Origin of the sequence: Pseudomonas sp. R45(2017), assembly GCF_002112305.1 — a bacterium.
GTDB lineage: Bacteria > Pseudomonadota > Gammaproteobacteria > Pseudomonadales > Pseudomonadaceae > Aquipseudomonas > Aquipseudomonas paraglycinae.
On record NZ_NEHH01000004.1, the window covers coordinates 169899 to 226438 of the forward strand.

Annotated in this window: 52 protein-coding genes and 1 tRNA gene (2 of these 53 cut by a window edge); 29 read left to right on the plus strand and 24 right to left on the minus strand. The window is 61.3% G+C overall.

The annotated features are described in order from the left end of the window. Positions 1–124: the 5' end (the start) of an ABC transporter substrate-binding protein gene (locus CAF74_RS10890; protein WP_039764659.1), read on the minus strand. Its footprint begins 626 nt before the window's first position; only the first 124 of its 750 coding nucleotides appear in the window; it begins with the start codon at positions 122–124; the stop codon falls past the left edge of the window. Between the two features lie 13 nt (positions 125–137). Beyond that, positions 138–911 carry an ABC transporter ATP-binding protein gene (locus tag CAF74_RS10895; protein WP_007897462.1) on the minus strand — a complete coding sequence of 258 codons (774 nt, stop codon included), beginning with the start codon at positions 909–911 and terminating at the stop codon, positions 138–140. 552 nt (positions 912–1463) lie between these two features. On the opposite strand from CAF74_RS10895, the gene gabP reads away from it, so the two are divergent. Next, a complete protein-coding gene (gene gabP, locus CAF74_RS10900; protein ID WP_085746368.1) occupies positions 1464–2855 on the plus strand; it encodes a GABA permease in 1392 nt (463 codons plus the stop codon). Positions 2856–2925: 70 nt separating this feature from the next. Here the strand turns inward: gabP and CAF74_RS10905 are convergent, their stop codons facing one another. Genes CAF74_RS10905 through CAF74_RS10915 form a run of 3 tightly spaced genes read right to left on the minus strand, consistent with a single transcriptional unit; the run spans position 2926 to position 4772 of the window. Beyond that, on the minus strand, positions 2926–3378 hold the full coding sequence (locus CAF74_RS10905) for a hypothetical protein (protein ID WP_085608645.1): 453 nt from the start codon (positions 3376–3378) through the stop codon (positions 2926–2928). A 6-nt stretch (positions 3379–3384) separates the two neighbouring features. Next, entirely contained in the window at positions 3385–3798 is a 414-nt protein-coding gene (locus CAF74_RS10910) for a hypothetical protein (protein ID WP_085746369.1), read from the minus strand. A 20-nt stretch (positions 3799–3818) separates the two neighbouring features. After that, positions 3819–4772 (minus strand): alpha/beta fold hydrolase, encoded by a 954-nt coding sequence (locus CAF74_RS10915; protein ID WP_085746370.1) that lies wholly within the window; start codon positions 4770–4772, stop codon positions 3819–3821. Between the two features lie 262 nt (positions 4773–5034). On the opposite strand from CAF74_RS10915, the gene CAF74_RS10920 reads away from it, so the two are divergent. Continuing rightward, positions 5035–5484 carry a hypothetical protein gene (locus CAF74_RS10920; RefSeq protein ID WP_085746371.1) on the plus strand — a complete coding sequence of 150 codons (450 nt, stop codon included), beginning with the start codon at positions 5035–5037 and terminating at the stop codon, positions 5482–5484. Here the strand turns inward: CAF74_RS10920 and CAF74_RS10925 are convergent. The 5 genes from CAF74_RS10925 to CAF74_RS10945 all read right to left on the minus strand — a co-directional run bounded on the left by CAF74_RS10925 (position 5481) and on the right by CAF74_RS10945 (position 9694). Beyond that, positions 5481–5819, minus strand: a complete 339-nt coding sequence (locus CAF74_RS10925; RefSeq protein ID WP_085746372.1) for a hypothetical protein — start codon at positions 5817–5819, stop codon at positions 5481–5483. The genes CAF74_RS10920 and CAF74_RS10925 overlap by 4 nt on opposite strands. A gap of 136 nt (positions 5820–5955) precedes the next feature. After that, positions 5956–6031, minus strand: a tRNA-Phe gene (locus CAF74_RS10930). A gap of 104 nt (positions 6032–6135) precedes the next feature. Continuing rightward, the gene (locus CAF74_RS10935; protein ID WP_007952551.1) at positions 6136–6408 is read right to left on the minus strand and encodes an oxidative damage protection protein; all 273 of its coding nucleotides are present in this window, start codon (positions 6406–6408) and stop codon (positions 6136–6138) included. Further along, the gene (mutY, locus tag CAF74_RS10940) at positions 6405–7472 is read right to left on the minus strand and encodes an A/G-specific adenine glycosylase (protein ID WP_085746373.1); all 1068 of its coding nucleotides are present in this window, start codon (positions 7470–7472) and stop codon (positions 6405–6407) included. The genes CAF74_RS10935 and mutY overlap by 4 nt, the downstream gene beginning before the upstream one ends. Further along, positions 7469–9694: an AsmA family protein gene (locus tag CAF74_RS10945; protein ID WP_085746374.1), complete on the minus strand. Its 2226-nt coding sequence runs from the start codon at positions 9692–9694 to the stop codon at positions 7469–7471. The genes mutY and CAF74_RS10945 overlap by 4 nt, the downstream gene beginning before the upstream one ends. 355 nt (positions 9695–10049) lie before the next feature. On the opposite strand from CAF74_RS10945, the gene CAF74_RS10950 reads away from it, so the two are divergent. The 7 genes from CAF74_RS10950 (at position 10050) to CAF74_RS10980 (ending at position 15929) form a co-directional block, all read left to right on the plus strand. Then, positions 10050–11714, plus strand: a complete 1665-nt coding sequence (locus CAF74_RS10950) for an OFA family MFS transporter (RefSeq protein WP_085611172.1) — start codon at positions 10050–10052, stop codon at positions 11712–11714. A gap of 271 nt (positions 11715–11985) precedes the next feature. Next, positions 11986–12579: an imidazoleglycerol-phosphate dehydratase HisB gene (gene hisB, locus CAF74_RS10955; RefSeq protein WP_085712764.1), complete on the plus strand. Its 594-nt coding sequence runs from the start codon at positions 11986–11988 to the stop codon at positions 12577–12579. Beyond that, a complete protein-coding gene (gene hisH, locus CAF74_RS10960) occupies positions 12579–13217 on the plus strand; it encodes an imidazole glycerol phosphate synthase subunit HisH (RefSeq protein WP_007952546.1) in 639 nt (212 codons plus the stop codon). Before hisB ends, hisH begins: the two co-directional genes overlap by 1 nt. Beyond that, positions 13218–13478, plus strand: a complete 261-nt coding sequence (locus CAF74_RS10965) for a DUF2164 domain-containing protein (RefSeq protein ID WP_011332018.1) — start codon at positions 13218–13220, stop codon at positions 13476–13478. A 101-nt stretch (positions 13479–13579) separates the two neighbouring features. Beyond that, positions 13580–14317 (plus strand): 1-(5-phosphoribosyl)-5-[(5-phosphoribosylamino)methylideneamino]imidazole-4-carboxamide isomerase, encoded by a 738-nt coding sequence (gene hisA, locus CAF74_RS10970; protein WP_085746375.1) that lies wholly within the window; start codon positions 13580–13582, stop codon positions 14315–14317. A gap of 9 nt (positions 14318–14326) precedes the next feature. After that, positions 14327–15097, plus strand: coding sequence for an imidazole glycerol phosphate synthase subunit HisF (gene hisF / locus CAF74_RS10975; RefSeq protein ID WP_007909211.1), 771 nt, complete (start codon positions 14327–14329; stop codon positions 15095–15097). A gap of 76 nt (positions 15098–15173) precedes the next feature. Beyond that, on the plus strand, positions 15174–15929 hold the full coding sequence (locus tag CAF74_RS10980) for an ABC transporter substrate-binding protein (protein WP_085746376.1): 756 nt from the start codon (positions 15174–15176) through the stop codon (positions 15927–15929). Here the strand turns inward: CAF74_RS10980 and CAF74_RS10985 are convergent. The 5 genes from CAF74_RS10985 to gpmI all read right to left on the minus strand — a co-directional run bounded on the left by CAF74_RS10985 (position 15910) and on the right by gpmI (position 22467). After that, the gene (locus CAF74_RS10985; RefSeq protein ID WP_176240481.1) at positions 15910–17256 is read right to left on the minus strand and encodes a Vps62-related protein; all 1347 of its coding nucleotides are present in this window, start codon (positions 17254–17256) and stop codon (positions 15910–15912) included. The two genes, CAF74_RS10980 and CAF74_RS10985, sit on opposite strands and share 20 nt — an antisense overlap. Positions 17257–17367: 111 nt before the next feature. After that, a complete protein-coding gene (locus CAF74_RS10990) occupies positions 17368–18144 on the minus strand; it encodes a divergent polysaccharide deacetylase family protein (RefSeq protein ID WP_085746378.1) in 777 nt (258 codons plus the stop codon). Between the two features lie 2 nt (positions 18145–18146). Continuing rightward, positions 18147–19466: a S41 family peptidase gene (locus tag CAF74_RS10995; protein ID WP_085654441.1), complete on the minus strand. Its 1320-nt coding sequence runs from the start codon at positions 19464–19466 to the stop codon at positions 18147–18149. A gap of 33 nt (positions 19467–19499) precedes the next feature. Further along, complete coding sequence (locus CAF74_RS11000) at positions 19500–20804, minus strand: murein hydrolase activator EnvC (protein ID WP_085746379.1); 1305 nt, start codon at positions 20802–20804, stop codon at positions 19500–19502. 136 nt (positions 20805–20940) lie between these two features. Further along, the gene (gpmI, locus tag CAF74_RS11005; RefSeq protein WP_085746380.1) at positions 20941–22467 is read right to left on the minus strand and encodes a 2,3-bisphosphoglycerate-independent phosphoglycerate mutase; all 1527 of its coding nucleotides are present in this window, start codon (positions 22465–22467) and stop codon (positions 20941–20943) included. A 152-nt stretch (positions 22468–22619) separates the two neighbouring features. Between gpmI and CAF74_RS11010 the strand changes: the two genes are divergently transcribed. From CAF74_RS11010 to secB, 3 genes are read left to right on the plus strand one after another with little or no spacing between them, the layout of a single operon-like run. Next, complete coding sequence (locus CAF74_RS11010; RefSeq protein ID WP_007952524.1) at positions 22620–23033, plus strand: rhodanese-like domain-containing protein; 414 nt, start codon at positions 22620–22622, stop codon at positions 23031–23033. Between the two features lies 1 nt (position 23034). Then, a complete protein-coding gene (grxC, locus tag CAF74_RS11015) occupies positions 23035–23289 on the plus strand; it encodes a glutaredoxin 3 (RefSeq protein WP_007952522.1) in 255 nt (84 codons plus the stop codon). A 53-nt stretch (positions 23290–23342) separates the two neighbouring features. Beyond that, the gene (secB, locus tag CAF74_RS11020; protein ID WP_007909233.1) at positions 23343–23828 is read left to right on the plus strand and encodes a protein-export chaperone SecB; all 486 of its coding nucleotides are present in this window, start codon (positions 23343–23345) and stop codon (positions 23826–23828) included. Between the two features lie 66 nt (positions 23829–23894). Here the strand turns inward: secB and CAF74_RS11025 are convergent, their stop codons facing one another. Next, positions 23895–24350: a tRNA (cytidine(34)-2'-O)-methyltransferase gene (locus CAF74_RS11025; RefSeq protein ID WP_007952520.1), complete on the minus strand. Its 456-nt coding sequence runs from the start codon at positions 24348–24350 to the stop codon at positions 23895–23897. On the opposite strand from CAF74_RS11025, the gene CAF74_RS11030 reads away from it, so the two are divergent. Next, the gene (locus tag CAF74_RS11030; protein ID WP_085746381.1) at positions 24349–24789 is read left to right on the plus strand and encodes a hypothetical protein; all 441 of its coding nucleotides are present in this window, start codon (positions 24349–24351) and stop codon (positions 24787–24789) included. The two genes, CAF74_RS11025 and CAF74_RS11030, sit on opposite strands and share 2 nt — an antisense overlap. Before the next feature lie 410 nt (positions 24790–25199). Here the strand turns inward: CAF74_RS11030 and ntrC are convergent, their stop codons facing one another. From ntrC to glnA, 5 genes are all read right to left on the minus strand, one after another. After that, positions 25200–26636, minus strand: coding sequence for a nitrogen regulation protein NR(I) (gene ntrC / locus CAF74_RS11035; RefSeq protein WP_007952518.1), 1437 nt, complete (start codon positions 26634–26636; stop codon positions 25200–25202). After that, entirely contained in the window at positions 26633–27718 is a 1086-nt protein-coding gene (gene glnL, locus CAF74_RS11040) for a nitrogen regulation protein NR(II) (RefSeq protein ID WP_007952516.1), read from the minus strand. Before glnL ends, ntrC begins: the two co-directional genes overlap by 4 nt. Positions 27719–27948: 230 nt before the next feature. Continuing rightward, positions 27949–28572 carry a DUF4124 domain-containing protein gene (locus CAF74_RS11045; protein ID WP_085746382.1) on the minus strand — a complete coding sequence of 208 codons (624 nt, stop codon included), beginning with the start codon at positions 28570–28572 and terminating at the stop codon, positions 27949–27951. Next, a complete protein-coding gene (locus CAF74_RS11050) occupies positions 28569–29078 on the minus strand; it encodes a DUF4124 domain-containing protein (RefSeq protein WP_085746383.1) in 510 nt (169 codons plus the stop codon). Before CAF74_RS11050 ends, CAF74_RS11045 begins: the two co-directional genes overlap by 4 nt. A gap of 142 nt (positions 29079–29220) precedes the next feature. Continuing rightward, positions 29221–30627 (minus strand): glutamate--ammonia ligase, encoded by a 1407-nt coding sequence (gene glnA / locus CAF74_RS11055; RefSeq protein ID WP_011332032.1) that lies wholly within the window; start codon positions 30625–30627, stop codon positions 29221–29223. 327 nt (positions 30628–30954) lie between these two features. On the opposite strand from glnA, the gene thiI reads away from it, so the two are divergent. Both thiI and typA read left to right on the plus strand, forming a co-directional pair. Then, positions 30955–32409 carry a tRNA uracil 4-sulfurtransferase ThiI gene (gene thiI, locus CAF74_RS11065; RefSeq protein ID WP_085746385.1) on the plus strand — a complete coding sequence of 485 codons (1455 nt, stop codon included), beginning with the start codon at positions 30955–30957 and terminating at the stop codon, positions 32407–32409. Between the two features lie 139 nt (positions 32410–32548). After that, a complete protein-coding gene (gene typA / locus CAF74_RS11070; protein ID WP_007952502.1) occupies positions 32549–34369 on the plus strand; it encodes a translational GTPase TypA in 1821 nt (606 codons plus the stop codon). Between the two features lie 298 nt (positions 34370–34667). On the opposite strand, the gene CAF74_RS11075 is transcribed toward typA, so the two are convergent. Next, positions 34668–35105 (minus strand): YkgJ family cysteine cluster protein, encoded by a 438-nt coding sequence (locus CAF74_RS11075; RefSeq protein ID WP_007952500.1) that lies wholly within the window; start codon positions 35103–35105, stop codon positions 34668–34670. Positions 35106–35363: 258 nt separating this feature from the next. Here CAF74_RS11075 and CAF74_RS11080 point away from each other — a divergent pair, with 258 nt between their 5' ends. The 5 genes from CAF74_RS11080 to CAF74_RS11100 all read left to right on the plus strand — a co-directional run bounded on the left by CAF74_RS11080 (position 35364) and on the right by CAF74_RS11100 (position 44685). Further along, positions 35364–37814 carry a glycogen/starch/alpha-glucan phosphorylase gene (locus CAF74_RS11080; RefSeq protein WP_085746386.1) on the plus strand — a complete coding sequence of 817 codons (2451 nt, stop codon included), beginning with the start codon at positions 35364–35366 and terminating at the stop codon, positions 37812–37814. Positions 37815–37916: 102 nt separating this feature from the next. Continuing rightward, positions 37917–41513, plus strand: coding sequence for a DUF2339 domain-containing protein (locus CAF74_RS11085; RefSeq protein ID WP_085746387.1), 3597 nt, complete (start codon positions 37917–37919; stop codon positions 41511–41513). Further along, the gene (locus CAF74_RS11090; RefSeq protein WP_085746388.1) at positions 41510–42874 is read left to right on the plus strand and encodes a DUF3999 domain-containing protein; all 1365 of its coding nucleotides are present in this window, start codon (positions 41510–41512) and stop codon (positions 42872–42874) included. Before CAF74_RS11085 ends, CAF74_RS11090 begins: the two co-directional genes overlap by 4 nt. A gap of 194 nt (positions 42875–43068) precedes the next feature. Beyond that, positions 43069–44079 carry a class 1 fructose-bisphosphatase gene (locus CAF74_RS11095; protein ID WP_064585553.1) on the plus strand — a complete coding sequence of 337 codons (1011 nt, stop codon included), beginning with the start codon at positions 43069–43071 and terminating at the stop codon, positions 44077–44079. Between the two features lie 3 nt (positions 44080–44082). Further along, entirely contained in the window at positions 44083–44685 is a 603-nt protein-coding gene (locus CAF74_RS11100; protein WP_085746389.1) for a DUF924 family protein, read from the plus strand. A gap of 216 nt (positions 44686–44901) precedes the next feature. Here the strand turns inward: CAF74_RS11100 and CAF74_RS11105 are convergent, their stop codons facing one another. After that, the gene (locus CAF74_RS11105) at positions 44902–46794 is read right to left on the minus strand and encodes a methyl-accepting chemotaxis protein (protein ID WP_203546252.1); all 1893 of its coding nucleotides are present in this window, start codon (positions 46792–46794) and stop codon (positions 44902–44904) included. A 282-nt stretch (positions 46795–47076) separates the two neighbouring features. Here CAF74_RS11105 and CAF74_RS11110 point away from each other — a divergent pair, with 282 nt between their 5' ends. Continuing rightward, positions 47077–47331, plus strand: a complete 255-nt coding sequence (locus CAF74_RS11110; protein WP_007952486.1) for a hypothetical protein — start codon at positions 47077–47079, stop codon at positions 47329–47331. A 31-nt stretch (positions 47332–47362) separates the two neighbouring features. After that, the gene (locus CAF74_RS11115) at positions 47363–47932 is read left to right on the plus strand and encodes a lipocalin family protein (RefSeq protein WP_085746391.1); all 570 of its coding nucleotides are present in this window, start codon (positions 47363–47365) and stop codon (positions 47930–47932) included. 175 nt (positions 47933–48107) lie between these two features. On the opposite strand, the gene CAF74_RS11120 is transcribed toward CAF74_RS11115, so the two are convergent. Beyond that, positions 48108–49472, minus strand: a complete 1365-nt coding sequence (locus tag CAF74_RS11120; protein WP_085746392.1) for a formimidoylglutamate deiminase — start codon at positions 49470–49472, stop codon at positions 48108–48110. A 146-nt stretch (positions 49473–49618) separates the two neighbouring features. On the opposite strand from CAF74_RS11120, the gene hutC reads away from it, so the two are divergent. The 7 genes from hutC to CAF74_RS11155 form a co-directional block, all read left to right on the plus strand. Beyond that, positions 49619–50329, plus strand: a complete 711-nt coding sequence (gene hutC / locus CAF74_RS11125) for a histidine utilization repressor (protein WP_170844914.1) — start codon at positions 49619–49621, stop codon at positions 50327–50329. After that, positions 50326–50895 carry a HutD family protein gene (locus CAF74_RS11130; RefSeq protein WP_085746393.1) on the plus strand — a complete coding sequence of 190 codons (570 nt, stop codon included), beginning with the start codon at positions 50326–50328 and terminating at the stop codon, positions 50893–50895. Before hutC ends, CAF74_RS11130 begins: the two co-directional genes overlap by 4 nt. 420 nt (positions 50896–51315) lie before the next feature. Next, complete coding sequence (gene hutU, locus CAF74_RS11135; protein ID WP_039764719.1) at positions 51316–52998, plus strand: urocanate hydratase; 1683 nt, start codon at positions 51316–51318, stop codon at positions 52996–52998. A gap of 77 nt (positions 52999–53075) precedes the next feature. After that, positions 53076–54548 carry a cytosine permease gene (locus tag CAF74_RS11140; protein ID WP_074689534.1) on the plus strand — a complete coding sequence of 491 codons (1473 nt, stop codon included), beginning with the start codon at positions 53076–53078 and terminating at the stop codon, positions 54546–54548. Positions 54549–54618: 70 nt separating this feature from the next. Further along, on the plus strand, positions 54619–55587 hold the full coding sequence (locus CAF74_RS11145; RefSeq protein ID WP_085746394.1) for an ABC transporter substrate-binding protein: 969 nt from the start codon (positions 54619–54621) through the stop codon (positions 55585–55587). Positions 55588–55671: 84 nt separating this feature from the next. After that, positions 55672–56523: a proline/glycine betaine ABC transporter permease gene (locus tag CAF74_RS11150; RefSeq protein WP_007952475.1), complete on the plus strand. Its 852-nt coding sequence runs from the start codon at positions 55672–55674 to the stop codon at positions 56521–56523. Then, positions 56520–56540 carry the beginning of a glycine betaine/L-proline ABC transporter ATP-binding protein gene (locus CAF74_RS11155; RefSeq protein WP_052266509.1) on the plus strand. The gene runs 810 nt beyond the window's last position, so the window shows 21 of its 831 coding nt (coding positions 1–21); its start codon is at positions 56520–56522; the stop codon falls past the right edge of the window. Before CAF74_RS11150 ends, CAF74_RS11155 begins: the two co-directional genes overlap by 4 nt.

A 56540-nucleotide genomic window follows, 5' to 3' on the forward strand; every position in this document is an offset into this window, starting at 1 on the left:
CATCTTTGTTGTTGAACGGCGGGTAAGCCGCTTCGATGCCCATCTTCAGGGTCTCGGCCATTGCACCGGCGCTGAACGCGAGGGTGACGGCGGCGGCCAGGAAGACCTTTTTGTAGTTCTGCATGCGGGTAGCTCCGTTAGCGGTTGCTGGACATGAATTGTTTGCAGCGCGCCGAAAGCGGGTTTTCGAACACCTGCTGTGGCGATCCTTGCTCTTCTACCAGGCCCTGGTGGAGGAACACCACTTCGCTGGAGACCTGACGGGCGAAGCCCATTTCATGGGTCACGAGCAGCATGGTGCGGCCTTCTTCGGCCAATGCGCGGATGACATTAAGTACTTCCTGGACCATTTCCGGGTCAAGGGCGGAGGTGGGCTCGTCGAACAGGATCACCTTGGGCTGCATCGCCAGTGTGCGGGCAATCGCCGCGCGCTGTTGCTGGCCGCCGGACAGTTGCGCCGGGTAGGCGTGGCGCTTGTCGGCGATGCCGACCTTGGCCAGCAGCGCTTCGGCGACCTCGATGGCTTCGGCCTTGCTCTGGCCGAGCACGCGGCGTGGGGCTTCAATGATGTTGTCGAGCACGCTCATGTGCGGCCACAGATTAAAGTTTTGAAACACAAAACCAATCTCGGAGCGCAGGCGATTGATCTGCTTGCCGTCGGCGGCAACCAGTTCGCCATTCTTGGCGGCCTTGAGCTTGAGTTCTTCCCCGGCCACCAGGATCTGGCCCTGATGCGGGTTTTCCAACAGGTTGATGCATCGCAGGAACGTGGACTTGCCGGAACCGGAGGAACCCAGGATCGAGATCACATCGCCGTCGCGGGCGGTCAGCGAGATGCCTTTGAGCACCTCAAGCTGTCCGTAGCGTTTGTGCAAGTTGCGGATTTCAAGCGCGGGCGTGGCCTCAGCCATGTGCGTTCCTCATATATGTTGCGCTCCTGCTGTTGGTTGGCCTTCCTGGCGAGGCGGCCAAGCTAGCATAGCGTTTCAATGGCAGCCAACAGCGCTACGAGCGGTAAACGGATGGCGTGTGGCAGGTTGTCGCATCGGCGCAGCAGACTGTCGCCCCATCAACAACCGAACGGGTGTTTGAACGTTGATTCCCGTGGGTGTCGCGTAAAAAAAGGCGCGATGTTGCCACCTTTGGCGGGGTGTTGGAAGCGCTATCCGGCCGATCGTTCCTCATTCGCCCTTTTATTGTGCATCCCGCACTTTTTCAGTGTGTTTCTGGTGCGCTCGTTCGTTTGAAAAGTGAGTCGCAGGGTAACGCTTTGGCGAAAGGCCAGTATTCTCAAGGACTTGCGATGACTGTCCGGTCGCGCTGAAAACCGCAGAGCAGAAGAGTTTGAAACATTTTGGCGCATTTATTGCGTGCAGAATCCGGAACGCCCCGTTGGATTCTTTTTACGAGAAGGAACGCCAGACGGGCCGGACGCAATCGCTTTCCTCGCAAAGGTAGTTCCAATGAGCAGTACCCAAAGCTCCAATGGCCTCGAACAGGGGCTCAAACCGCGTCATGTGACCATGCTGTCGATCGCCGGGGTGATCGGTGCAGGTCTGTTCGTCGGCTCCGGCCACGCCATCGCCGCCGCCGGTCCCGCTGTTCTGCTGGCTTACGCCGCTGCTGGCGCGCTGGTTGTGCTGGTCATGCGCATGCTCGGCGAAATGGCTGTTGCCTCGCCTGACACCGGCTCGTTCTCGACTTACGCCGACCGCGCTATCGGTCACTGGGCCGGTTTCACCATCGGCTGGCTGTACTGGTGGTTCTGGGTCTTGGTGATTCCGCTGGAAGCCAACGCCGCCGCGACCATCCTGCACGCGTGGTTCCCCGGTGTGGAAATCTGGGCCTTCGCCCTGATCATCACCATGCTGCTGACCGTGACCAACCTGTTCAGCGTGAAAAACTACGGTGAGTTCGAATTCTGGTTCGCCCTGCTCAAAGTCGTGGCGATCATCGGTTTCATCATCCTCGGCGTCGCGGCCATTTTCGGCTTCCTGCCGAACAGCCAGGTCAGCGGCGTTTCGCACATCTTCGACACCCAGGGCTTCCTGCCGAACGGCATGGGTGCGGTATTGGGCGCAATCCTGACCACCATGTTCTCCTTCATGGGTACCGAGATCGTGACCATCGCGGCCGCGGAATCAAAGAACCCGGGCAAGCAGATCTCCAAGGCCACCAACTCGGTGATCTGGCGGATCGGCCTGTTCTACCTCGTGTCGATCTTCATCGTTGTGGCCCTGGTGCCATGGAACGACCCGGTTCTGGCCAGCCTCGGCTCCTACCAGACCGTGCTTGAGCGCATGGGCATCCCGAACGCCAAGATGATCGTCGATATCGTGGTTCTGGTTGCTGTGACCAGCTGCCTGAACTCGGCGCTGTACACCTCTTCGCGCATGCTGTTCTCCCTCGGCAAGCGTGGCGATGCACCGGCCATGGCGACCCGCACCAACAAGAGCGGCACGCCTTACTGGGCGGTGATGCTGTCTACCGGCGCGGCGTTCCTGTGCACCTTCGCCAACTACGTGGCCCCGGCTGCGGTGTTCGAGTTCCTGCTGGCGAGCTCCGGCGCCATCGCGCTGCTGGTGTACCTGGTGATCGCGATTTCGCAACTGCGCATGCGTAAACAACGCATGGCTCGCGGCGAGAAAATCGTCTTCAGCATGTGGCTGTTCCCGGGCCTGACCTACGCGGTGATCGTATTCATCGTCGCGGCCCTGACCATCATGCTGTTCCAGGACGCCCACCGCGTGGAAATCCTCGCGACCGGCCTGCTGAGTCTGGTCGTCGTAGCTACCGGTCTGTTGGTAGCTCGTCGTCGCAAGGTGGAAAACCGTGGTGCGGCAGTTTTGAACTGATCCGCCACGAGTAACGCAAAACGGCCGCTGTCAGTGATGACAAGCGGCCGTTTTTGTTACTGCGAGCGGTTTATTCGCTCTTCTCTTCCTGCGCTTCCACCGACTGACCGTAGGTGTCCAGCGCAATCCCGAAATCGCTGATGAACTCCGGTTCGCTCAGCCAGGCCTGGGCGGTCTCGCGATCCATGCCATCGGCCCACATGCGGTAGTCGATCAGCATGTCCGCGGCCAGGTGAGTGGCGGCCATGCCTTCGTTCTCGGCGTTTTCCATGTCCAGCAGTTCAGGATGGTCGACGATGATGAACGCCAGTTCACGCAGCAGCGTCAGGAGCATTTCGTTGCGGCTGACGGCTTCGGCGTCGCGCATTTTGCTGAACATCGCCAGGGTGTATTCCGGGATCGGCTCGGCCAGGTGGCCGAGGTCATCGTCCTGGGCCAGGGGTTTGCGACCGACCATGCGGATTTGCTTGGCTTTGGCCTTGGCGCGTTTGGCGCGTTTTTGCTGCTTGTTCAGGGATGCCATGGGAACTCAGTTTTTCTGTTGGGTTTGTGCGGCGATTGCGTCGGACGCGGCCACATAGTCTTTCTGGAAATCCGGGGACTCGATCCACGCCAGAGCGCCAGCCTCGTCGGTCTCGGTGGACCACTGGCGGTACTCGATCAGCGCGGCGAGGATGAAGTCCATCGCGCCTTCTTCGCCTTCCTGCTCGTACACCAGCTCCAGCAGCGGGTCTTCGAGGAACGCGGTGCACAGGGCCTGCTGGCTGATCTTTTCGGCGTCGATCATTTTCTTGAACAGTTCGGTCAGGTCCACCGACTCGAAATCGATGCGGTCGTCGTTCGGGTCCAGCTCGACCGGCGTTTCCGCGCGTTTGGTGCGGTTCTGCTTGGCCTTGGTCTTGGCCCGGGCGGCGCGTTTTTGCTGCTTGTTGGCGGAAGCCATGGTGTGTGTTCCGTGGTGCGTTAAAGGGCTTGGCTGCGTGGGATTTCGCGCCCCGGTGTGTCGGAGGCCAGTTCGCCGGTCTGCAGCCAGGTCAGAGCGATGGGCCATAGTGTGGCTTGGTATGCGTTGCGAAAAAAGGCGAAATGTCCGACTTGCTGTTCGCCGATGTCCTGCGGCTCGATTCGCAGGTGGGTCTTCTGCGCATTCTGGAAGTAAGCCAGCAGGCGTTCGATGGCGGGAATCGTGCCGTAGGGATCGTCGCTGATGCTGATTGCCAGGGCTTTGGCCCGGACGTTGGCGAAGGGCAAGTCCGTCATCGTTCTCCCGCTCGGGCGCCGCTCATAGCGCGCGGCAGGTGTGCTCCAGTCGCGCACCACACCGGCAGGCGTGTCTTCCAGCCAGCCAATTCGTTTGCCCGGGAAGTAGCCACAGAACAGCGTGACCAGCGGCATCAGCAGGTGCCATTTGCCGAACATTCGCCAGCGGTGCTCGGGCGCGTAATCGCGCCAGTAAGCGAATTGCGCGCCGACCGTCACCAGTCGTCGGATTACCTGTCCGGACGCCCCCAGGCCTGCTGCGCAGCCGCCGAAGCTGTGCCCGACCACATCGATCGGCTGCCCGGGAAACTCTCGCTGCGCGCGTTTGAGCATCGCCTCGAAATCCAGCGCGCCCCAATCCGTCCACGAAGCCTGCAAATGCCTCATCGACTTCGGCCGCGACTCGCCAATGCCCCGGTAGTCGTAAATGATCACGTCGAAGCCGTTGGCGAACAGATACGCCGCGAAGCGCGAGTAGTGGCGGCAGCGCACGGACGTGGCGGCGTTGATGATCACCACCGGGCATTGTGGATCCGGTGTCGCGTGACGCCAGGTGAAACCGCCGAGCAGATAGCCGTCGGCGGCGGGCTCGTGGAAGGGCTCGCTTTCAACGTCGGATGCTTGGCCAAGGGGAGGCGGCGCACTTTGTAGGTTCATGGGTTTAGAGCCTGGCTAGGACGGGTCGAGAATGAACTTCACGCGGGATGTAACGCAATGACTTGGTACGCAGTGCGTAGCGGATTGACGGTTCGAGGCGGTCGCCAATCCGTGACGCAGTGCGTCATGAATTGGCTGGAAGATACTTCTGTAGTCCTTTTCGCATTCAAGGCAACTCCCAATCGTTCTAAAACCCGCCCCGCAAGAAAAAATCTAAAAAGAGGTAACGATTGGGTTCCACGAGAGCCCGGGAGTCGTCCTCATGAAACGCGTTCTTTCATTCGTGCTGCCCCTTGCCGCTGCGGCGGTACTGCTGTTTCCGATCATGGCGCAGGCTGCGAGTCTGGAGCCGATCGACAATTCCGCTGTGCAGGTTCAACAGCAAGAGCAAAACGGCGTTCGCTATCTGGCCGGCGGGATTGGTGAAGATGAGTCGAAAGCCATTCAGCAATCCGCGGGCTACAACCTGCACATGACCTTCGCTGTCGGTACGCAAAACGAATACACCGCCGATGTCGACGTGGCGATCCAGAAAGCCCCCGGTCAAACCGTGCTGACGCTGAATCAGACCGGGCCATTGGTGTACGTTCAGTTACCGCCAGGCAAGTACACGGTCGTCGCCACCCGCAAGGGTGAAACGCGTCGGGATGTGGCGCAAGTAGGCGGCGGTGCTGCGCGCAATCTGGTGTTCCACTGGAGCGACAACACCTAACGTCGCCGACGGTCACGCCCGGGTGGCGTGACCGTCGCGGTGCGTCCCATCCAGATCAGAAGCCAGGCAGCGCCCGACAGGAAGAGTGCGAAGAGGCAGTGCGTGGCAACAGTGAACCAGAAGTCGAAGGACTGTTCGGCCTGTGAATACACGGCGAAGTGTTTCCCCCGAGCCATGTTGCTGATGCGTCCCTGAATCAGGCCGTTCACCGTTTCATAAGTGATCAGGCCTACGCAGAGGGTCAGTACGGTGCCGAGAGCGATCATCAACCAGTCGGTGCGTTTTACGGGTGGCGCAGGATGGGGCAGGGGGACGCGGGTTCTTTTCTGGTTCATCGCGGTGATGACCCTCTTCCGTAAGGGTTGAGCAACGTATCGCCAATTCCGGCCTGCAAGAAGGGCGGGATCGGGCCGTCATCAAATCGCAGGCATAAAAAAACCCTGAATCTTGCGATTCAGGGTTTTCGGTATTTGGTGCCCAGAGACGGAATCGAACCGCCGACACGGGGATTTTCAATCCCCTGCTCTACCGACTGAGCTATCTGGGCAACGGGGCGCATTAAAAGGGTTTTTCGGATTTACGTCAACGACTTTTTTAAAATTTCTTAAATTAATTCCGTCGCTTACGATCCGACCCCCGATTTCGCGGGGTTTACTCTGCAGGCGGAACGTAGCCTTCCGCTTGAGCGTATTCCTCGCCGGAGAAGTACTTGTCCATTTCGCCCTGAAGAAATTTGCGGTCTTCGGCGTTCATCATGTTCAGGCGTTTTTCGTTGATCAGCAGTGTCTGGTGTTTCTGCCAGTCGGCCCAGGCCTTGGCCGAGACGTGTTCGAAGATGTCCTGGCCCTTGGCGCCCGGGTACGGTGGGCGCTCCAGACCTTCGAGTTGTTCTTTGTACTTGCGGCACATTACGGTGCGGGTCATGTCGACTCTCCTGCATTCAAGACGGCGGCCGCGCGTTCGAGCAAGGTCTTGACCGGGGCGGCGAGGCCCAGGCGCGGCGGGGTGGCGAGGTTATACCAGAGCCAGTCGGCCTCGGCCACGTGACCGCCGGCCTCCTGCACCTGAACCAGCCAGGGTTCGATGGACAGCTGGAAGTGGCTGAAGGTGTGGACCAGGCTCGGCAGCGCCTGCTGCTCGCCCAGTTCCAGCGAGTGCTGCGCAGCGAGGTGTTGCAGGTCGTCGAGGCCATCGAGTTCCGGCAGGCTCCACAAACCGCCCCACAATCCGCTGGACGGGCGGCGATAAAGCAGAATCGCGCCGTCCTCGTTGGCCAGCAGCGGCATCAGCGTGCGTTTCTGCGGGATAGCCTTGCGCGGTTTGGGGATCGGGTAACGCGTCTCCAGGCCGAGCATGTGCGCTTCGCAGCCCTTTTCCAGCGGACACAGCAGGCAGCTCGGCTTGCTGCGGGTGCAGAGCGTGGCGCCCAGATCCATCATCGCCTGGGTGTAGGCGTTGACCCGATCCTGCGGCGTAAAGCGCTCGGCGTTGGCCCACAGCTGTTTGGCGACCTTTGGCTCGCCGGGGTAGCCCTCCTGCGCGGTAAAGCGCGCCAGCACTCGTTTGACGTTGCCGTCGAGGATCGGCGCGCGCAGCCCCATGCTGATACTGGCGATCGCACCGGCAGTCGACAGGCCGATGCCCGGCAAATCCGTGAGCTTCTCGACATCCCGGGGGAACTCGCCACCGTACTGGCTGACGACGATCTTCGCGGTCTTCTGCAAATTACGCGCGCGGGTGTAGTAACCCAGCCCCGTCCACAGGTGCAGCACTTCGTCCTCCGGCGCTTCGGCCAGGGCCTCGACCGTCGGCAGCGCGGCCATGAACCGGTCGAAGTAATTGAGCACGGTGCTGACCTGGGTCTGCTGCAACATGATCTCGGACACCCACACCCGGTACGGGTTGATGTTCTGTTGCCAGGGCAAATCATGGCGGCCGTGGCGGTCGAACCATTCCAGCACCGCCGTGGAAAACTGCTCCGCTCTCATCGCTTGAACAGCCCCTTCAATGCGTTTTTCAGTTCCGGGCTGACTTTGTCACCCAGTTTCTCGTCGATTTTTTCGCTGATCTTGTCGCCGGCCAGTTTGCTCGCGACCTGGCCCATGCGTTCGTTGTCCAGGCGGCAGGCCTTGGCGCCCAGCTCCAGCGGGCCTCGGCAGCGCAGCGGCCATTCGATGCCGACGAATTTGTCGCCGACCTGACAGGCCGGGTCCGGCATGGCACTGGTGTCGCCCTCGACGATGATGCCGACGCGATAGTCCATGCCCAGCACCTTGAGGTCGATATCGCCGTCACCGTTGACGCTCATGCCGGGGATGCGCACTTTCAGGTCCGGGTTGCTGGCCACCCCGTTGCGGAAGGTCAGGTTGCCCTTGAGCTCCTGGAACGGCGTGTCCTTGCCGCGCGGCTCGCCGCTCAGGGATTTGCGGTTGAGGGTGGCGATGCCCTTGCACAGTTGTTGCTCAAGGTTGGCGTTGAGCAGCACGCCGTTGTTGATCACGAAACTGGCGTTGCCGTTGAGGGTTTCAATCAGCGCCTGCTGGCTGTTGCCGCTGCCGGTGACGGTGCTGGTGAGATTGACCAGACCTTTGACCGGCGGATTCTTGCCCTGGCTTTCGAGGATTTTCTCCACCGGCACCCGGTTGATCCGGGTTTGCAGGTTCAGCACCGGCGCCGTCTGGCGAACGTCCAGCGTGCCCTTGGCTTCGAAGTCGCCGTTGTACAACTCGCCCCGCAGGTTCTCCAGAGTCAGCAGGCCGCCCTGGCCGGTGGCTTTCAGTGCGGCGTTCTGGATTGGCAGCTTGTCGAGGGTCAATTGGCCGAAGGTCAGGTCGGCGTTTACGTCGAGTTTACTCAGGCGCTCAACAGGGAACAGACGTTCTGTGCTCCACGCGCTTTTGCTCGGTTTTTCCGGCAGCGGTGTGCTGCCGGCACCGGCCATTGCATCGGCCTCGGTGCTGGCGACTTCGGCGTGACGGACCTGAGTGGCGTTGTTGGCTTTTTCCGATTTCGCCGGCAGGTAACGGTCGACGTTGAAGGTGTCGGCCTTGAGGACCGCACGCAGCGATTGCTTGGCGAAATCTTCGACGGCGATACGGCCGCTGAAGCTGCTGTCGTCGAGTTTCAGGTTGATGTTGTCCAGCGCCACGCTGGTCGGCGTCGCGGCGACACGGCTGACCAGTTCAACTTTGCTCAGGCTGCCTTCGGCCATGGCGGGCAGGGTCTGTCCGATGCTGTCGACGAATTTCGCCAGGTCGAACTGGGCGATGGAAATCCCGCCGGTGATCTGTGGCGTCTTGTCCAGGTCGTTGGCCTTCAGTTCGCCCAGGGCGCGCAGCTGATTGACCGAGAGCTTGATGCCAGTCCATTCGGCGACGTTGGCGGCCTTGTCCAGCAACAGTTGCCCTTGGGCGGCGAAGGTCACGGTCTTGCCTTGCAGCGGATCGCCGGCGACTTCGCCGGACAGCTTCAGGTCTTCGAACTTGTAGCGTTGCAGGGCGCGCTCGAAGCGCAGCTCGCCGTTGAGCTCGGTGCGCACCCGCAGCACTGGCTGGTTGGTGCCGAGGAACGCGGTGGCTTTGACCGGAATATTGGTCGAGTCGTGAACAGCTCCGGTGCTCAGCTGGATGCTTTCGGCGCTGAATTGCTTGCCGGTCAGCTCGTCGTTGTATTCCACGCGGGCGTTGTTGACGGTCAGGCTATCGATGTCGAGCCGGATCGGCTGGGCCGGTTTTTCCGGTTGCGCAGGGGCCTCGGGGGCGGTTTCGGCCGTGGTGGTTGGCGCCGGGGCGCTGCCGGCCTTGGGCGGCACCTTGCCGATGTCTTCCCAGTTGCCATGACCATTCTTGTCACGGTTCAGGCGCAGGTTCAGGCCTTCGACGCGCACGTCGCTCATCTGCACTTCTCGGCGCAGCAGCGGCAGCACGCGCACGGACAGGCCGAGCATCTGCAGGTCGGCGAACGGTTCGGCAGGCTTGGCCAGGGTCGCGACGCTGGCCTCGTGCAGTTCCAGGCCGAGCCACGGGAACAGGCTCCAGCCGATGTCGCCATTGAGCGTCAGCTCGATGTGGGCCTTGTCGCGGGCAATCTGGCGGATCTCGTCTTTGTAGTCGTTGGGATCAAACAGGTGGGTCAGGGCGAAGCCCGCCGCCACAATGATCAGCAACAGCCCGAGAAGTACCAGACCCAGGATTTTGCCGAACGCTTTCATGGGCGAGTCCTTGTAAGTAGTCGAATTCGTAATTTAGCCGGGGAGTATAGCGCTGCATCAACCCGCGCTGTTGCGGTGTCCCGTGCAGCCTGCTGAACCTTGATGTACAGCGCTTCGACAACGATCGGCATCGGGGTTCCCCGGCATCAGGAGATCAGATGACTCAAAAAAGGTGATATCAGTTTGGTTTTTCTGTCACGTGCAAATGGTAACCTTCGCCCGTTCGTACGCCCATCTGCGACTTAACGTCGCGCTTTCAAGGAGCTTCACCCGCAAAAAAACGGTCATGCCTGCGTGCATAAAGGCCGGGGTGGGCAGTGGCTGGCGAACCATACTAATAATTGGGGGATACACAATGAGCACGACCATTACGGCGGACGGCTTCAAAGCCGATCAGCCCGGGTTCCTGTCCAAGGAACGCATCATCGCCAAGCCCGGTTTCAACCGTTGGCTGGTCCCGCCGGCCGCTCTGGCCATTCACCTGTGCATCGGCATGGCCTACGGCTTCTCGGTGTTCTGGTTGCCGCTGTCCAAGGCGCTGGGCGTCACCGCTCCGGTGGCTTGCGCACCGGACATGAGCTTCATCGCACAAGTGTTCTCGTCGCAATGCGACTGGCCGATCTCCATGCTCGGCTGGATCTACACCCTGTTCTTCATCTTCCTCGGCTGCTCGGCAGCGATCTGGGGTGGCTGGCTTGAACACGCAGGTCCACGCAAGGCCGGTGTTGTATCGGCACTGTGCTGGTGCGGCGGTCTGCTGATTTCTGCGCTGGGTATCTATACCCACCAGATCTGGCTGATGTGGATCGGCTCCGGCGTGATCGGCGGTATCGGTCTGGGCCTGGGCTACATCTCGCCGGTCTCGACCCTGATCAAGTGGTTCCCGGACAAGCGCGGCATGGCGACCGGCATGGCGATCATGGGTTTCGGCGGTGGCGCGATGGTTGGTGCACCACTGGCGACCGCTCTGATGAGCCATTTCGCTTCGCCGACTGGGGTGGGCGTGTGGCAGAGCTTCGTGGCCATGGCCGCAATCTACTTCGTGTTCATGATCGGTGGCGCCTTGGCCTACCGCGTGCCGCCAACCGGCTGGAAGCCTGAAGGCTGGACCGCTCCGGCTAAGAAAGCCTCGAACGCGATGATCACCCACCGTCACGTTCACGTGAATGTGGCGTGGAAAACCCCGCAATTCCGTCTGGTGTGGCTGGTGCTGTGCCTGAACGTGTCTGCCGGTATCGGCATCCTCGGCATGGCTTCGCCACTGTTGCAGGAAGTGTTCGGCGGCAAGCTGCTGGGTAACGATCTGCCGTTCGGTCAGCTGGACGCCGGTCAACTGGCTTCCATCGCTGCGATTGCGGCCGGTTTCACCGGTCTGCTGAGCCTGTTCAACATCGGCGGTCGTTTCTTCTGGGCGTCGTTCTCGGACTACCTGGGCCGCAAGAACACTTACTTCGTGTTCTTCGCGCTGGGTTTTGCGCTGTACGCACTGATCCCGAACCTCGGTCACCTGGGCAACGTTGCGCTGTTCGTGGCGGCGTTCTGCATCATCCTGTCGATGTACGGCGGTGGTTTTGCGACCGTTCCGGCCTATCTGGCCGACCTGTTTGGTACACAGATGGTTGGCGCGATCCACGGTCGTCTGCTGACGGCCTGGGCCGCCGCTGGCGTGCTGGGTCCGGTGCTGGTGAACTACCTGCGTGAGTATCAGTTGAGCATCGGTGTTGAACGCGCTGCCGCTTACGACATCACCCTGTACATCCTCGCTGGCCTGCTGGTGCTGGGCTTCCTGTGCAACCTGCTGGTGCGCCCGGTGGCCGACAAGTACTTCATGACCGACGCCGAACTGGCCGCCGAACAGGCGCTGGGCCACGACAAGGGTGCTGATGCCAGCACCGTGCTGGAGTGGAAAGCCGCGCCGGGCAGCAAGCCATTGGCGATCGCTGCGTGGCTGGTGGTGGGGATTCCGTTGGCGTGGGGTGTTTGGGTGACCCTGCAGAAGACGGCGGTTCTGTTTCACTAAGTTCGTTTACACCTGATCGTTCCCACGCTCTGCGTGGGAATGTCTCCCTGTGACGCTCTGCGTCACATTCGAAGTGGACGCAGAGCGTCCGGGGCTGCACTCCCACGCAGAGCGTGGGAGCGATCAGCGCCTTTCGATGCTTGTATGGACATGTCTATCCCCGACAGCACGGGGTTCTATCCGTCAGTCATTCCACCTCTCGTGTTTCTGTTTCGGCCCCGCGCCCCTATAATGGCTGCCTTTTTCGCCCAATGATTTTGCGGAGCTGGTGATGGCCGAACGTAAGGCGTCTGTCGAGCGCGACACTCTGGAAACCCAGATCAAAGCCTCGATCAACCTTGATGGCACCGGAAAGGCCCGATTCGATATCGGTGTTCCTTTTCTTGAGCACATGCTGGATCAGATCGCCCGTCACGGGTTGATCGACCTGGATATCCAATGCAAGGGCGATCTGCATATCGACGACCACCATACGGTGGAAGACGTCGGTATCACCCTCGGCCAGGCTTTCGCGCAAGCCATTGGCGACAAGAAAGGCATCCGTCGCTACGGCCACGCCTACGTGCCGCTCGATGAAGCGCTGTCGCGCGTGGTGATCGACTTCTCCGGCCGTCCGGGCCTGCAGATGCACGTGCCGTACACCCGCGCCACCGTTGGCGGCTTCGACGTCGACCTGTTCCAGGAATTTTTCCAGGGCTTCGTCAACCACGCACTGGTCAGCCTGCACATCGACAACCTGCGCGGCACCAACACCCACCACCAGATCGAAACCGTGTTCAAGGCATTCGGCCGCGCGCTGCGCATGGCCGTCGAGCTGGATGACCGCATGGCCGGCCAGATGCCTTCGACCAAGGGCGTCCTGTAATGCAGACGGTTGCAGTTATCGACTACGGCATGGGCAACCTGCACTCGGTGGCCAAGGCCCTCGAGCACGTCGGTGCCGGCAAGGTGCTGATCACCAGCGATGCGGCAGTGATCCGCGAAGCCGACCGGGTGGTTTTCCCCGGCGTCGGCGCGATTCGCGATTGCATGGCGGAGATCCGTCGCCTCGGTTTCGATTCGCTGGTGCGTGAAGTCAGTCAGGATCGTCCGTTCCTCGGCATCTGCGTCGGCATGCAAGCCTTGCTCGACAGCAGCGAAGAGAACGACGGCGTCGACTGCATCGGCCTGTTCCCGGGCGCGGTGAAGTTCTTCGGCAAAGACCTGCATGAAGACGGCGAGCACCTGAAAGTCCCGCACATGGGCTGGAACGAAGTGAAGCAGGCGGTGGATCACCCGCTGTGGCACAACATTCCGGACCTGGCGCGTTTCTACTTCGTGCACAGCTATTACATCGCCGCCGGTAACCCGCGGCAGGTGGTTGGCAGCGGTCATTACGGCGTCGATTTCGCCGCGGCGCTGGCCGAAGGTTCGCGTTTCGCCGTGCAGTTCCACCCGGAGAAGAGCCATACCCATGGCCTGCAATTGCTGCAGAACTTCGCGGCGTGGGACGGTCGCTGGTAAATGGCCGTCAAGAAATCCAAGCCGCCGATCCTGACCCTCACTCCCGAGCAGGAGAGTGAAGCCAACCGCAAGATTCAGCGGTTCATGGAGGATCGTTTCGAACTGGACCTGGGTTCGTTCGAGGCGGCGGAAATTCTTGAGCTGTTTACCCGCGAAATTGCTCCGCACTATTACAACAGGGCGATTTTCGATGTGCAGACCCACCTCAAGGAGCGGTTTGAAAGCATCGAAAGCGACCTGTGGGCGCTCGAGAAGAATTAGGGCAGCGGCAAGCTTCAACTGCAAGCTGCAAGAAGTACACACGCGTGCGCGCTTGCAGCTTATGGCTTGCAGCTTGCAGCTCTTTTGACGAAGGAAAAAGCATGCTGATTATTCCCGCTATCGATCTTAAAGACGGTGCCTGCGTACGTCTGCGCCAGGGCCGCATGGAAGATTCCACAGTGTTCTCCGATGACCCGGTGAGCATGGCTGCCAAGTGGGTGGAGGGCGGCTGCCGCCGTCTGCATCTGGTCGACCTGAACGGCGCTTTCGAAGGCCAGCCGGTCAACGGCGAAGTGGTGACCGCGATCGCCAAGCGCTACCCGACCCTGCCGATCCAGATCGGCGGCGGCATCCGTTCGCTGGAAACCATCGAGCACTACGTCAAGGCTGGCGTCAGCTATGTGATCATCGGCACCAAAGCGGTGAAGGATCCGGCGTTCGTCGCTGAAGCCTGCCGCGCGTTCCCGGGCAAGATCATCGTCGGTCTGGATGCCAAGGACGGTTTTGTCGCCACCGATGGCTGGGCTGAAATCAGCACCGTGCAAGTCATCGACCTGGCCAAGCAGTTTGAAGCCGAGGGCGTGTCCTCGATCGTTTATACCGACATCGCCAAAGACGGCATGATGCAGGGCTGCAACGTTCCGTTCACCGCCGCGCTGGCGGCTGCCACCAAGATCCCGGTGATCGCTTCCGGCGGCATTCACAACCTGGGTGACATCAAGTCGCTGCTCGACGCCAAGGCACCGGGCATCATCGGCGCCATCACCGGCCGGGCGATCTACGAAGGCACTCTCGACGTCGCCGAAGCGCAAGCTTTCTGCGATTCGTACCAAGGCTGAGGACTGACCATGGCGCTGGCCAAACGCATCATCCCTTGCCTGGACGTGGACAACGGCCGGGTCGTCAAAGGTGTGAAGTTCGAGAACATCCGTGACGCCGGCGACCCGGTGGAAATCGCCCGTCGCTACGACGAGCAGGGTGCCGACGAGATTACCTTTCTCGACATCACCGCCAGCGTCGATGGCCGTGACACCACGCTGCACACCGTCGAGCGCATGGCCAGTCAGGTGTTCATTCCGCTGACCGTCGGCGGTGGCGTGCGGACCGTGCAGGACATCCGCAACCTGCTCAACGCCGGTGCGGACAAGGTGTCGATCAACACCGCTGCTGTGTTCAACCCGGAATTCGTCGGCGAAGCGGCGCAGCATTTCGGCTCGCAATGCATTGTCGTCGCCATCGACGCAAAGAAGGTTTCGGGCCCGGGCGAAACCCCGCGCTGGGAGATCTTCACCCACGGCGGTCGCAAACCGACCGGCCTCGACGCCGTCGAGTGGGCGAAGAAAATGGAAGGCCTGGGTGCCGGTGAAATCCTCCTGACCAGCATGGATCAGGACGGCATGAAAAACGGCTTTGACCTCGGCGTGACCCGCGCCATCAGCGATGCGCTGGGCATTCCGGTGATCGCTTCCGGCGGCGTCGGCAACCTGCAGCATCTGGCTGACGGCATTCTTGAAGGCCACGCCAGTGCAGTACTGGCGGCGAGTATTTTCCACTTCGGCGAATACACCGTTCAGGAAGCCAAGGCCTACATGGCCAAACGCGGCATCGTAATGCGTTAAACATCCATACAGGCCAGTGGACAGCATGGCGTACCCAAGGCACTCTTGGGCACGCCATGGATTTCGGTAGCCCGACATGATCAAACGCCTGCTCCTCGCCCTCGCCAGTGCCTCCGTGTTGTTGATCAACACCGGCCACGCCGAGGAAAGTCCCGACACCGATCTGGTGCTCCTCACCGAAAACTTCCCGCCGTACAACATGGCGAAGAACGGCAAGAATTTCGCCCAGGACGAAAACATCAACGGCATCGCCACGGACATCGTGCGCGAGATGTTCAAGCGTGCCGGCATCACTTACAGCCTGACCCTGCGTTTCCCATGGGAGCGGGTCTACAAGCTGGCGCTGGAGAATCCCGGCTACGGTGCGTTCGTCATGGCGCGCCTGCCGGATCGCGAAAAGCTCTTCAAGTGGGTCGGCCCGATCGGCCCGGACGACTGGGTCATGCTGGCCAGGGCCGACAGCAAGATCACCCTCGAAACCCTCAATGACGCGCGCAAATACAAGATCGGCGCCTACAAGGGCGATGCGATTGCCGAGACTCTGACCAAGCAGGGTTTGAAGCCGGTGGTGGTGCTGCGTGATCAGGACAACGCGAAAAAACTCGTCAGCGGCCAGATCGACCTCTGGGCCACCGGCGATCCTGCCGGACGTTATCTGGCGCGGCAGGATGGCGTGACCGGGTTGAAAACCGTACTGCGTTTCAACAGCGCCGAACTGTATCTGGCGCTGAACAAGGACGTGCCGGACGAAGCCGTTGCCAAGCTTCAGGCGGCGCTCGAACAGATGCGCAAGGACGGCGTGGTCGACGAGATCATGGGGCGGTATCTGTAATTTCTGGCGACTCTGGTAACTCGGGAGATTCCGGCTGTTCCGGCACTGACGGGAGTGGCACCATGGCGTCACTCGCGACTTCTGGCGGGTATTCGAGCCAGTGCAGGCTGTTTCTGTCTGAGTACCTGAAGTTGATGGCGGTTTCCGTTCGGTTGTCCCGCCAGAGATCGTAGTTACTCTGCAGTTGATACAGCGCCATCATCTTGTGTTTCGTCACGTTGGCGGCGACCGCCACGATGTCCGGCGTGGTCCATCCGATGCTCGAGGTTTCGGTGTGGGTGAAGGTTTCGCCCAGCCTTGCCGAGAACCTTATCGGCCGTTCAACCGTTGAGTCGCTCGCTGGCCAAACCCCCGGGACCTGTATTGCACTGATGCGGTTGAAAAGCCGCAGATCGCGGCGGCTCAGAACACGAGGCAACGTCCAGTGAAACAGGCTGCTCTTGTCAGTCGTGTTATGGCTGGAGCCGATGAGCACATACCGGTCAGTCCTTTGCAGGTAATAGTAGGGCGATTGGCGGAATCTCTTCAGTGATGGCTGACCGTGGTCTTCCACCGCAAACCAGGGCAGCCTGGCAGTGTGGGTCGGTTGCGAGGGTTCGAGCGGTTCCGGCGCTTCGAATCCTGACAGTTCCGGAAGTTCAGGCGCTGGATTGCTCTGTACCGCAATCTGCATTCGCAATGAATAGGCTTCGGCTTCATTCTCGGGGCTGTCAGAGTTGCCGGAAGCGATGAACGTGCCTGCCGTGAAGTTGATCGCACCTGCATCGGCAACCGGAGGAGCGATGCTCCAGGCGCTGAAATACTGGCGGGAACGATCTCCCCGATCATTCCAGATCAACTCGGCGACACTCGCCTCAATCACCAGATCTTCGCGCACGCAACGTACCGAGCTCAGTAAAGGCTTTTCGTGGTTGATGGAGCACACCGTTCCCAGTGCCACATAACCCTCAGGCGCAATCGGCCGCCATAGCGTCCCCCCCGCCGGCGTCGAGGTTGCATCGCTCCAGATTTCTTCGAAATCATCCGGTGGACTGAGTGCATTTGTTTGCGCGGTTTCGCCATTTGCGGCAGGGCCTTCGCGGACAACGGCCACGATCTTGCTGCCATTGATATTGCCATCGCCGGAGATGGCGACGTCCCCGAGCGGGTAAAAGCCAGGCAGCGAGTCGGGGGATGGCACCGGACGCCAGAGCGCGCAGGGTGTCGAGCCCGAGCCATTGCAGTTCCAGATCCGCTGGAATTCGGTGGTGAAGTTGATCAGCAGGTTATCGACCTGGATCGAATCCATTGGCCTGTCGGCCGTGGTTTCACTGTTTTCGCTGTTCATGGTCATTCCTGATAGTGAAAGGCGACTCGTGGTCGCGACCTGTTGCAGGTCTCAATATCCGGAATTGGCCAAGGGGACGGGCGGTAACTATTTATCGGGTGTGGCGGGGTATTACCGGTAAATGCCGTTGTGGCCGTGAGCGGCTGTAGCGCGATTGCTGCGCACACTGATCATCTGCTTGATGTCGATCCACTCGATGCCCTGAGCCTTCAATTTGGGTAGTTCGCGCTCCAGCACCGCCAGTGTCTGCGGATAAGGGTGGCCGATCATCACGGCCGAACCCTGTTTGTGCGCCAGACTGATCGCTGTCTGCAATTGAGTCAGGATCGCCGCTTCTGTGCGCTCGTCATCGAGAAACACATCCCGCGAAACACTCGCCAGATCAATCTTCTGTGCCTGTTGCGCAGCGACGGTCTGGGCGCTGGTGCGGCTGTCGACGAAGAACTTGTGGCGACGCTGCAACTCGCCCATCAACCACGCCATGGCCACCGGCTGCGCAGTCATGCGGCTGCCCATGTGGTTGTTGATGCCAGCGGTGTAGGGGACCATTCTGAACGCAGCGTTCAGGCGTTTTTCGAGTTCTTCGATGGGCAGTTCGGGATGCCAGGCGAACGGGCCGGTGGCCGGGTCCATCGGCATGTGCAGGATCACGACCTTGCCGGCGCGATGGGCTTCGCGGGCGAATTCGGTGGCGTGCGGGGTGTCGGGCATGATCGCTGTAGTCACCGGCCCGGGGAGGGCCAGCACGCGACGATCCCGGGGCAGGTTCTGCCCCAGGTCGTCGATGATCAGCGTCAGGTAGGCTTTTTGAGGTGTTGGTCTGGCAGGTTCTGCGTGAGCAGCACCCGCCAGGCAGCACAGCAGGACAAAGACGAAACGCAAAGACATCCTCAACGGCCGGACGTGATGCTCAGGCCTTTGAGCAGGCTCAGGGCCTGGGCCAGCTGGTAATCGTCATCCTGCGGCATCGCCTTGGCCTTGCCGCCGGAACCGGTCGGTTTGTCCGCGCCGCCGTTGCCGTTGCCCAGGTGACCTTGCAGGTCGGCTTCCTTGAAGTAGTCGCCGTCCGCTTCGTTGGTGATCTTGGCCTTGCGTACTTCGATGTCCGGAACAATGCCCTGGGCCTGGATCGAGCGGCCGTTCGGCGTGAAGTACAAAGCGGTGGTGATCTTCAGTGCGCGGTCGTTGTTCAGCGGCAGCACGGTCTGCACCGAGCCCTTGCCGAAACTGGTGGTGCCCATGACCACGGCGCGTTTCTGGTCCTGCAGGGCGCCGGCGACGATTTCCGAGGCCGAGGCACTGCCACCGTTGATCAGCACGACCATCGGCACCGCTTCGCTTTCGTCCTTGCCGGTGGCGGAGAAGCGCAGTTCGGAATTGGCGATCCGGCCCTTGGTGTAGACGATCAGGCCTTTGGTGATGAAGTGGTCGACCACTTCGACCGCTGCCTGCAACACGCCGCCCGGGTTGTTGCGCAGGTCAAGGATGATGCCGTTGAGCTTCTTGCCGTTGTCCTTGCGCAGCTTGGCCAGGGCTTTGGAGACCTCTTCGCCGGTCTTGACCTGGAACTGGGTGATGCGGATCAGGCCGTAGCCCGATTCCAGCAGTTGCGCCTTGACGCTCTTCACCTGGATCACGGCGCGAGCCAGGGTTACATCGAACGGCGTACCGCCGTCGCGGACCAGGGTCAGGGTGATCTTCTGGCCGATCTTGCCGCGCATCTTGTCCACGGCTTCGGTCATGGTCTGGCCGCGGGTCGGCGCGCCGTTGATCTTGACGATGAAGTCGCCGGCCTGGATGCCGGCCTTCGATGCTGGCGTATCGTCGATCGGCGACACGACCTTGATGAAGCCGTCCTCGGCGCCGACTTCGATGCCCAGGCCGCCGAATTCGCCGCTGGTGCTTTCCTGCAACTCGGCAAAGTCTTCAGGGCCGAGGTAGGCGGAGTGCGGATCGAGGTTGCTGAGCATGCCCTTGATCGCGTTTTCCAGCAGGGTCTTGTCGTCCACCGGCTCGACGTAGGCCGCCTTGATCCGGTCCATGACCTCGGCAAAGGTGCGCAGCTCTTCCAGCGGCAACGGCGCCTTGCTGGTGGCGGCAGTGCCTGCCGGAGCGACAGCCGGGGCCGGTTGAGCGGCAAACGCCAGAGGCGCGCCGATCACCAGGGCGATCGTCAGAGCCAGCGAGGTAAGACGGGACAAATGCAGCATGTCGAACGAACTCCTAATATCGGTAACTCACGCCTATCCTTGCGCGCGGCACCATTGCGCCGGATCACTCGGGTGACCCTGCTGACGAATTGCGAAATACAGCGCTGGTGTGTCCTGACCGCCACTATTACCCACAGTGGAAATGGACTCACCGGCTTTTACCACGTCACCCGCCGACTTGAGCAGCGTCTGGTTGTGACCGTAAAGACTCAGAAAACCGTTGCCGTGATCAAGGATCACCAGCAGCCCGGCACCGCGCAGCCAGTCGGCAAACACCACGCGCCCGCCGTGTACGGCATGCACCTGGCTGCCGGCGGAGGCGCTGATCATCACGCCGTCCCACTTGGTGCGGGCATCGTCGCCACGGGTTTCACCGAAGCGTGCCAGCAGTCGACCATCAACCGGCCATGGAAGTTTTCCCCGACTTGACGCAAACGGGCCACCGAAGGTCTCGCCGCTGCTGGAAACCAGCGCGCCAGGTGTGGGTCTGGCTTGTTTTCGCGGGGCGTCGCTGGTGTCCGAGTCCGCATCGGCGCGGGCCTGGGCCTCACGCAAGCGCTTTTTTTCGGCTTCCTGCTGGGCGATGAGCGCTTTCTGCCGCGCTTCTTCTGCCTCACGAGCCTGGCGGGCCAGGGTTTCTTCAATGGTTTTAAGGACTTTAGACAGGTCTGCCTGATCCTGCTCGCGGGCGGCCAGTTTCTGGTCCCGGGCTTTCACGTCGTCATTGAGTTTGGCAAGGGCCTGCTGGCGCTCCTTGCGGACCTTGTCGAGCGCTTCGCGCTGAGTGTCGAGATCGCTTTGCTGCGCCAGCAACTGCGCCTGCTGCACGCCGATGTCTTTTTCGACGTTGGCCAGTTGGCGCAGGGTTTCGTTGAAGCTTTTAAGCTGCTCCAGGCGAGCCTGGCTCAGGTAGTCGTAATAGGTGAGGGTGCGGGCGAATTTCTCGGGATTCTGCTGGTTGAGCAACAGCTTGAGGTATTCCTGGCGACCGTTCTGGTAGGCGGCGCGGGCCTGGATGGCGATCAGTCGCTGCTGTTCAGTGCGCGCGCTCTGGAGTTTTTTTTTCTCCGCATCGAGCCGCTGCAGCTCGGATTCGCTCTTCTTCAGCTCTTTCTGCAGGGCTTCGACCTGTTTCTCGAGCTTGCCCATCTCGGTTTCGGTGCCCTTGAGCTCCTTTTGCACGCCGGATTTTTCTTCCTGGAGCTTGCCCAGCAGTTTTTTCAGCTCGGCGATGTCCTGGCGCGTGGCGTCCAGTTGCTGTTGGGTTTGCGCGCGCTCATCCGCGAAGGCCGGTTGGAGCAGGCATGTCAGAGCGAGGGCGATCAGGACGCGAAGCATAGGGGCGGGTGGCACCAGGGTAAGGGACGGCCTAGTATGCCCGCCCGACGCGGCAAAAAAAACGCCTCAAAGCCAACTGCTTTGAGGCGTTCGTCATAAAAAGCCGTTTCAGGCTGATTACAGGGCGTTTTTGATATCAGACCAGAATCGAAGTGCCAGTCATTTCCGCCGGTTTTTCCAGACCCAGCAGTTTCAGCATGGTCGGCGCCACGTCCGCCAGCACGCCGCCTTCGCGGACTTTCAGGTCACGCTTGCCGACATAGATGAACGGCACCGGCTCGGTGGTGTGCGCGGTGTGGGCTTGCCCGGTGGATTCGTCGGCCATCTGCTCGACGTTGCCGTGGTCGGCGGTGATCAGCGCTTCGCCGCCGACTTTTTCCAGTGCTTCGACGATGCGACCCACGCAGGTGTCCAGGCACTCCACGGCTTTCACCGCGGCTTCGAACACGCCGCTATGGCCGACCATGTCGCCGTTGGCGTAGTTGACCACGATCACGTCGTAGCGCTGGTTCTCGATGGCCTCGACGATGCGGTCGGTGACTTCCGGCGCGCTCATTTCCGGCTGCAAGTCATAGGTGGCGACTTTCGGCGACGGGATCAGGATGCGCTCTTCGCCCGGGAACGGCTCTTCACGACCGCCGGAGAAGAAGAAGGTCACGTGGGCGTATTTCTCGGTTTCGGCGATGCGCAGCTGGGTCTTGCCGTTTTTCGCCAGATAGTCGCCGAGCACGTTTTCCAGGCTGCCCGGGGCAAAGGCGGCGGGGGCCGGGATGCTGGCGGCATATTGGGTCAGGCCCACGTACTGCACTTGCGGCTGGCGCGCGCGCTCGAATTCCTTGAAACCGTCTTCGACAAACACGCGGCTCAGCTCGCGGGCGCGGTCGGCGCGGAAGTTCATGAACACCACGGCGTCGCCGTCTTCGACCTTCACCGGCTCACCGATGCTGGTGGCTTTGACGAATTCGTCGCTCTCGCCACGGGCGTAAGCGGCTTCCAGACCTTCCTGGGCGGTGGCAGCGTTGAATTCGCCATTGCCATCAACGATCAGGTTGTAGGCCTGGGACACGCGATCCCAACGGTTGTCGCGATCCATGGCGTAGTAGCGGCCGATCAGGCTGGCGATGCGGCCCTTGCCGAGCGCCTGGAAGGTCGCGTCGAGCAGTTCGATCGACGAAGCGGCGCTTTTCGGCGGGGTGTCACGGCCATCGAGGAAGGCGTGCAGGTAGATTTTTTCGGCGCCGCGCTTGAAGGCCAGTTCGGCCATCGCGATCAGGTGATCCTGATGGCTGTGAACGCCGCCATCCGAGAGCAGGCCCATGAAATGCACGGCCTTGCCGGCGGCCACGGCCTTGTCCACGGCGGCGCAGATGGTCGGGTTCTCGAAGAACTCGCCGTCGCGGATCGCTTTGGTCACGCGCGTGAAGTCCTGATACACCACGCGGCCGGCGCCGAGGTTCATGTGGCCGACTTCAGAGTTGCCCATCTGGCCGTCCGGCAGACCGACGTCCATGCCGCTGCCCGAGATCAAGCCGTTCGGCACGGTGGCCCACAGGCGATCCAGCACAGGCTTTTTGGCCGCATAGACGGCGTTGGATTCGGGGCTGTCGCTGTGACCGAAGCCGTCGAGAATCATCAGGACCAAAGGTTTAGGCGTGGTAGTCATGGAATCCACTCGTGGCTAATAAGAAGAGGGCGATGGAAAAGGGAGTTGGAGTTTAAAGCGAAGTTCCGGCGGCGTCACCGCCGGACGGGGTTTGGCCGACCATAGTGGCTGTGTATACTGGCCGACATTTTAACGCCCTGGAACCTCCTTCGATGGTTGCTCACCTGATTGAATTTGCCACTAACCACTACATTCTTGTCGGTATCTTCGTCGTACTGCTGGCTTTGCTGCTGGCGCATACGGTGCAGGGCGGCGGTAAAAGCCTGAGCACGGGCGAGCTGACCGCTCTGGTCAACAAGGAAGCCGGCGTGGTGGTGGACATCCGTCCGAGCAAGGACTACGCCGCCGGTCACATCGTTGGCGCGGTGAACATTCCCCAGGACAAACTGGCCGCCCGCATCGGCGAGCTGGAAAAACACAAGGCCAAGACCATCATTCTGGTCGACGCCCTCGGCCAGACCGCCGGCACCCACGCCCGCGAACTGATGAAGGCCGGCTTCACCGCCGCCAAGCTGTCCGGCGGGATTTCCAGCTGGAAAGGCGACAACCTGCCGTTGGTGAAGTGACATGAGCGACGTCATCGTCTACTCCAGCGATTACTGCCCTTACTGCTCGCGCGCCAAGTACCTGCTCGCGAACAAAGGCGTGGCCTTCGAAGAGATCAAGGTCGATGGCAAGCCGCAGGTGCGCGCCGCCATGGCCCAGAAGGCCGGACGCACGTCCGTGCCGCAGATCTGGATCGGCGACACCCACGTCGGCGGATGTGATGATTTGTATGCCCTGGAGCGCGCCGGCAAGCTCGACGCGCTGCTCAAGGCCTGACCTGCTGCAAACGTAAAGAACCCTAAAAGACCCAAGATCAGAAAGGATCTGAGATGACTGACCAACAGAACACTGCAGCCAGCGAAGAAGAAACCGCACCGCAATTCTCCTTGCAGCGCATCTACGTACGAGACCTGTCCTTCGAAGCCCCGAAAAGCCCGGCGATCTTTCGCCAGCAGTGGGATCCGGCGGTCGCTCTGGATCTGAACACCCGCCAGAAAGCCCTGGAAGGTGATTTCTACGAAGTCGTGCTGACCCTGTCCGTCACCGTGAAAAACGGTGAAGAAGTGGCCTTCATCGCTGAAGTGCAACAGGCCGGTATCTTCCTGATCAAGAACCTGGACGCGGCTTCCATGAGCCACACCCTGGGTGCGTTCTGCCCGAACATCCTGTTCCCGTACGCTCGCGAAACCCTGGACAGCCTGGTGACCCGCGGTTCGTTCCCGGCCCTGATGCTGGCCCCGGTGAACTTCGACGCCCTGTACGCGCAAGAGCTGCAGCGCATGCAGGAATCCGGCGAGACCCCGACCGTTCAGTAAGCGGTCGATGCAACAACGAAAAAAAGCGCCGTTACAGGCGCTTTTTTCTTGGGCGATCGAGTGGCATTACTTGAAGTCGTTCTGCCGCCACGCTTCGTACACGGCCACTGCCACGGTGTTGGACAGGTTCAGGCTGCGGCAGCCTTCACGCATCGGCAGGCGCAGGCGCTGTTCGCCGGGCAGGGCGTCGAGCACTTCCGGCGGCAGGCCACGGCTTTCCGGGCCGAAGATGAACGCATCGCCCGGGACGAACGCGGCATCGTGAAACGGCCGCGAACCCTTGGTGGTGAAGGCGAACAGCCGTGGATGACCGAGGCTTTCCAGGCAGCTGGCGAGGTCGGCATGGCGCTGCAAAGTGGCATACTCGTGGTAGTCGAGACCGGCGCGGCGCAGGCGCTTGTCGTCCATCTCGAAGCCCAGCGGTTCGATCAAATGCAGGTGGCAGCCGCTGTTGGCGCACAGCCTGATAACGTTGCCGGTGTTCGGCGGAATTTCCGGTTGAAAAAGGATGACGTGAAACATGCACGGCTCCGAAGGTAAAGATGACGCGCATTCTACGCCGCAAGCGGATCCGCGTTCGAAACTATTCCCGCGGGTGATGGCATCGCTGGCGATCGTCGGTGTGATGGTCGGGATGATGATCGGCCGTTTGACCACTCCAGATCCAACCGTCTTGCAGCAGGTCGAGGTGATCGATGGCGGTCTGGCGGTCTGGTTCAACAACGAGCCGAAGCTGCACGGCGAGATCGTCGATGGCAGCCTCGCGTTGCTGTTCGAGGCCGAAGGCAAGGCGCAGAAAGGTCAGCTCAAGTTCAACGGCAAGGACGTGAACTGGCGGACGCGGTTGAGTGACGGGGGATTGTTGCTGACGCTGGTGGCGGCGCGGCCGCTGCACGGCGACTGGGCCGGCCAGGCGGTCGATGACCGCTGGCGGCTGGAGATCCATCTCCGGGAGCAATAAAAGAGGGAATCCCCGGCCTGCCTGTACCAAGGTTCCCGAAACGGGCGGGCTCATCGCATCGCGTTCTGAGCCGGTGTAAAGAAGGAACCCCTGACCTGCCTGTATCAAGGGCCCCAAAAGGGTGGACTCATCGAGTCCTGTGTAAAGAGGGGAATCCCCGGCCTGCCTGTACCAAGGCCCCCGAAAGGGTGGGTGAATCGAATCACCTGTAGGAGTTATTGCAGGGGGCGTGCCAGGTTTTCGCGTTTTGAAACAAAAAAGCCCGGCACAGCGACGAAGGCCCCGTAATACGGGGCCTTCGTCTTTTCACAGGATGGGATTTTCAACGGTTTACAGTGCAAGCCTGAGCCAGTGGCTGTGCCCGATTAAGGGTCACGGTGCCTTGCGGCGGTGCAGGCTGGCGCTGAATCTCAGCCTTCATCGCCCTCATCGTCATCCCCGCCATCGACCTTCATGCCGAGCTCCTTGATCTTGCGGGTCAAGGTGTTGCGGCCCCAGCCCAGCAGCACCGCAGCGTCACGACGACGCCCGGCAGTGTGCTTCAGTGCTGTCTCGATCATGATCCGCTCGAACGCCGGTACCGCGCTGTCGAGCAGGCTCGACTGACCGCGCGCCAGGGCCTGATCGGCCCACTGACGCAGCGCCTGTTCCCAGTTGGTGACTGGCGCCGAGTCCTGCGGCAGGCTCAGCAATTCCGGCGGCAGGTCGCTGATGTGCACCTCGCGCCCGGACGCCATCACGGTGATCCAGCGGCAGGTGTTTTCCAGCTGACGCACGTTGCCTGGCCACGGCAGGTTTTTCAGGTATTCCTCGGTCTCGCTTTTCAGCAGCTTCGGCTCCACCGCCAGTTCTTGCGCAGCGCGGCTGAGGAAGTGCTTGGCCAGGGTCGGGATGTCTTCGCGACGGTCCGACAGGCGCGGAATATGGATGCGGATCACGTTGAGGCGGTGGAACAAGTCCTCACGGAATTTCCCGGCGTGAACCAGGGTTTCCAGATTCTGGTGCGTTGCGGCGATGATCCGCACATCGACCTTGACCGGCACATGCCCGCCAACACGATAGAACTCGCCATCGGCCAGTACCCGCAGCAGTCGGGTCTGGGTGTCCGCCGGCATGTCCCCGATCTCATCGAGGAACAGCGTGCCGCCGTCGGCCTGTTCGAAACGGCCGCGACGCAGGTTGGCCGCGCCGGTGAAGGCGCCTTTCTCGTGGCCGAACAGCTCGGATTCCATCAAGTCTTTCGGAATCGCCGCCATGTTCAGCGCGATGAACGGCGAGGCCGCGCGCGGGCTGTGGCGGTGCAGGGCGTGGGCCACCAGTTCTTTACCGGTGCCGGATTCGCCGTTGATCAGCACGGTGATGTTGGAGTGGCTCAAGCGCCCGATGGCGCGAAACACTTCCTGCATCGCCGGCGCTTCGCCGATGATTTCCGGGGTGCGAGTCAGGGTCGGGGCGACTTCCAGGCCCTGTTGTTCCTGAGCATGCTGATTGGCGCGTTTGACCAGCGACACCGCTTCGTCGACATCGAACGGCTTGGGCAGGTACTCGAACGCGCCGCCCTGATAGGAGGCGACAGCGCTATCCAGATCGGAGTGAGCGGTCATGATGATCACCGGCAGCCGCGGGTGCTGCTCGCGGATCCGCGCCAGCAGGTCCAGGCCGCTGGCGCCGGGCATGCGGATGTCGGAGATGATCACGTCCGGCTGCTGGCGCGCGAGGCGGCTCATCACGCCATCGGCACTGTCGAAGCTCTGGGTGGTCATGCCTTCCTGTTGCAGGGCTTTTTCCAGAACCCAACGGATAGAACGGTCGTCATCGACGATCCACACGGTTTCACTACGGCTCATGTCGATGTGGCTCCTTGTTCCAGTGGCAGAAAGATCGAGAACGTGGTGTGGCCTGGATGGCTGTCACACTCGATCAGGCCCTGGTGCTGGCTGATGATGTTCTGGGTGATGGCCAGGCCCAGCCCGGTACCGTCCGGACGGCCGCTGACCATGGGAAAGAAGATGGTTTCCTGGAGTTCCGCCGGAATGCCGGGGCCGTTGTCGATGATCTCGATCTTGGTCACCAGACGATGGCGGACGTGGCCGATGGTGAACTGTCGCATGGCGCGGGTGCGCAAGCTGATGCGGCCCAGGCGCAGCTCGTTCTGGCTGCTGATGGCCTGCATCGCGTTGCGCACAATGTTCAGCACCGCCTGAATCATTTGTTCGCGGTCGATCAGGACGTCGGGGATGCTCGGGTCGTAATCGCGCACCAGCGTGATGCAGCCCTGGCTTTCGGCTTCGACCAATTGGCAGACGCGCTCCAGCACTTCGTGGACATTGCACAGGGCCAGCGACGGCAGTTTGTTCGAGCCGAGCATGCGGTCGACCAGATTGCGCAGGCGGTCGGCCTCTTCGATGATCACGTTGGTGTAGTCGCGCAGGCTGTCTTCCGGCAGTTCCCGGGCCAGCAACTGCGCGGCACCGCGGATGCCGCCCAGCGGATTCTTGATCTCGTGGGCCAGGCCGCGCACCAGCATCTTGCTGGTTTCCTGCTTCGACAACTGGGCCTCTTCCTTGGTGATCCGCAACAGGCGGTCACGAGGATGGACTTCCAGCAAAAGCAGGGTCGCGCCGTTGCTGAGGATCGGCGTCACCGCGTAATCCACGGTCAGGGTCTGGCCGGTGAGGGCAGTGAGCATCGCTTCGCGCTTGGTGAACGGGTGCGCCTGCTCCACCGCCTGGCGCAACGAATTGAGCGCCTCGGTTGACTCGGTGAACAGCTCGCTGATGAACTGCCCATGGCTGCGCTGGCCGCTGATGGCCAGCAGCATCTCCGCCGCCGGGTTCATGTACTCGAGGCGCAATTCGCTGTCGAGCAGGATGGTGGCGGTGGTCAGGTTGTCGAGTAGCAAGCGATGCAGTGCGTCACTGATGGTCATGAGGACCTCTTTTGGAGCATGGCGCGCGCAGGGATACAGCGCTGATGCGAGGAAAATGCAAAAACCAAACCAAGGCTCCGAAAAGAAGCGTTCAACCCCTGAAACGGGCGTTTGACGCTCGTTTGCGTGGCAGTCAAACCGCTCTGGCGGGTACTTTCGAACCAAAATGGGTTGGAATGTGAGTACGGTGCAGCGTATTGCACCAATATAGTGCGCAAAGCTGAACGACGTCAGAAGAAACGCAGGAAAGGATTTTTCGGTTCGGCGGGTTTGTCTTTCAGTGGGCATTCCGGGCGCACGCCGTAGTCGGCGCTGACGCAGGGTTTGACCTGACGTTTCTGTGCCAGGGAAATGCGCTGCATGTGGAACGGCTGGTTGGCGGTTTTCTCCACGGTTCGGCCCTGAGCGTCGAGGATCTCGACCGACAGGTTGTGGCTGCCACGATCGATGTTGCTCAGCGGGAACACCGGGCTCAGACCGGGTTCGCCGACGGCCTGACCATCCAGCAGCAGGCGATACAGGTGACCTCTTTGCAGGCCCGGTTCGCTGGTGACGCTGACGATCAGCTCACCGGCGCTGCTGCGAATGGTTGCGTCCGGCTCGGGGATCAGCACGCGCAGCATGTCGTAGTGGAACAGTGGCGGCTCTGCTGATTTCTTCGACGGTGTGACCGGTGCAGCGGCGCTCGGATTCGAGGCCATGCGATTGCTGGTGGCCAGCGGCACACGCTTGGCGTTGCCGTGCGGTTGGTCCGTATAGACACGATTGCCCTGGGCGTCGATGTAAGTGAACACCTCGGCCGATGCGCCAAACGCGATCAGAAACAGGCACAGGGCAATCAATCCCCGCGTCATGGCTTGTGCACCCGCTGCACGGTGAACACCACCGCAGGACTCTGCTGAACGATCGCCTCGCCGTTGATCACCTGCACCGCCAGCCGATGCTCGCCCCGGTCAACGTTTACCAGTTGCAGGATCGGCACGTTGCTCGGCTGGCCATAAGGCGCGTCGTCCAGCAGCAGACGCAATTGATGCGGCGGTTGCAGGCGCGGCTTGATCAGCACGCTGACCGTGAACGTGCCGTTGTTGGCGCGCAGGGCCTCCTCGGTGGGCAGGCCGGTCAGCTCCAGCACTTCATAGGCATTGCGCGCAGGCTCGCGACTGGGCGTGTCTGAAGAGGGCGCACTCGGTGCCTGCGGCTGGACGCTGTTGAGCGGCGGCAACTCCACCGGCTGCGCCTGCACGCCGTCCGGCGCGTGATCGCTGTACACCGTGTTGCCGCTGGCGTCGGTGTACTTGTAGATCTGCGCGGCGGCGGGCAGGGCGATCAACAGCAGAATATAGAGAAGGGTGCGACCCATGAAATCGACCGGAAACGAAAACGATGGGATGCAGCATAGGACAGTGGAACGGCGAAGGCTCGGATGGAAAACATCCGGCCATAAAAAAGGCCTCCCGAAGGAGGCCTCTTTTTGTCACGCCGCGTAGCGCGGCGCTACCGGATCAGCAGCTGTAGTACAGCTCATATTCCAGTGGGTGTACGAAGGTGCGGACCTTGATTTCTTCTTCGGATTTCAGCGCGATGTAAGCGTCGATGAAGTCGTCGGAGAACACGCCGCCCTTGGTCAGGAACGCGCGGCCCTTGTCCAGCTCTTCCAGGGCTTCTTTCAGGCTGCCGCAAACTTGCGGGATCTCTTTCGCCTCTTCAGGCGGCAGGTCGTACAGGTTCTTGTCGGCAGCATCGCCTGGGTGGATCTTGTTCTGGATACCGTCCAGACCGGCCATCAGCAGTGCTGCGAAAGCCAGGTACGGGTTGGCAGCCGGATCCGGGAAGCGGGCTTCGATACGACGGCCTTTAGGGCTGTTGACGTAAGGAATACGGATCGAGGCGGAACGGTTGCGAGCCGAGTAGGCCAGCATCACTGGAGCTTCGAAGCCTGGCACCAGACGCTTGTAGGAGTTGGTGGCCGGGTTGGTGAAGCCGTTCAGGGCCTTACCGTGCTTGATGATGCCGCCGATGAAGTACAGGGCGGTGTCGGACAGGCCGGCATAACCTTCACCCGCGAAGGTGTTCTTGCCATCTTTGGAGATGGACATGTGAACGTGCATGCCCGAACCGTTGTCGCCGTACAGCGGCTTCGGCATGAAGGTCGCGGTGCGGCCGTAGGCGTCGGCAACGTTGTGTACAACGTATTTCAGGGTCTGGGTTTCGTCGGCTTTCTTCACCAGGGTGTTGAACTTGACGCCGATTTCGTTCTGGCCGGCAGTTGCCACTTCGTGGTGGTGAACTTCAACGGTCAGGCCCATTTCTTCCAGTGCGTTGCACATGGAGGTACGGATTTCGTGGTCGTGGTCGAACGGCGGAACCGGGAAGTAGCCACCTTTCACGCCTGGACGGTGGCCTTTGTTGCCGCCTTCCACGTCCTGGTCGGACATCCACGAGCCTTGCTCGGAGTAGATCTTGAACATCGAGCCGGAGATGTCGGACTTGAACTTCACTTCGTCGAAGATGAAGAACTCAGGCTCTGGACCGGCGAATACGGTGTCACCGATACCGGTGGTCTTCAGGTATTCCTCGGCGCGGCGGGCGATGGCGCGCGGGTCGCGATCGTAACCTTGCATGGTCGAAGGTTCGATGATGTCGCAGACCAGGATCAGGGTTGGCTCTTCGGTGAACGGGTCCAGAACGGCGGTTTCGTCGTCCGGCAGCAGGATCATGTCGGAGGCTTCGATGCCTTTCCAGCCAGCGATGGAGGAACCGTCGAACATCTTGCCAACTTCGAAGAAGTCGTCTTCCAGCGCATCGCGAGCCGGCATGGTCACGTGGTGCTGAGTGCCTTTGGTGTCCGTGAAGCGCAGATCAATCCACTTGACGTCATGATCTTTGATGAGTTGAACCGACTTCGACATAGTGTCCTCCGGGTGAATTAGGGCGGGTAGTGGATGCCCTTAATAGTGGTGATGCCGGCGCGAATACTCTGCCAAGGCAACCTGCCTCACAAGGGAGCAAATTGCATGCCAGTGCCCCAGCATGGGTTTTTTGCCCCAAATTCACGCTTCTAAAGGTCGAAAGCGCCTTAAAGGCGAAAATCTCGCCCTTTAATGTAGCGCTCAAATCGAAAAATGACCCGTTTTGGTGCGCGCAAAACCTTCTGCACATTAACTGGTTAAACCTTGAGCAATTTCCGCTATAATCCGCGCCCCCCTTTTTCGGCTGGCCCTGCGCGCGCTGTTTTCATGAAACTAATCGTAAAAGTCTTCCCCGAGATCACCATCAAAAGCCGACCTGTCCGGACGAAATTCATCCGCCAGCTGGCCAAGAACATCCGCACCGTGCTCCGCGACCTGGACCCGGCCGTGGTGGTGAACGGTGTGTGGGACAATCTCGAGCTGGAAACCCGCGTCACCGACCCCAAGGCCCTGAAAGAGATGGGCGAACGCCTGACCTGCATGCCGGGCATCGCGCACTTTCTGCAGATCGACGAGTACCCGCTGGGTGACTTCGACGACATCACCGAGAAGTGCAAGCAGCACTACGGCGATGCGCTGGCCGGGAAAATTTTTTCGGTGCGCTGCAAGCGTGCGGGCAAGCATGCGTTCAGCTCGATGGACGTCGAAAAATACGTCGGCAGCAAGCTGCGCCGTGAGTGCGGCGCTGCCGGAATCGACCTGAAACAGCCGGAAATCGAAGTCCGCATCGAAGTTCGCGACAAACGGTTGTTCGTGATCCACAGCCAGCACAATGGCATCGGCGGCTACCCGCTCGGTGCGCTGGAGCAGACGCTGGTGTTGATGTCCGGCGGCTTTGACTCGACGGTAGCCGCGTACCAGATCCTTCGTCGCGGCCTGATGACGCACTTCTGCTTCTTCAATCTGGGCGGTCGTGCCCACGAATTGGGCGTAATGGAAGTCGCGCATTTCATCTGGAAGAAGTACGGCAGCTCGCAACGCGTGCTATTTGTCAGTGTTCCGTTCGAAGAAGTCTTGGGCGAAATTCTCGGCAAGGTCGACGACAGTCATATGGGCGTCGTATTGAAGCGTATGATGTTGCGCGCGGCGTCGAACATTGCCGAACGCCTGCACATCGATGCGCTGGTCACCGGTGAAGCGATTTCCCAGGTGTCGAGCCAGACGCTGCCGAACCTGTCGGTCATCGATTGCGTCACCGACAAGCTGGTGCTGCGACCGCTGATCGTCGCCCACAAGCAGGACATCATCGACACGGCCGACCAGATCGGTACCGGTGATTTCGCCCGGCACATGCCGGAATACTGCGGCGTCATCTCGGTCAACCCGAAGACCGCCGCCAAGCGTGGCCGGGTCGAGCACGAAGAGCAGGAATTCGACATGGCGGTGCTCGAGCGTGCGCTCGCAAACGCCAGACTGGTGCCGATCGATCGGGTGATCGACGAATTGGGCCAGGATTTGCAGATCGAAGAAGTCAGCGAAGCGCTGGCCGGTCAGATCGTCATCGACATCCGTCACCCGGATGCCGCCGAGGATGACCCGCTGGAACTCGCCGGCATAGAGGTACAGACGATGCCGTTCTACGCAGTGAACGCTCGTTTCAAGGAACTGGACCCTACTCGCCAGTACCTGCTGTATTGCGACAAAGGCGTGATGAGTCGCCTGCATGCCCACCATTTGCTCAGTGAGGGGCATGCCAATGTGCGCGTTTATCGACCGAGCTAAGTGCCCGGGGCTGTTTGCCTGTGGCCTGCGTCACCGGCCCCCCGACACCGCCGTCAAGCTGTAACGGCCATGCCGGACACTACTGTCAATCGCTGCCAAGACTTGTCAGCAAACCGAATCCTCTGATCGAGATACACAAGTGATCGAAAATCTACGCAACATCGCCATCATTGCCCACGTTGACCATGGTAAGACCACCCTGGTAGACAAACTCCTGCGTCAATCCGGCACCCTGGAGCGCAACGAGCTCAACGACGAGCGCGTGATGGACTCCAACGACCAGGAAAAAGAGCGCGGCATTACCATTCTGGCGAAAAACACCGCCATCAACTGGAACGGCTACCACATCAACATCGTGGACACCCCGGGCCACGCCGACTTCGGTGGCGAAGTCGAGCGCGTAATGTCCATGGTTGACTCCGTGCTGCTGCTGGTCGACGCCCAAGACGGCCCTATGCCGCAAACCCGTTTCGTGACCAAGAAGGCTTTCGAAGCCGGCCTGCGTCCAATCGTGGTCATCAACAAGGTTGACCGTCCGGGCGCGCGTCCTGACTGGGTTCTGGATCAGATCTTCGATCTGTTCGACAACCTGGGCGCTACCGAAGAACAACTGGACTTCCAGGTTGTTTACGCTTCGGCCCTGAACGGCATCGCCGGTCTGGACCACACCGCCATGGGCGAAGACATGACCGCGCTGTACCAGGCGGTAGTCGACCACGTTCCGCCTCCGGCTGTTGACCGTGACGGTCCGTTCCAGATGCAGATCTCCGCTCTGGACTACAACAGCTTCCTGGGTGTTATCGGTGTTGGCCGTATCGCTCGTGGTCGCGTCAAGCCGAACACTCCGGTTGTTGCTATCAGCGCCGACGGCAAGCGCCGCAACGGTCGTATCCTGAAGCTGATGGGTCACCACGGTCTGCACCGCGTTGACGTTGAAGAAGCTGCAGCTGGCGACATCGTCTGCATCAGCGGTTTCGACGAGCTGTTCATCTCCGACACCCTGTGCGACATCAACAACGTCGAGGCGATGAAGCCTCTGACCGTTGACGAGCCAACCGTTTCCATGACCTTCCAGGTAAACGACTCGCCATTCTGCGGTAAAGAAGGCAAGTTCGTGACCTCCCGTAACATCAAGGATCGTCTGGACAAAGAGCTGCTGTACAACGTTGCACTGCGCGTTGAAGAAGGCGACTCGGCTGACAAGTTCAAGGTATCCGGCCGTGGTGAGCTGCACCTCTCGGTACTGATCGAAACCATGCGTCGCGAAGGCTTCGAGCTGGCCCTGGGCCGTCCTGAAGTGATCATCCGTGAAGTTGACGGCGTGAAGCAGGAACCGTTCGAAAACGTAACCATCGACATCCCTGAAGAATCCCAGGGCAAGGTCATGGAAGAAATGGGTCTGCGTAAAGGCGACCTGAGCAACATGGTGCCGGATGGCAAAGGCCGTGTTCGTCTGGAATACAACATCCCTGCTCGCGGTCTGATCGGTTTCCGTAACCAGTTCCTGACCCTGACCAACGGTGCTGGCATCCTGACCTCGATCTTCGACCGTTACGCTCCAGTGAAGTCGGGCCACATGTCCGGCCGTCAGAACGGCGTTCTGGTTTCGGTTGAAACCGGCAAGGCACTGACCTACTCCCTGGAAACCCTGCAGGCTCGTGGCAAGCTGTTCGTAGAACACGGCCAGGAGATCTACAACGGTCAGATCGTTGGTCAGAACTCCCGCGACAACGACCTGGGTGTGAACCCGACCAAAGGCAAGAAGCTCGACAACATGCGTGCTTCGGGTAAAGACGAAACCATCGCTCTGGTCCCACCTGTTCGCTTCACCCTGGAACAGGCTCTGGAATACATCCAGGAAGACGAGCTGTGCGAAGTTACGCCTAAGTCCATCCGTCTTCGCAAGAAGATCCTGGACGAAAGCGAGCGTACCCGCGCTGCCAAGAAAGCCAAGGCGTAATTTAGCCCAGGCTTGAAAAAACGCCCCCGGTCGAGAGACCGGGGGCGTTTTTGTTTGTCCTGGGAAAAGTGCTGAACCTCAAAAGCCCCCTCACCCTAACCCTCTCCCGGAGGGAGAGGGGACCGATTGGGGGATGCTCAAGAAGTACGCCGACCTGATCGGGATTTACCGAATCCATAATCGACTGGTTGTTTCAGGTCGATGTATGACGCAAGACGACCTCGGTCGGCTCCCTCTCCCTCCGGGAGAGGGCTGGGGTGAGGGGGCGAGGTTCGAGGGTTGGAGTGAGGGTCGGCTTTTAGAAGCGTTCGATCGACCGCGAATTCTGCACCCGCTCCACTTCCTTCGGCTTGTACGCGCAGTACCCCGGGCGCGGGCCGATCTTCGGGTGGTTGCGGCAGGTGTCAGGGCGCTTGTCATAAATGGTGCACAGGCGGCTCTTACGATCCAGGTAGTAGCAATCGTTGTTGCTCATGCGCTGCAGGGTGAAGATCCCCGACTTCTGGTTGAAGCGCTCGACCAGACCTTCCTTTTGCAGACGCTTGGCGATGTTCTTCGGCGGGTCGCCCAGTTCGAACTCGTCGACCACACCGATGCGCACCAGATCCTTGATCTTGACCTCGACCGGCAGCGTGCAGCAGCTGGAAACGCACGAGCCGCACATCGGGGCCGAATATTTGGCCCAGGTATCGAGACGGTCGATCTCGGCTGCGGCGATCAGGTTGGGCTTCATCATCGGTGGTTACCAGGCGTGTGCATCAGGGCGCGCGATCATACCGGGACTGGTGGATTTTTGAACAACCTTTCGCCAGATTTTTTCTTCATGCACCCGCATCGTCCGACAATTCGGCACGGCCCCTGCATTCATTGAGGCATTCGCCAGAGTATTGCCGGTCGATCTCACACTCTCGGTAAAAACTGCCGAACCAGAGCCCTTACCGTCGGTCAGACCGTCTAGGCTCTGACAACTCCCCGCTCGCTCGAGGTCCTATCGATGACTCAAGAACCACTAGTTCGCGAAGCAGAGGTGGCCGCATTCCGCGACGCCGTCCTGACCAAACTCACCTACGCGGTGGGCAAAGACCCGGATCACGCCTTCGACCATGACTGGTTCGAAGCCATCGCCCTGGCGGCGCGCGATCACATGGTCGAGCACTGGATGGACCATACCCGGCAGATCTACCGCAAAGGCCAGAAGCGGGTGTATTACCTCTCGCTGGAATTCCTCATCGGCCGTTTGCTCTACGACAGCCTGAGCAACCTCGGTTTGCTGGACGTCGCCCGTGAAGCCTTGACCGAGCTGGGCGTCGATCTGGAGCGCATCCGCATCCTGGAGCCGGATGCGGCGCTGGGCAACGGTGGCCTCGGACGATTGGCGGCGTGCTTCATGGAAAGCATGTCGACCCTCGGTATCGCTGGCCACGGCTACGGCATTCGTTATGAGCACGGGTTGTTCCGTCAGGCGATTGTCGACGGTTGGCAACAGGAACAGACCGAGCACTGGCTGGATTTCGGCAACCCCTGGGAGTTCGAGCGGCCAGAGGTGGTCTATCCGATCGGCTTTGGCGGCAGCGTCGAGACCGTCACCGACGCCAGCGGCAAGTCCCGGCAAGTCTGGCACCCGGCGGAAACCGTCCGGGCGATTGCCTACGACACCCCGGTGGTCGGCTGGCGCGGGGCGAGCGTCAACACCTTGCGCCTGTGGCGGGCGCGGGCGATGGAGGACCTGCATCTGGAGCGCTTCAACGCCGGTGACCACCTGGGCGCCGTCGCCGAAGTGGCCCGGGCCGAGAGTATCTCCCGCGTGCTCTACCCGGCGGACAGCACTGAAGCCGGGCAGGAACTGCGCCTGCGTCAGGAATACTTCTTCGTCGCTGCGTCGCTTCAGGACTTGCTGCGCCGTCATCGCAACATGCACACCTCGGTGCTGACCCTCGGCGATCACGCGGCGATCCAGCTCAACGACACCCACCCCTCGATTGCCGTCGCCGAACTGATGCGCCAACTGGTCGACGTCTACGACGTGGCCTGGGACGCGGCGTGGCAAGTCACCGTCGACACGCTGTCGTACACCAACCACACACTGCTGCCCGAAGCGCTGGAAACCTGGCCGGTGGGGCTGATGGAGCGCATGCTGCCGCGGCACATGCAGATCATTTACCTGATCAACGCCCAGCACATCGATTCGCTGCGGGCCAAGGGCATCCACGATTTCGACGTGCTGCGCGCGGTGTCGCTGATCGAGGAAGACAACGGCCGCCGGGTGCGCATGGGCAATCTCGCGTTTCTCGGTTCCCACAGCGTCAACGGCGTGTCCGGGCTGCACACGCAGCTGATGCGCAAAACCGTGTTCGCCGAACTGCACAAGCTGTATCCGGAGCGGATCAACAACAAAACCAACGGCATCACCTTCCGCCGCTGGCTGTACCAAGCCAACCCGGAATTGACGTCGATGCTGGTCGATTCCCTCGGCGCGGATGTTCTGGATAACCCCGAACAGCGACTGCTCGATCTTGAACCGTTCGCCGAGAAACCCGCCTTCCGTAAAGCCTTCGCCGAGCAACGGTTGCACAGCAAAAAAGCCCTCGCCTATCTGATCCATGAACGGCTGGGGATCGCGGTCAACCCGGCGGCGATGTTCGACGTGCAGGTCAAACGGATCCACGAATACAAACGCCAACTGCTCAACCTGATGCACACCGTCGCGCTGTATCAGGCGATCCGCGCCGAGCCGGAAATCGACTGGGTGCCGAGGGTGAAAATCTTCGCCGGCAAAGCCGCGGCGAGTTATCACCAGGCCAAGCTGATCATCAAGCTGACCAACGACATCGCCCGGGTGGTGAACAACGATCCGACCGTGCGCGGTCTGCTCAAAGTGGTGTTCCTGCCCAACTACAACGTCAGCCTGGCGGAGAGCATCATTCCAGCAGCGGACCTGTCGGAGCAGATCTCCACCGCCGGTTTCGAGGCCTCGGGCACCAGCAACATGAAGTTCGGCCTGAACGGTGCGCTGACCATCGGCACCCTCGACGGTGCCAACGTGGAAATGTGCGAAAACATCGGCGCCGAGCACATGTTCATCTTCGGTCTCAGCGCCCAGCAGGTCGAGGCGCGCAAGCAGAACCACGAGTTCAGCGCGGTGCCGGACATTGCCGCGTCCCATCGCCTCAACGATGTGTTGCAGGCGATCCGCAGCGGGGTGTTCTCGCCGGACGACACGTCGCGCTACACCGGGCTGATCGATTCGCTGGTGGATTACGACCGGTTCTTCGTTTGCGCCGATTTCGACTCCTACTGGGAGGCGCAGATGCGTGTCGATGCGCATTGGCACGACGCCAACAACTGGTGGCGTTCGGCGGTGCTGAACACCTCGCGTATGGGCTGGTTCTCCTCCGACCGGACAATCCGCGAGTACGCCACGGATATCTGGAAGGCACTCGAGTAACTTTTAGCGACAAATGTGCGCCCGGCCCCACGATTGTTGGGCCGGGCCGATATACTGAGCCTTGGTTCCGCCCCGCCACGGGGCTGCTCAGGGATATCGACCATGCAATGGATGTTCATGTTGATCGGGCTGCTGCTCGGCTGGCTGCTCGACGAGTCGTTCAGCGATGCGCTGTTGGGCGCCTTGCTCGGGCTTGCCATCGGCCAGGCGATGCGGATTGCCCGGCTCGGTTCGCAGGCTGCCGAGCAACAGCGTCAGCTGGATCACGCGAAGATTGCGTTGCAGGGCGTCGAACAGCGTCTGTTTCTGCTGGAGGGCGCTCCGGCGCATTCGCCAGCGCCGCCGAGTGTCGCGCCGGCCAGCGAAACGATCGTTGAACCCGTCACGGTATTTGAACAACCCGCTGCCGCAGAACCCGAGCTGGTCTGGGAACTGCCACCCGAACTCGAACCTGTCGCCGTCGCCGCCAGCGAACCCGGTCAGCCGCTGCCGGTCGATGTCTGGCGTCTGGACGCCGTTACGCCTGAACCTGAACCCCGACAACCCGCCGAACCTCGTGGCCCGAACCTTATCGAACGCGGCATCAGCGCTGCGCGCAACTGGCTGTTCGGTGGCAATACCGTGCTGCGGGTCGGTGTGGTGCTGTTGTTCTTCGGTCTGGCGTTCCTGCTGCGCTACGCCACCGAAGGCATGGTGGTGCCGATCGAATTGCGTTACGCCGGGGTCGCAGCGGCAGCGCTGGGCTTGCTGGCGCTGGGCTGGTGGTTGCGCCATCGCAACAACAGCTACGCCTTGATGCTGCAAGGCACCGGGATCGCGGTGCTGTACCTGACGGTGTTTGCGGCGATGCGTCTGCACCCGCTGCTCGATCCGTCTGCTGCGCTGGGCTTGCTGGTGGCGGTGACGGTGTTTTCGGCCATTCTGGCCATCACCCAGGATTCCCTGGCCCTGGCCTGCGTCGCCGCACTGGGCGGTTTCGCCGCGCCGATCCTGACCTCCACCGGCGCCGGCAACCACGTCGCGCTATTCAGTTATTTCGCGCTGCTCAACGCCGGCATCCTGGCCATCGCCTGGTTCAAGGCCTGGCGCCTGCTCAACCTGATCGGCTTCGTTGGCACCTTCGGCATCGGTTTCGCCTGGGGCCTGCGTTCGTACACGCCGGAACTGCTGTGGAGCACCGAACCGTTCCTGATTCTGTTCTTCCTGATGTATCTGGCCATCGGCCTGCTGTTCGCCCGGCGCAAGTTGCTGGACATGCCGGACGCCCCGGCGGATGACGATCGCCAGGCGCTGCTGCATTGGTCGGCGCGCAAGGGCGATTACGTCGACGGCACGATGCTGTTCGGTCCGCCGCTGGTGGGTTTCGGCCTGCAATTCGCGCTGGTCCAGCATCTTGAATTCGCTGCCGCGTTCAGTGCGCTGGCGCTGGGCATGATCTACATGGCCCTGGCCAAAGTGCTGATGGGCGGTCGGGCGATGTTGCTGGGCGAGACTTGCCTGGCGCTCGGGGTGATTTTCGCCAGCCTGGCGATTCCGCTGGGGCTGGATGCGCGCTGGACGTCCGCGGCCTGGGCGGTGGAGGGTGCGGGGATTTTCTGGCTGGGCTTGCGTCAGCAACGGCCCTTGGCCCGGGCCTTCGCATTACTGCTGCAACTCGGTTCGGCGCTGGCGTTTCTCAGCCAGTTACGTGTCGGCGAAAGCAGCCTGCTCGACGGAGCGCCTCTGGGCGCATTGATGCTCGGCGCGGCGTTGCTGTTCAGCTTCTACCAATTGCGCAAGGCGTTGCCGGAGCAAACCTCGCCGTGGGAGCGCCAAGGGCTGCCAGTGCTGGCGAGTCTGGGGCTGACCTTCCTGTATCTGCTGGCGCCGCTGTTTTTCTTCACCCACGGCACGGCGATCAGTTGGGCATTGGCCGGGCTGGCGACCTTGTTCGTCGGCTTGCGCCTGCAATCGCGCACGTTCTTGTTCACCGCGTTTGCCGTGCAGTTGCTTGGCGGGGCGTTATTCCTGTTGCGCCTGCAAGGGGCGGGCGAGGATTCGGCGGCCGTGTTCAGCGCCGGCTGGAGCGGTTTGCTCAGCGCCTCGTTGATCGGTCTGGCGTTGATCGCCGGCATGCTGCTGGCGGCGCGCGACGAGATGGTGCACAGCGATGTTCGTCTGCTGCGCGGGTTGTCGGTGGTGCTGCTGGCAGGTCTGGTGCTGATCAATCTGGCGGTGTTGTTCGTGCTGCCGTGGCAGACCGCGAGCGCGGTGTGGGCGGCCAGTGGCTTGCTGATCATCTGGCTCAGTCTGTACCTCAAGCAGCGCGTGAGTTTTGTCTTCGGTCTGCTCTTGCAACTGATCGGTGGCGCAGCGTTTTTGCTGGCCGGCCCCGAGTTGCTCGGGCCGCTGTCCAGCGAAGGTCTGCGACCGCTGGCCCATGGCGGATTCTGGACGCCACTGGTGCTGGGCCTGGCGGCGATGATCGGAGCGTGGCGCCTGCAACTGGGCAATCACGCCTCGGCGTTCGATGTGCTGAGCCTGCATCGCCTGTCCGAAGTGTTGCTGGTGTGGGGCGCCGGTTGGTGGGCGCTGGCGTGGTTCAGCGAAGTGATGCGGTTTGCGCCGCTGAATCTGCAAGCGACGCTGTTGCTGCTGGTCGCCGCGCTGAGCGTCGCGTTGTGGACGTTGTTGGTCTTGCGTCTGAAGTGGCCGTCGCTCGGGTTGCTCTGCACCGTGCTGATTCCGGCAGCCGGGCTGGTGTTGCTCGGCGCGTGGCACTCGCGTTATCACCCGGCGGCGGATTTCGGCTGGCTGGCGTGGGCGGCGGTGTTCGTTGTGCATTTCATCAGCCTGCGGCGTCTGGCGCCGATGTTGCCGGCGCGATCTTTGAGCACGGCCCATGTGCTCGGTTGCTGGCTGCTGATCGGCGTGCTGGCGCTGGAATTGCGCTACGGCCTGCTGCTGTTGTCCGAGCAATACAACGCCTGGCGCTGGCTGGGCTGGGCGATTCTGCCGAGCGTGTATCTGTTGCTGATGGCTGCACCGCGTCAATGGCCATGGCCGGTGGCAGCGTTCCCTCGTGAATATCGCCTGTACGCGGCGGCGCCGCTGGCGGTGCTGATGCTGGTCTGGTTCTGGCTGGCCAATGGCGTCAGCGATGGCAATGCCGAGCCGCTGCCTTATGTGCCGCTGCTCAACCCGCTGGAATTGGGTCTGCTGTTTGCGTTGTTCGGTGTCTACGTCTGGTCGCGTAGCGCCGTGGTCGAGCTGTCGATCCGCCAGGACTACGCGGCTTATGCGACGCAACTGATTGCCGGCGTTTCGCTGTTTGCGTTCTGCACTGCGCTGGTCACCCGCGCCGCGCACCATTGGGCGGGGATTCCGTTCGAGCTCGATCTGCTGCTCGAATCGATGCTGGTGCAGGCCGGTCTGTCCATCGTCTGGACGCTGATGGCGCTGGGTCTGATGATCGGCGGGCACCTGCGTCATCGCCGCGAAGTGTGGCTGATCGGCGCGGCGCTGATTGCGCTGGTGGTGGCCAAACTGATTTTTGTCGAATTGAGCAATCGTGGCGGACTGGCCCGGATTGTCTCGTTCATCGGCGTCGGCGTGTTGCTGCTGGTTGTGGGCTATTTTGCGCCGCTGCCGCCCAAACGCGTCGAAGCTGTACCGGCGGCGGACAAACCGGCCCCGGAAACCGAAGGAGTGTCGTCTTGAGTCGCAAGCTTAATCTCGGGTGGCTGTTGCTGGGCGTGGCCATGACGGCCGGCGCCCAGGAAAAACCGGCGGACTTCGCCGCGCAGGTGCCGTTGGCGGTCAGTGGTTCCGGCCCTTGGTATCGCCTCGAACTGCCGCTGAGCGTGCAGTTGCAGGCGCGCCAGACTGATCTCAGCGACCTGCGAGTGTTCAACGCCGCCGGAGAACCGCAGGCCTATGCGCTGGCCCGGGAATCAGCCCAGACCCGCGACGACGGTCAGTTGCATGAGGTGAAGTGGTTCCCGCTGTACAACTCGGCGGATGCCACCGAGCGTGCGCCAAGCGTACGCGTGCAATCCACCACCACCGGTACGCTGGTGGAAGTGCAGCCGTCCAGCCAACTGGAAGCGGGCGAGGAAGTGCTGCGTGGCTGGCTGCTCGACGCCAGTGCTATCAAAGCGCCGTTGCAGCAACTGATCCTCGACTGGACCAGCGAGCGCGACGGCTTCCAGCGTTTCAGCATCGAGGCCAGCGATGATTTGCAGCACTGGCAGGCCTGGGGCGAAGGCCAGGTCGCGCGCCTGACCTTTGCCGACGAACGGGTCGAGCAACATGAAGTGGCGCTGCCGGGGCAATCGGCGCGGTATCTGCGTCTGTTGTGGGATTCGCCGGCCTCGGCGCCGGTCCTGACGTCGGCACAACTGAAAAGCAGCGACCCGCGCAATCTTCCGCTGCCGCTGGTCTGGTCCCCGGCGCTGGCAGGCAGCAGCGGCAAGCCCGGTGAATACACTTGGCAGCTGCCGATGGGGCTGAACATCGAGCGGGTGCAGGTCGAACTGAAACAGGCCAACAGCCTGGCGCCGGTGACGTTGTCGGGGCGTCGCGACAGCAGTCTGCCGTGGCAAGCGCTGAGCAGCGGCTTGCTCTATCGCCTGACCCAGAACGGCCAGGACGTGGTGCAGAACGAATTGCAGCTGTACGGGCAGACCGTGCAGCAGTTGAAACTGACGGTCGACGAACGGGGCGGCGGTCTAGGCGAGCAGGCGCCGAGCGTGAAATACGCGGTGCGCGCCACTCAGGTTATCTTCCTCGCCCGGGGTGACGGGCCGTACAGCCTGGCGCTGGGCAATCCGACCGTGAAGACGGCGAACCTGCCGCTGACCACGCTGATCCCCGATTTCAAACCGGAGAAACTGGCCACATTGGGCAAGGCCACGGTGCAGGGCGACGCGCTGGCGACCCGGACTTCGACGGCCACCACCTCGGCCACGGCGGACACCAACTGGAAGAAGTTCGGCCTGTGGGCGGTGTTGCTGCTCAGTGTGCTGTTTCTTGCAGCAATGGCCTTCAGTCTGCTGCGCAAGCCGCCGGCCAAATCGTGAATATGACGGGTGTGGCCTCTACACCCGTCGGGTTTCCAACTACGCTGAATCCGGTGCCTGAACTCTCTCGGTTCGATCACGTCTGATAGCAGGAATTGCACCCGACGCACGTTACCGGCGTCATTGCTCGCTACGGTTTCAGACTCCCTGTAAACTGCGCGGGTTTTTAGCCCCCCATTCCACCGGAGCCGTCCATGTCCCGCGTTACCCTGAGTCGCTATTTGATTGAGCAGACCCGCAGCAACAACACTCCTGCCGATCTGCGTTTCCTGATCGAAGTGGTGGCGCGTGCCTGTAAAGAGATCAGCCACGCCGTGTCCAAAGGCGCCCTGGGCGGTGTTCTGGGCAGCATGGGCACGGAAAACGTGCAAGGCGAAGTGCAGAAGAAGCTCGACGTGCTGTCGAACGAAATCCTGCTCGAAGCCAACGAGTGGGGCGGTCACCTGGCCGGCATGGCGTCCGAAGAAATGGACAATGCCTACCAGATCCCGGGCAAATACCCGAAAGGCGCCTACCTGCTGGTATTCGATCCGCTGGACGGTTCGTCGAACATCGACATCAATGCCCCGGTCGGCACCATCTTCTCCGTGCTGCGTTGCCCGAACGAATACCTGAGCCAGAACGAGCCTCTGAATGAGAAGGCCTTTCTGCAGCCAGGCACTCAGCAAGTTGCCGCCGGTTACGCCATTTACGGCCCGCAGACCATGCTGGTGCTGACCCTGGGCGACGGCGTCAAAGGCTTCACGCTGGACCGCGAAATGGGCAGCTTCGTGCTGACCCACGAAGACATCACCATTCCTGAAACCACCCAGGAATTCGCCATCAACATGTCCAACCAGCGTCACTGGGAAGCCCCGGTACAACGCTACGTTTCGGAACTGCTGGCCGGTGAAGAAGGCCCGCTGAAAAAGAACTACAACATGCGCTGGGTCGCGGCGATGGTTGCCGACGTGCACCGCATCCTGACCCGTGGCGGTCTGTTCATGTACCCGCGCGACAGCCGCGAGCCGTCCAAGCCAGGCAAACTGCGCCTGATGTACGAAGCCAACCCGATGTCGTTCCTGGTGGAACAGGCGGGCGGCGCTTCCACCGACGGTCACCAGCGCATCCTCGACATCAAGCCTGAAGGCCTGCACCAGCGCGTAGCGGTGTTCCTCGGCTCGAAAGAAGAAGTCGCCCGCGCTACGGCCTACCACAAGGAATAAACCATGAACGCGCCCTGGCAGCCGTTGCTCGATTGGTGGTTCGGTCATGCTGAATCAGCTACTGAGGTTTCGGCGCAACAGGGCAAGTTGTGGTTCGGCAAGAAAGACAGCCAGGACCTCGAAGCGCGTGAGCGTTTCGGGGTCTTTGTCGATCAGGCTCTCGCTGGCGAATTGACCGAGTGGACGCAACGTCCCGAAGGTTGGCTGGCGCTGGTGCTGTTGCTCGACCAACTCCCGCGAATGATCTTTCGCGATACGCCCAAGGCTTTTTCCGGTGATCTACGGGCCCAGAAACTGGTCGCTCAGGGGATTGCAGCAGACTTCGATCGGCAGTTGAAACCGATCCAGCGACTCTTCATCTACCTCGTCTTCGAACATTGCGAAAACCTCGCAGTGCAGAATGAAGCCGTCTCGCGATTCATTGATCTGGTGGCTGAGCAGCCGGAGGCGGAGCGCGGGGTGTTTGCCGACAACCTTGATTATGCCGAGCGGCATCAGAAGGTGATTGCGCGGTTTGGACGGTTTCCGCATCGCAATGCGGTGTTGGGGCGGGAGTCTACGGTTGAGGAACTGAAGTTTTTGAAAGAGCCGGGTTCGCGGTTTTAGGGCGATTTTCGGCAACCTGAAAAACCGGCCCTCACCCTAACCCTCTCCCGGAGGGAGAGGGGACTGACCGAGTTGGATGTTCGAGTTACGCTGACTTGAAATACCGAGTTGAACTCAGGTCTGGAAAGCGACAGAGATCGGCTCCCTTTCCCCTCGCCCCCTTGGGGGAGAGGGATGGGCGGGCGGCGTTCCGATGAGGGGGTAAGCTCTTGATCTTCAGATTCTGAAGCTACCCACCAACTGCTTCAGCCGAGCAGCCTGCTGCTCCAGATCCGCACAAGCCCGCAACGTCGCCTGCAAGTTCTCCACGCCTTCCTGGTTCAGCGTGTTGATCTCGTTGATATCGACGTTGATCGACTCGACCACCGCCGTCTGCTCTTCCGTCGCCGTCGCCACCGACTGGTTCATGCCGTCGATCTCGCCGATGCGCTGGGTCACGCTGCCCAGACGTTCGCCGGCCTGGTTGGCGATGCCGACGCTGCTTTCGCTCTCGCGCTGACTCTCGGTCATGATGCCGACCGCCTGACGTGCGCCGACTTGCAGTTCTTCGATCATCTTCTGCACTTGCTGCGCCGAATCCTGGGTGCGGTGCGCCAGGTTGCGGACTTCGTCGGCGACCACGGCGAAACCACGACCGGCCTCGCCGGCACGGGCCGCTTCGATGGCGGCGTTGAGGGCCAGCAGGTTGGTCTGCTGGGAGATGCTGGTGATCACTTCCAGAATCTGCCCGATGTTCACGGTGTTGCTGTTCAGGGTTTCGATGTTGCCGCAGGAGTCGCTGATCTTCGCCGACAGTTGCTGCATCGCGTGGATGGTTTTATCCACCACCTGCTGGCCGTCTTCGGCCAGGCTGCGCGCGTCGCTTGAGTGTTGCGAGGCGAGGGCAGCGTTCTGGGCGATTTCCTGGGCGGCGGCGCCGAGCTGGTTGATCGCGGCGGCCACGCTGTTGGTGCGCGAGGCCTGCTGGTCGGAGTTGAACATCGACGAGTTGGACGCCGCGACCACGCGCAGGGCGACTTCGTTGACCTGGCCGGTGGCCGAGGAGACTTCGCGGATCGAGGTGTGGATGCGCTCGACGAAACGGTTGAACGACAGCCCCAGCGCACCAAATTCATCGTGGCCGTGGATGGTCAAGCGTTTGGTCAGGTCACCTTCGCCTTCGGCGATGTCGTGCATGGCGCGGCCCATGGTCAGCAGCGGCTGCATCAGCACGCGGATCAGCATGCCGAGCAGGGCGATGATGATCACTACCGCAATGACCATGGCGATCAGCGCCGAGGTGCGAAATTCGCTGAGCATCGAGAACGCGGTGTCCTTGTCCAGCACCAGCGCCACGTACCAGTCGGCCGACGGCACGCCGTTGACGCGGGTGAAGGAGATCAGTTGGGTCTTGCCGTCGAACTCGACTTCTTTCAGACCCGGGCTGACTTTCGGCGCGCCGTTGGGGTAGGCCTCGGCCAGGGTCTTGAGCACCAGCTTGCTGTCCGGGTGGATCAGGATTTTGCCGTCGGCACCGACGATGAACGCGTGGCCATGGCCGCCGAAGTTCAGCGAGTTGATGATCGCACTGACGCTCGACAGGTCAATGTCGGCGCCGGCCACACCGATCATCTGGCCCTGGCGCTGCACCGGGGTGGCGACGGTGATCACCAGTTTGCCCGACGAGGCGGCGATGTACGGTTCGGTGACGATGGTCTGTTGCGCAGCGTTAGCCGCCTTGTACCAGCCACGGGCGCGCGGATCGTAATCCGGCGCGCGGTTGCCGGCCGGGACCGAGAACATCACGCCGTCGGCGCCGCCGAAGTAGCTGAGCTGGAAATTGCCGGTGTAGGCGGGCAGGTCGATGATGCGTTTCAGGCTGGCCGGGGCGTTGCCGTCGGCGACAACCTGTTGCGCCATCGATTGCAGCAACTGGATGCGGCTTTCCAGCCAGGTCTGGATGTTGCTGGTGGTCAGGCTGCCCAGTTCCTGCATCGACGCTTCGGTGCTGCTTTGCAGGGCTTCGCGCTGGCGATAGTCGTTGAACAAAATGAAACAGGCGAACGCAACGGCCACCACGAGGGCGGCAGCCAACAAGATCTTGTGGCTGAATTTCATGTTTCTGGTCATTAAGTGAGCTACCGCGAAGGGGCTGGTCAAGAAAGGGCGGCAATTTGCCACACTCTGGGGCTTTGCGCTGCTCTTATTTCGACCGCCGCGCGCCAAAGATTAGGCGCTTTTTGCTAAAAGCGACGAAATGCTCGATAGCCTTACAAACTGTCTGATTTACCGGCGAAAGACGGACGAGCGGGCTAACAAATAGCCATCCTCCCAGGGAACCAGACAGGGGTTTTCTCTTCTAAGCTTCTGGTTGGCGCCATGCCATCCCCCTTCCGTTCCAGGAGTTACACCATGTCGCTGCGATCTATCGCCCTTCTGTCGTTTTGCGTGCTGTTGGCCGCATGCAGCAAGGTCAATCAGGAAAACTATTCGAAGCTCTCGGCCGGCATGGCCAAGGCCGAAGTGGAGACGCTGCTTGGCAAGCCCACCGATTGCTCGGGCGCGCTCGGCATGTCCAGTTGCACCTGGGGCGACAAGAACAGCTTTATCAGCGTGCAGTATGCCGGTGACAAAGTGCTGATGTTTTCCGGCCAAGGCCTGAAGTAAACCGGGGCTACGCGCCCACGGGAGAAAAACAATGAAGCGGTTATTGCTTGTCCTTTTGGCCGGCCTGGTATTGGCCGGCTGCGCCACGTCCGGTGAAGATCCGCTGGCGCCGAAGACGGTCAACAGTGTCAATCTCAAGCGTTACCAGGGCACCTGGTACGAACTGGCGCGTCTGCCGATGTATTTCCAGCGCAATTGCGCGCAATCCGAAGCCCGTTACTCCCTCAAGCCCGACGGTAATATCGCGGTGTACAACCGCTGCCTGACGGCGGACTGGACGTGGGAAGAAGTCAAAGGCACGGCTTATCCACAGGTGCCGGGCAAGACCGACAAGCTGTGGGTCGAATTTGATACCTGGTTCTCGCGTCTGATTCCGGGTGTGGCGAAGGGTCAATACTGGGTGCTGTACGTCAGCGATGACTACAAGACCGCCCTCGTGGGCGACCCGAGTCGTCGCTACCTGTGGCTGTTGTCCCGCACGCCGACCGTCAACGGTGTGGTGCGTGAGGAACTGCTGAGCAAGGCGCGTCAGCAGGGTTACGACACCACGCGTCTGATCTGGCGCACGTCGGATCAGCAGATGGCCAAGACGTCCAACTGACTTCTCCTGTTCTGATCGTTCCCACGCTCCGCGTGGGAATGCCTCAATGGACGCTCTGCGTCCGCTCTTTGGGACGCGGAGCGTCCCGGGCTGCATTCCCACGCAGAGCGTGGGAACGATCAGTAACAGAGGTGAAAAAAAACCTGTGGAGGACAATCCCACAGGTTTTTTTGTGTCAGCCCAAAAGGTCTCGCAGGACCTGGGTAAAGGCGCGATTGCTGTCCTCCTCCCCGGCATGTCGCCCCTCGCGCACGACCCACTGACCGTTGACCAGCACGTCGCGCACCTGACGATCGCCACCGGCAAACAGCCAGCGATTGAGAATCCCGTCACCGCTGGCCGTGGCCAGATAGGGATCGCTGCCATCGAGCACAATCCAGTCGGCACGTTTGCCAACTTCCAGCGCACCGATTGGCTGGCCCAGCGCCTGAGCGCCACCGTCCAGTGCCGCGTCATACAGCGTACGGCCGACCATCGGCTGATCCGCGCCATACAAGCGATTGCGCCGTTGATCGCGCAGACGCTGGCCGTATTCCAGCCAACGCAATTCCTCTACCACGCTCAACGACACATGGCTGTCGGAGCCGATGCCCATGCGCCCGCCCTGAGCCAGGAAATCCACCGCCGGGAAAATCCCGTCGCCGAGGTTGGCCTCGGTGGTCAGGCACAGGCCGGCGATGGCGCGACTTTTGGCCATCAGCGTGACTTCTTCCGGATTGGCGTGGGTCGCGTGCACCAGGCACCAGCGCTGATCGACTTCGGTGTTTTCGTACAGCCATTGCAGCGGACGACGACCGCTCCAGCTCAGGCAGTCATCGACTTCCTTCTGCTGCTCGGCGATGTGGATGTGCACCGGGCATTGCTCGTCGCTGGCCGCCAGCACTTCGCTGATCTGCTGAGGCGTGACTGCGCGCAACGAGTGGAAACACAGGCCCAGCGACTGCGCCTTCTCCTGTGCCAGCAGTGGTTGCAGACGTGATTGCAGTTTCAGGTAATTTTCGGTGCTGTTGATGAAACGGCGCTGGCCTTCGTTCGGCGTCTGGCCGCCGAAACCGCTGTGGCTGTAGAGCACGGGCAGCAATGTCAGACCGATACCGGCGGAGCTGGCCGCCTGGCTGATGCGTAACGCCAGTTCGGCCGGGTCGGCGTAAGGCTGGCCGTTGTGATCGTGGTGGACGTAATGGAATTCGGCGACCGAGGTGTAACCGGCCTTGAGCATTTCGATGTACAGCTGACGGGCAATCACACCGAGCTGGTCGGGGCTGATTTTTCCGACGAGCCGGTACATCAGATCGCGCCAGGTCCAGAAACTGTCGTTGGGATTGCCGGCCACTTCCGCCAGTCCCGCCATCGCTCGCTGAAACGCGTGGGAGTGCAGATTCGGCATCCCCGGCAGCAGCGGACCGCTCAACCGCTCGGCGCCGTCTGCAGTGGAATCGGCCTGGATTCGGGTCAACACGCCATCGGCGCTGACCTCGAGACGTACATTGTTGGCCCATCCGTTAGGCAGCAGCGCGCGTTCGGCAAAGAAGGCGGACATGGTTCAGCACCCCATCGTGTGTTATTTGTATATACATATACAGACGTTTGCCTGCCCGGTAAACTCCGGCAAGCTAGCAACTTTCATCCAATGAACAGGGATCCACCGTGCCGACTCCGCCTCCAGTCTCCCCGTTGGCCGCGAACATGGGCGACAGTCCGGCGCCCTTGTACGCCCGCGTCAAACAGATGATCACCCAGCAGATCGACAGCGGTAACTGGCCGCCGCATTACCGCGTGCCGTCGGAAAGCGAGCTGGTCAGCCAGTTGGGTTTCAGCCGCATGACCATCAACCGCGCGCTGCGGGAAATGACCGCCGACGGTCTGCTGGTGCGCATGCAAGGCGTCGGCACTTTTGTCGCCGAACCGAAGAGCCAGTCGGCGCTGTTCGAAGTGCACAACATCGCGGACGAAATCGCCTCCCGTGGCCATCGCCACACCTGTCAGGTCATCACACTGGAAGAAGAGGCCGCCGGTTCCGAACGTGCGCTGGCGCTGGACATGCGCGAAGGGCAGAAGGTCTTTCACTCGCTGATCGTGCATTACGAAAACGACATTCCGGTGCAGATCGAAGACCGTTTCGTCAACGCGTTGGTCGCCCCGGAATACCTCAAGCAGGACTTCACCCTGCAAACGCCTTACGCCTATCTGAACCAGGTCGCGCCGCTGACCGAAGGCGAGCACGTGGTCGAAGCGATCCTTGCCGAAGCGTCCGAATGCAAATTGCTGCAGATCGAAAAAGGCGAGCCGTGCCTGCTGATCCGCCGTCGTACGTGGTCGGGTCGTCAGCCGGTGACGGCGGCGCGCCTGATCCACCCCGGTTCTCGTCATCGTCTGGAAGGTCGGTTTCATAAATGAAAGAGTTGAAGGTATTACGCGCCGAAGGCTACCCGCGCATGCCGTGGAAAAACGGCGGCGGCAGCACCGAGGAAATCACCCGTGACGCCGGCGCCGGTCTCGACGGTTTTGGCTGGCGTCTGTCGATTGCCGACATCGCCGAATCCGGCGGCTTTTCGACCTTCGCCGGTTACCAGCGAGTGATCACGGTATTGCAGGGCGACGGCATGACCCTGTGTGTCGATGGCGACGATACCCGGCCGTTGTTACCCCTCGACCCGTTTGCCTTCAGCGGCGAGAGCCAGGTGTCCTGCACCTTGCTCGGTGGCGCAATCCGCGACTTCAACCTGATCTACTCACCCCAGCGTTACAGCGCACGCCTGCAATGGCTGGACGGCGAACAGCGGTTTTTCAGTTCGGCGAGCACCGTGCTGGTCTTCAGCGTCAGTGAACTGCTGGAGGTCACGGTCGGTGACAGCGCCTCGCAACTCGGCCGCCATGACTGCCTGCAACTGGACGGTAACACCGGGCTGACCGAGATTGCCGTCAATGCCGGCTGCTGCGTGATCGAACTGTCCTCACGCTGATTCCTTCACACGCTCTGTGTGGGAACGATCAAAAACCGCTGCTTTGAACGCAGCGGTTTTTTTTCGTCCCGACGTTCCCGAAATGCGCACCAACTTGTTACCGAACGCCCCAGTGTGGCGCAAAACCACGCTTTCGTAACAACCTCTCGCTACCCTCAATCCACCCCGCGAAAAATTTCATGAATGCCAGAGCCCTTGATTCAGGCGCTTTCCAGCCCTGTCCGGGATTTTTGTTGAACGACCCTCCAACAAGTTGGCCGCTTGATTGCATATGCTTGTATGTACAAGTAAAGACGTATGCGTATGAGTCGATCGAGACTCTCCGCAGCGTCCACTGATTCGCTTGTCGCGCACTGATGCGCACAGGCTGCTTGCCCACTGCCAGGGTTGGTTTGAATTGATCGCTGAGGAGTCTTTTTCGTGACTGACAACAAAACCACTAAGTTTCGTGACGTCGAAATCCGTGCCGCCCGCGGCAACAAGCTGACCGCCAAGAGCTGGCTGACCGAAGCGCCGCTGCGCATGCTGATGAACAACCTCGACCCGGAAGTCGCCGAGAATCCGAAAGAGCTGGTGGTCTACGGTGGCATCGGTCGCGCTGCGCGTAACTGGGAGTGCTACGACAAGATCGTCGAGAGCCTGACCAACCTCAACGAAGACGAAACCCTGCTGGTGCAATCGGGCAAGCCGGTCGGCGTGTTCAAGACCCACAGCAACGCCCCGCGCGTACTGATCGCCAACTCCAACCTGGTGCCACACTGGGCGACCTGGGAACACTTCAACGAACTCGACGCCAAAGGCTTGGCCATGTACGGCCAGATGACCGCCGGCAGCTGGATCTACATCGGCAGCCAGGGCATCGTCCAGGGCACCTACGAAACCTTCGTTGAAGCCGGTCGCCAGCACTATAACGACAACCTCACCGGCAAATGGGTACTGACCGCCGGCCTCGGCGGCATGGGCGGCGCCCAGCCACTGGCCGCGACCCTCGCCGGTGCCTGCTCGCTGAACATCGAATGCCAGCAGATCAGCATCGATTTCCGCCTCAAGACCCGCTACGTCGACGAGCAGGCCAAAGACCTCGACGACGCGCTGGCCCGCATCGCCAAATACACCTCCGAAGGCAAGGCGGTTTCCATCGCCCTGTGCGGCAACGCCGCTGAAATCCTTCCGGAACTGGTCAAGCGCGGCGTGCGCCCGGACATGGTCACCGATCAGACCAGCGCCCACGACCCGCTCAACGGTTACCTGCCGGCCGGCTGGACCTGGGACGAATACCGCGCCCGCGCCAAGACCGAGCCAGCCGCTGTGGTCAAGGCCGCCAAGCAATCGATGGCCGTTCACGTCAAAGCCATGCTCGACTTCCAGAAAATGGGCGTGCCGACCTTCGACTACGGCAACAACATCCGTCAGATGGCTCAGGAAGAGGGAGTCGAAAACGCATTCGATTTCCCGGGCTTCGTACCGGCCTACATCCGTCCGCTGTTCTGCCGTGGCATCGGCCCGTTCCGCTGGGCTGCGCTGTCCGGTGACCCGCAGGACATCTACAAGACCGACGCGAAAGTCAAAGAACTGATCCCGGACGACGCCCACCTGCACAACTGGCTGGACATGGCCCGCGAGCGCATCAGCTTCCAGGGTCTGCCGGCGCGTATCTGCTGGGTCGGCCTGGGCCTGCGCGCCAAGCTCGGTCTGGCGTTCAACGAAATGGTCCGCAGCGGCGAGCTGTCGGCACCGATCGTGATCGGTCGCGACCACCTCGACTCCGGCTCGGTCTCCAGCCCGAACCGCGAAACCGAATCGATGCAGGACGGCTCCGATGCAGTCTCCGACTGGCCGCTGCTCAACGCGCTGCTTAACACCGCGAGCGGTGCGACCTGGGTTTCCCTGCACCACGGCGGCGGCGTCGGCATGGGCTTCTCCCAGCACTCGGGCATGGTGATTGTCTGCGACGGTACTGACGAAGCGGCCGAGCGTATCGCTCGCGTGCTGCACAACGACCCGGGCACCGGCGTCATGCGTCACGCCGATGCCGGTTACCAGATCGCCATCGACTGCGCCAAGGAACAAGGGCTGAACCTGCCGATGATCACCGGCAAGTGAACATCTGCGGGAGCGGGCACCCTCGCTCCCGCAGGGCCACAACAACAATAACCAGAACAATCCACAGAGGTTGAATCATGGCGGGCAACACCGATCGTGCAGGCAGTAAACCGTTGATCGAAAGGCGTTCGATCGACTACATCCCGGAAGCGGAAAGACACGGTCGTCTGTTCAGTCAGTTCACCCTGTGGATGGGTGCCAACCTGCAAATCACCGCGATTGTCACCGGGGCCCTGGCCGTGGTGCTGGGCGGCGATGTGTTCTGGTCGTTGATCGGTCTGCTGATCGGTCAACTGCTGGGCGGCGGGGTGATGGCGCTGCACGCGGCGCAAGGGCCGAAGCTTGGCCTGCCGCAGATGATTTCCAGCCGGGTGCAGTTCGGCGTTTACGGCGCGGCGATTCCGATCGTGCTGGTGTGCCTGATGTACCTCGGCTTCACCGCCACCGGGACTGTGTTGTCCGGTCAGGCGCTGGGCCAGTTGTTCGGGGTCAGCGACACCGTCGGCATCCTGCTTTTCGCCAGCGTCATCGTGGTGGTCACGGTGCTCGGCTATCGGGTGATTCACTGGATCGGCCGCATCGCCAGTGCCATTGGCGTGATTGCTTTCGTTTACCTGTTCAGCCGTCTGATGAGTCAGGTGGACGTCGGCGCACTTCTGGAAATCCGTCACTTCAGCTGGAGCAGTTTCCTGCTGGCGGTGTCGCTCGCGGCCTCCTGGCAGATCGCTTTCGGCCCGTACGTGGCGGACTACTCGCGTTACCTGCCGAGCAAGGTGTCTTCGGTGAAAACCTTCTTCGCCGCCGGTGCCGGTTCGGTAATTGGTGCGCAGGTGGCGATGATCCTCGGTGTGTTCGCGGCCGCTTCGGCCAACGGGCAATTCGCCGGTCATGAAGTCGCTTACATCGTCGGTCTGGGCGGGACCGGTGCCACCGCCGCGCTGCTGTATTTCAGCATCGCGTTCGGCAAGGTCACCATCTCCACCCTGAACTCCTACGGCAGCTTCATGTGCATCGCGACCATCATCAGCGGCTTCCGTGGCCACCTGACGGTTACCCGCATGCAGCGTCTGGTGTTCGTGCTGGTGATCGTCGGCGCGGCGACCCTGATCGCGCTGCTCGGCCAGCATTCATTCCTCGGTGCGTTCAAGTCCTTCATCCTGTTCCTGCTGGCGTTTTTCACGCCGTGGAGCGCGATCAACCTAGTGGACTACTACTGCATCACCCGCGAGCGCTATGACGTACCGGCGCTGGCGGATCCGAACGGTCGCTACGGCCGCTGGAACATCCTCGGTATCAGCGTTTACGTGTTCGGGGTGCTGGTGCAACTGCCGTTCATTTCCACCAAGTTCTATACCGGTCCATTGGTAGCGGCCCTGGGGGATGTGGATATTTCGTGGATCATCGGTCTCGTGCTGCCCGCAGCGCTGTACTACGTCTGCGCGAAAAAATGGCACGGCACCGTACCCGATCGACTGATTCTGCCCGTCGAGCAGGACAGCGTTGTACAACCTAAAACAAGCGGGGCCGGTCGCGCTGCGGCGCAGGCCTGATTTGGACGTGGACAGGGCTGGATGCCTCTTGACTGCCGTAAGCCAATTCATGATTAGGAGCGTCACAACAATGAAATCGAACAAGACCCTGCTGACCACCTTGCTTTCCATGGGCCTGCTGGCCAGCGCCGGCGCGACCCAGGCCGCTGGCTGGTGCGAGTCCGGCAAACCGGTGAAATTCGCCGGCCTGAACTGGGAAAGCGGCATGCTGCTGACCGACGTTCTGCAGGTGGTGCTGGAGAAAGGTTACGACTGCAAGACCGACAGCCTGCCGGGCAACTCCATCACCATGGAAAACGCCCTGAGCAGCAACGACATCCAGATCTTCGCCGAAGAATGGGTTGGCCGCAGCGAGGTCTGGAACAAGGCCGAGAAGGCCGGCAAGGTCGTCGGTGTCGGCGCCCCGGTGGTGGGGGCGATCGAAGGCTGGTACGTGCCGCGTTACGTGATCGAAGGCGACGCCAAACGCAAACTCGAAGCCAAGGCGCCGGACCTGAAAAACATCGCCGACCTGGGCAAATACGCCGCCATCTTCAAAGACGCCGAAGAGCCTTCCAAGGGCCGCTTCTACAACTGCCCGGCCGGCTGGACCTGCGAGCTGGACAACAGCGAAATGCTGAAAAGCTACGGCCTGGAAAACAGCTACACCAACTTCCGCCCGGGCACCGGTCCGGCGCTGGATGCGGCGGTGCTGTCGAGCTACAAGCGTGGCGAGCCGATCCTGTTCTACTACTGGTCGCCAACCCCGCTGATGGGCCAGATCGACGCAGTCAAACTGGAAGAAAAAGCGGGCGTCGACAAGACCGTGACCATCAAGGTCGGTCTGTCCAAGACCTTCCACGAGCAAGCGCCGGAACTGGTGGCCGTGCTGGAAAAGGTCAACCTGCCGATCGACCTGCTGAACCAGAACCTGGGCCGCATGGCGAAGGAACGTATCGAGTCGCCAAAACTGGCGAAAATCTTCCTCAAGGAACATCCTGAAGTCTGGCATGCGTGGGTGAGTGAAGACGCTGCCAAGAAAATCGACGCGGCGCTGTAGGTCGAATTCCTCCCGGCCAACCGAGAGGCTGGCCGGGGTGTTCGCCGCAATCGCTTGATTGAGTTTCCTGATTGAGAGCCGCTTATGTTTCCCGAAAGCTTTACCTTTTCCATCGCCGACTGGGTCAACGGTTGGGTCGATGCGCTGGTCACCAATTACGGCGACGTGTTCCGCCATATCTCCGACACCCTGCTGTGGGCCATCGTCAATCTTGAAGGCCTGCTGCGCGCCGCGCCGTGGTGGTTGATGCTGGCCATCGTCGGCGTCGTGGCCTGGCATGCGACGCGCAAAGTCGTGACCACCGCCGTGATCGTCGGTCTGTTGTTCCTGGTCGGCGCCGTCGGCCTGTGGGACAAGTTGATGCAGACCCTCGCGCTGATGATGGTGGCGACGGTCATTTCGGTGCTGATCGGCGTACCGCTGGGGATTCTCTCGGCGCGCAGCAATCGCCTGCGTTCGGTGCTGATGCCGCTGCTCGACATCATGCAGACCATGCCCAGCTTCGTGTACCTGATTCCGGTGCTGATGCTGTTCGGCCTGGGCAAGGTGCCGGCGATTTTCGCCACCGTGATCTACGCCGCGCCGCCGCTGATCCGCCTGACCGATCTGGGCATCCGCCAGGTCGATGGTGAAGTGATGGAAGCGATCAACGCATTCGGCGCCAACCGCTGGCAGCAACTGTTCGGCGTGCAACTGCCGCTGGCCCTGCCGAGCATCATGGCCGGGATCAACCAGACCACCATGATGGCCCTGTCGATGGTGGTGATCGCCTCGATGATCGGCGCCCGTGGCCTGGGTGAAGATGTGCTGGTGGGCATTCAGACCCTCAACGTCGGACGTGGCCTGGAAGCCGGTCTGGCGATCGTGATTCTCGCAGTGGTCATCGACCGCATTACCCAGGCGTATGGTCGGCCACGGCATGAGGTGAGCAAATGAGCAACGCAACCGTGAGC

Excerpts from the sequence above, each read along its gene's own strand:
- CAF74_RS10895 (WP_007897462.1), bottom strand. The coding sequence starts at position 911 with ATGGCTGAGGCCACGCCCGCGCTTGAAATCCGCAACTTGCACAAACGC.
- gabP (WP_085746368.1), top strand. The coding sequence starts at position 1,464 with ATGAGCAGTACCCAAAGCTCCAATGGCCTCGAACAGGGGCTCAAACCG.
- CAF74_RS10905 (WP_085608645.1), bottom strand. The coding sequence starts at position 3,378 with ATGGCATCCCTGAACAAGCAGCAAAAACGCGCCAAACGCGCCAAGGCC.
- CAF74_RS10910 (WP_085746369.1), bottom strand. The coding sequence starts at position 3,798 with ATGGCTTCCGCCAACAAGCAGCAAAAACGCGCCGCCCGGGCCAAGACC.
- CAF74_RS10915 (WP_085746370.1), bottom strand. The coding sequence starts at position 4,772 with ATGAACCTACAAAGTGCGCCGCCTCCCCTTGGCCAAGCATCCGACGTT.
- CAF74_RS10920 (WP_085746371.1), top strand. The coding sequence starts at position 5,035 with ATGAAACGCGTTCTTTCATTCGTGCTGCCCCTTGCCGCTGCGGCGGTA.
- CAF74_RS10925 (WP_085746372.1), bottom strand. The coding sequence starts at position 5,819 with ATGAACCAGAAAAGAACCCGCGTCCCCCTGCCCCATCCTGCGCCACCC.
- CAF74_RS10935 (WP_007952551.1), bottom strand. The coding sequence starts at position 6,408 with ATGACCCGCACCGTAATGTGCCGCAAGTACAAAGAACAACTCGAAGGT.
- mutY (WP_085746373.1), bottom strand. The coding sequence starts at position 7,472 with ATGAGAGCGGAGCAGTTTTCCACGGCGGTGCTGGAATGGTTCGACCGC.
- CAF74_RS10945 (WP_085746374.1), bottom strand. The coding sequence starts at position 9,694 with ATGAAAGCGTTCGGCAAAATCCTGGGTCTGGTACTTCTCGGGCTGTTG.
- CAF74_RS10950 (WP_085611172.1), top strand. The coding sequence starts at position 10,050 with ATGAGCACGACCATTACGGCGGACGGCTTCAAAGCCGATCAGCCCGGG.
- hisB (WP_085712764.1), top strand. The coding sequence starts at position 11,986 with ATGGCCGAACGTAAGGCGTCTGTCGAGCGCGACACTCTGGAAACCCAG.
- hisH (WP_007952546.1), top strand. The coding sequence starts at position 12,579 with ATGCAGACGGTTGCAGTTATCGACTACGGCATGGGCAACCTGCACTCG.
- CAF74_RS10965 (WP_011332018.1), top strand. The coding sequence starts at position 13,218 with ATGGCCGTCAAGAAATCCAAGCCGCCGATCCTGACCCTCACTCCCGAG.
- hisA (WP_085746375.1), top strand. The coding sequence starts at position 13,580 with ATGCTGATTATTCCCGCTATCGATCTTAAAGACGGTGCCTGCGTACGT.
- hisF (WP_007909211.1), top strand. The coding sequence starts at position 14,327 with ATGGCGCTGGCCAAACGCATCATCCCTTGCCTGGACGTGGACAACGGC.
- CAF74_RS10980 (WP_085746376.1), top strand. The coding sequence starts at position 15,174 with ATGATCAAACGCCTGCTCCTCGCCCTCGCCAGTGCCTCCGTGTTGTTG.
- CAF74_RS10985 (WP_176240481.1), bottom strand. The coding sequence starts at position 17,256 with ATGAACAGCGAAAACAGTGAAACCACGGCCGACAGGCCAATGGATTCG.
- CAF74_RS10990 (WP_085746378.1), bottom strand. The coding sequence starts at position 18,144 with ATGTCTTTGCGTTTCGTCTTTGTCCTGCTGTGCTGCCTGGCGGGTGCT.
- CAF74_RS10995 (WP_085654441.1), bottom strand. The coding sequence starts at position 19,466 with ATGCTGCATTTGTCCCGTCTTACCTCGCTGGCTCTGACGATCGCCCTG.
- CAF74_RS11000 (WP_085746379.1), bottom strand. The coding sequence starts at position 20,804 with ATGCTTCGCGTCCTGATCGCCCTCGCTCTGACATGCCTGCTCCAACCG.
- gpmI (WP_085746380.1), bottom strand. The coding sequence starts at position 22,467 with ATGACTACCACGCCTAAACCTTTGGTCCTGATGATTCTCGACGGCTTC.
- CAF74_RS11010 (WP_007952524.1), top strand. The coding sequence starts at position 22,620 with ATGGTTGCTCACCTGATTGAATTTGCCACTAACCACTACATTCTTGTC.
- grxC (WP_007952522.1), top strand. The coding sequence starts at position 23,035 with ATGAGCGACGTCATCGTCTACTCCAGCGATTACTGCCCTTACTGCTCG.
- secB (WP_007909233.1), top strand. The coding sequence starts at position 23,343 with ATGACTGACCAACAGAACACTGCAGCCAGCGAAGAAGAAACCGCACCG.
- CAF74_RS11030 (WP_085746381.1), top strand. The coding sequence starts at position 24,349 with ATGCACGGCTCCGAAGGTAAAGATGACGCGCATTCTACGCCGCAAGCG.
- CAF74_RS11025 (WP_007952520.1), bottom strand. The coding sequence starts at position 24,350 with ATGTTTCACGTCATCCTTTTTCAACCGGAAATTCCGCCGAACACCGGC.
- ntrC (WP_007952518.1), bottom strand. The coding sequence starts at position 26,636 with ATGAGCCGTAGTGAAACCGTGTGGATCGTCGATGACGACCGTTCTATC.
- glnL (WP_007952516.1), bottom strand. The coding sequence starts at position 27,718 with ATGACCATCAGTGACGCACTGCATCGCTTGCTACTCGACAACCTGACC.
- CAF74_RS11045 (WP_085746382.1), bottom strand. The coding sequence starts at position 28,572 with ATGACGCGGGGATTGATTGCCCTGTGCCTGTTTCTGATCGCGTTTGGC.
- CAF74_RS11050 (WP_085746383.1), bottom strand. The coding sequence starts at position 29,078 with ATGGGTCGCACCCTTCTCTATATTCTGCTGTTGATCGCCCTGCCCGCC.
- glnA (WP_011332032.1), bottom strand. The coding sequence starts at position 30,627 with ATGTCGAAGTCGGTTCAACTCATCAAAGATCATGACGTCAAGTGGATT.
- thiI (WP_085746385.1), top strand. The coding sequence starts at position 30,955 with ATGAAACTAATCGTAAAAGTCTTCCCCGAGATCACCATCAAAAGCCGA.
- CAF74_RS11075 (WP_007952500.1), bottom strand. The coding sequence starts at position 35,105 with ATGATGAAGCCCAACCTGATCGCCGCAGCCGAGATCGACCGTCTCGAT.
- CAF74_RS11080 (WP_085746386.1), top strand. The coding sequence starts at position 35,364 with ATGACTCAAGAACCACTAGTTCGCGAAGCAGAGGTGGCCGCATTCCGC.
- CAF74_RS11085 (WP_085746387.1), top strand. The coding sequence starts at position 37,917 with ATGCAATGGATGTTCATGTTGATCGGGCTGCTGCTCGGCTGGCTGCTC.
- CAF74_RS11095 (WP_064585553.1), top strand. The coding sequence starts at position 43,069 with ATGTCCCGCGTTACCCTGAGTCGCTATTTGATTGAGCAGACCCGCAGC.
- CAF74_RS11100 (WP_085746389.1), top strand. The coding sequence starts at position 44,083 with ATGAACGCGCCCTGGCAGCCGTTGCTCGATTGGTGGTTCGGTCATGCT.
- CAF74_RS11105 (WP_203546252.1), bottom strand. The coding sequence starts at position 46,794 with ATGACCAGAAACATGAAATTCAGCCACAAGATCTTGTTGGCTGCCGCC.
- CAF74_RS11110 (WP_007952486.1), top strand. The coding sequence starts at position 47,077 with ATGTCGCTGCGATCTATCGCCCTTCTGTCGTTTTGCGTGCTGTTGGCC.
- CAF74_RS11115 (WP_085746391.1), top strand. The coding sequence starts at position 47,363 with ATGAAGCGGTTATTGCTTGTCCTTTTGGCCGGCCTGGTATTGGCCGGC.
- CAF74_RS11120 (WP_085746392.1), bottom strand. The coding sequence starts at position 49,472 with ATGTCCGCCTTCTTTGCCGAACGCGCGCTGCTGCCTAACGGATGGGCC.
- hutC (WP_170844914.1), top strand. The coding sequence starts at position 49,619 with ATGGGCGACAGTCCGGCGCCCTTGTACGCCCGCGTCAAACAGATGATC.
- CAF74_RS11130 (WP_085746393.1), top strand. The coding sequence starts at position 50,326 with ATGAAAGAGTTGAAGGTATTACGCGCCGAAGGCTACCCGCGCATGCCG.
- CAF74_RS11140 (WP_074689534.1), top strand. The coding sequence starts at position 53,076 with ATGGCGGGCAACACCGATCGTGCAGGCAGTAAACCGTTGATCGAAAGG.
- CAF74_RS11145 (WP_085746394.1), top strand. The coding sequence starts at position 54,619 with ATGAAATCGAACAAGACCCTGCTGACCACCTTGCTTTCCATGGGCCTG.
- CAF74_RS11150 (WP_007952475.1), top strand. The coding sequence starts at position 55,672 with ATGTTTCCCGAAAGCTTTACCTTTTCCATCGCCGACTGGGTCAACGGT.